Source organism: Vitreimonas sp., from assembly GCF_036392335.1.
GTDB lineage: Bacteria > Pseudomonadota > Alphaproteobacteria > Caulobacterales > Aquidulcibacteraceae > Vitreimonas.
The window spans coordinates 1-49,262 of record NZ_DASVYD010000051.1 but is presented as its reverse complement, the minus strand read 5'-3'; the positions used below and the strand labels follow the sequence as shown (position 1 = coordinate 49,262).

Sequence of the window (49,262 nt, the reverse complement as noted above, 5' to 3'; positions counted from 1 at the left end):
AAGGGTAGTCCTAAGGGCTCACTCGCCAGCGTGCCGCCGACAAACTTGACCACGCAACTTGTCGACGCACTTCGCGCGCGCAACGGCGATGACGCAATTGCGGCCATTGATGTCTTCGCCTTGGGTTGCGTGACGCAGATCGGCGCGCAAGGCGGCCATATCGGCCTAGCCGCACGCGTTCAGGCGCAATTGCCCGACGACAGCGCCGTTCTGACGATCAACAATTTCTGCGTCTCCGGCCTTTCCGCCCTCTCCGAGGCGGCGCGCCGCGTCGCGCTCGGCGAAAGCAAGCTCGCGCTGGCGGGCGGCGTTGAGTCCATGTCGCAAGTCGCGTTCATGACAGACAACGCGCCGTATTACACCGATCCCAAGCTCATCCAGCATATGGCCTGGGCGCCGCCAGGGCTTGCGGCCGATCTGCTCGCCGCGCGCGAAGGAATTGGCCGTGACGCACTCGATGCAGCCACATTGCGCTCCCACCAGCGCGCGTTGGCCGCCTGGCAAGCCGGCCGTTATGCACGCCGCGTCATTCCAATCCGCGACGCTGCCGGGGAAATTGCCCTCGCGCATGATGAGAACATCCGCGACTACGCCGAGGGCGAAGCGCTGAAGGCATACAAACCCGTCTTCGCAGAAATGGGCGCAGCGCGTTTTGACACGGTCCTGCTCGCACACTACCCCGACATGGCCAAGCTTGAGCACACCCATACACTGGCGCACTGCCCGCCCATCGCTGACGGCGCCGCGCTGGCGCTCATCGGCGCTCGCGAGGCCGGAGAAGCCTTGGGACTCAAACCTATCGCGCGGGTCCGGGCCTTTGCCGAAACAGGCGCCGATCATGTGCTGCAGCTCACCGCGGGCTTTCGCGCCATGGATCTGGCCCTACAACGCGCCAAGCTGAGCCTGAAAGAGATTGGCGCGATCGAATTCATGGAAGCTTTCGCGGCCGTTCCGGTGAAGTTCGAACGCGATTATGCGCCCCACATGGACCGCGTGAATCCCAATGGCGGCCACCTCGCCATGGGACATCCAATGGGCGCGACCGGCGCGATCTTGTTTGCCGCGGCGCTGGATTCAATGGAAGACCTGGATAGCGAGCTTGGCCTCGTCGTCGCCACCGGCGGAGTAGGCGTGGGCGCCGCCATGGTTTTGGAACGCATGTAAACGTCCGACACAGCGCCCGAAGCGCGGTGTCGGACGATCGGAAAGATATTACTCGCGGCCCGCGTGGTCGAACTCACCGACGCCCATTTCACGCAGCAAATGCGCGCGGTCATAATATTCGCGCCATTCGGCGACCAAATTGTCGTCATTGATGGTCAGCACGCCGACAACTGGCACAGCGCCCTTGTTACCATTGTACACAAAACGGTCCCAGCGCTCGATATAGACGCGCCCATCGATGACGCCGATATGCTCTATGTCGAGCACAATACTCTCGATGCCCGCCCCCAAGGCCGCGATCCGCGCGTAGATTGCCTCGCGTCCGACCACTGGCTCGACCATCATGGAATGCAGCACGCCGTCCTTCGCGAACAGATCGCCAACCTTCCGCCAATCCTTGGCAGCCCACGCATCCGCCATATCGCGAACAACAGCAATCTTTTCCGCATCGCGGTTCGACATCGCGCTCTCCCTTGAGATCATCTTGTTATGCAAGTGATCCTGGCGCCACGGTGTGCGCCTGTCAATTGAAGCTATCTTGACAAGACTGACTATCCGGCGGACACACTTGCTTAACAAGACCAACAAGACGGTTCGTCAAAGGGGAGAGAAGCATGGCGCGAATTTTCGCCAAGGGCTCATTGTATTCAGCTGTAGCCGGCGCAACCTTGGCGCTGGCCGCGCCGGGCGTTGTGTGGGCGCAGAGCGGCGCGGATGCCGAAGCGTCTTCCGGGATGGATGAGATCGTCATCACCGCGACCAAGCGCGAAGAGAGCTTGCAGGATGTGGCGATCGCTGTGACGGCGCTCAGCGCTGAGCAATTGCGCAACGAAGCGATCACCGATTTGTCGCAGATCGCGGCCCAGGTTCCGAGCTTCACGTTCCAATCGCAGAACAGCATGGAATCGGAAATGTTCATCCGCGGCGTTGGCTCGGTGCGGCTGAACGGCGCGACGGCCGACCCGTCGATCGGCACCTTCTTCAACGAAGTCTATATCGGCCGCCGCGGTTCGGCGACGCCGCCCCTCTTCGATCTCGCGCGCGTTGAAGTGCTGCGTGGTCCGCAAGGGACGCTGTTCGGTAAGAACATCGTCGGCGGCGCGATCAACCTGATCTCAGCCACGCCGCAGGCCAATTTTGGCGCGGGCGGCTCCCTCTCGTTGGGCAATTATTCCAGCGTCCTGGCCGAGGGTTACGTCACCGGTCCCTTAGCGGAGAACCTCGCAGGTCGTCTCGCCTTCTATCGCGAAACACATGACGGCTTCGCGGAAAACATCGTTTACGGGCAGGAGCTTGAAGACAAAGACTCCACGGCGGCCCGGCTTTCACTGCTTTGGGATCCGACGAGCAATATCTCTGTGTCGCTCATCGCCGATTACAGCACCGACAGCGCCGGCGGGCCGTCGCGTCACGCCGTGGACAATCCGTTTGTCGCCGGTACGGGCGGCATCACGGCAGGCATTCCGTCCGATCCGCGGATCAACATGTCGCCTTACGAGCAATATGCTTATCGTGACACGGCGGGCCTCACCGGCCGCCTGGAATGGGACCTCGGCAACGTCTCGCTGACCTATCTCTCTGCGTATCGTTACGGATTGGCCGACGGCCGATGGACACAGGCAGGCGCAGGTTCGCCCCCTTCGCTCACGGATAGCACGCTCACGCAACACGAGATGTATCAGGGCGTGACTCAAGAAATTCGCTTATCATCGGACGACGACAGCCGCTTCCGTTGGATCGCCGGTCTCTACTATCTCGACGAGTACGTGAAGCGCACGTCGCGCAATACCGCGATCTCGTTCCTGCCGGGCGGCCCCGGCGGCGTGCGCGACTCGCTCGACGGCGACAACATGTTCCTGGGCTACAGCGACACGCGCAGCTTCGCCGCGTTCGGTGAGGTCGAATACGATATTCTCGACAATCTGACCCTCTCGGTCGGCGGCCGTTACACGCGTGATGAAAAAGAACTCGACACCGCAGCTGTTATCTTCAGCTACGGCCCGGCGGGCGACATTCTTTCACCGGCTCCGCTGCAATCGGCCTACGACATCAGCGTCGGTGACGAATGGTCCGAGTTCACGCCGCGCGTCGCCCTCGAATGGCGCGCCAGCGACAACATTCTGCTCTACGCGTCCTATGCGGCGGGCTATAAGGGCGGCGGTTGGCAGGGCGCCACAGCGAACGCGATCGCCGCGGCCACAGCCTACGATCCGGAAGCCGCCGCGACTTACGAAATCGGGTTTAAGGCCGATTGGTTCAACAATCGCCTGCGCACCAATATCGCTGTCTTCCATACGGACTTCACGGATCTTCAGGTCGAATTGCTTGACGACGTGAACCTGACCCTCGTCGTCGCCAACGCGGCTGACGCGGTGATCGAAGGCCTCGAGTTCGAAGTGCGCGGCATGCCGACGGACTGGCTGACTGTGTTTGCGTCCGGCTCACTGCTCAATGCGGAGTACAAAGACTATATCGATCCGCTCCGCGGCCTCGATTACAGCGGCAATCAGATTCAGCGCACGCCGGACTATCAATTCACGGTCGGCGCCGATCTCCGTCACGGCCTGACGGATGGTCTCGATCTGATCGCCAACCTGAACTACTCGTACCAGGACCAAATGTTCTGGGGGCCGGAGAACACGAATTTTGAGGACGGCTACGGCATCCTCAATGGCCGCATCGGCATCGGCGCGGCTGATGGCCAATGGACCGTGTCGCTCTGGGGCAAGAACCTCGACGACGAGCTTTATCGCACCAGCATTATTCCGTTCGCGGGCGATGAAGTCTCGGTCTTCGGCGCGCCGCGCACCTATGGCGTGCGGGTCAGCGGCAGGTTCTAAGCGTAAGGGCCCGCGGGCTTCCTCCCCGACCCGCGGGCTCTTGACTTGCTTCGCGCCCCCCAGGAGGGTCCGGCGTTGAATCAACAGCGCTCAGAGCCCATGGCGTCCAGCAAAAAAGCCCTCAAGCCCAAGCCTGCGGGGAAACCCGCGGCGCCGAGGCGATCGGCTCCGAAGCGTCCGTCCTCGCAATTGGTGGAAGCCGATTCCGCGGCGCGTGCGCTCAACATCTTGGGCGATCGCTGGACCCTCATGATCATCGCGCTGGCGTTTACACGCGTGCGCCGCTTCGAAGATTTCCAGGGCCGCATCAATATCGCCCGCAGCCTTCTGACCGACCGCCTGCGCCGACTTGAAGAGGTCGGCGTCTTTCGTCGCGAACGCTATTGCGAACACCCACCGCGCGACGAATATCGCCTTACGGAAATGGGCAACGACCTCTTTGGCGCCGCGCTCATGATCATCCGCTGGGAAAAGCGCTGGTTCTACGACCGCCGCATCCCGGCGCACCGGATCAAGCATTCCTGCGGCAAGGCGTTCACGCCAGAGAGCCGCTGTAAGCACTGCAATGAACTCATCTATGCGCGCGACAGCTTCGCCGTTCCCGGCCCTGGCGCTGGCGAAGACCCAGCGCAAAAGCCCCGCGCCCATCGTCGTTCAATTGTCGAAGGCTTAGCCGCAAGCGACGCAATGATGGAACGTTCGACAGAAGTTTTAGGCGATCGTTGGACCTCGCACGTCATCGCATCCGCCTTTCTCGGTCGCAAACGGTTCACCGAGTTTCAACAGGCGCTGGGTGTGGCGCCGAATATTCTGGCGGATCGGCTCAACCGCCTGGTTGAGCTCGGCATCCTCAGCCAGCGCTTGTATCAGGAGAAGCCGGCGCGCTGGGAGTATCGGCTGACTCAGGAAGGGCTAGACCTTTTCCCGCTCGTGTTGGAGCTTGTCCGCTGGGGAGACCGTTGGCTGGCGGGCAAGAAGGGCCCGCCCAAGATCATCAAACACCGCCTTTGCGGACACGTCCTCGAAGCGCGCTTTACCTGCGATCAGTGCGGCCAGCCGGTGACGCGACGTGATACCCACCTGTAGCCAAAAGTCACTTGTATAACGAGACTAACACCACTACCCTGACCTCAGTTCATTTCGAGGACACGTGCGATGAAGCTCGAACGCCTGCCGCCGATTAAATCGTCCCTTCGCCCCACCAATCATCCATACCTCACGGGGGCCTGGACGCCCCAACATGAGGAAGTGAACGCGTGGGAATTGGAGGTCATCGAGGGCGCCATTCCAGCTGACATCGACGGCGTCTACATCCGAAATACCGAAAACCAAGTGCACCAGCCGCTCGGGCGTCACCACCCGTTCGACGGCGATTCCATGCTGCATCAGATCAGCTTCCAGGGCGGCGCCGCCTCTTATCGCAATCGCTTCGTGCGCACGCGCTGCTTTATCGCCGAACAGATTGCCGGTGAATCGCTCTGGGGTGGCCTCGCCGATCCCTGGGGCACTTCGAAGCGCCCCGGTTTTGGCGCGCATGGTGGGCTGAAGGACAATGCGAGCACCGATGTTGTCGTGCACGCAGGCAAGATCCTCTCGACCTTCTACCAATGCGGCGAAGCTTATGCGCTCGACCCCGAAACACTCGAGCAGCACGGCGTTGCGCCCTGGGCGCCGCTAGATGGCGTTTCCGCGCACACGAAAGTTGATGAGCGCACTGGCGAGCTGCTGTTCTTCAATTACTCAACGCATGCGCCCTACATGCATTACGGCGTCGTCGACCGGACCGGAAAGCTCACAAACTATACGCCGATCCCGTTGCCAGGCCCGCGTCTGCCGCACGATATGTCGTTCTCCGAAAATTATTCGATCTTGAACGACCTGCCCGTGTTCTGGGATCGCGCCTTGTTGGAGCGCAATATCCACGCCGTTCGCTTGCACAAAGACCTGCCCTCGCGCTTCGCCATCCTGCCGCGTCATGGCAAGGCCGAGGATGTGCGCTGGTTTGAAGCGGAGCCAACCTACGTCCTGCACTTTCTCAACGCCTACGAGGAAGGCGACGAAATCATCATGGACGGATACTTCCAGGAAAATCCGACGCCGAAGCCGCTTCCGGGCGCCCCCGAAGGCTATGAACACATGATGGCGTTTCTCGACGAGGCGAGCTTCCGCCCGAAGCTGCATCGTTGGCGTTTCAATCTGAAGACCGGCAAAACAAGAGAGGAGCGTCTCGACGACCGTATCCTCGAATTCGGCATGTTCAATCAGCGCTTCGCCGGTCGCAAATATCGCTACGCCTATTCCACAACATCAAAGCCAGGCTGGTTCCTGTTCAACGGTTTCGTGAAGCACGACCTAGAAACCGGCAAGTCGCAGCAATTGACACTGCCGGAGGGTCGTTACGCGAGCGAGTCCCCGTTCGCGCCGCGCGTCAACGCCAAGGACGAGGACGACGGCTATCTCGTGAGCTTCATCATCGATGAAAATGCCGGCACGTCCGAGTGCATTTTGATCGACTGCAAGCGCTTCGAAGATGGCCCCGTCGTCCGCATCGCGCTGCCGCACAAGATCAGCAGCGGCACACATTCGTGCTGGGCGGACCGCGCCTTCATACGCAACGGCGTGATCGGCGCCTAAGCGCCGATCCTCGCCAACACCTGTGCGCGCAACTCGCTGCGCACCACTTTGTTCATTGCGTTGCGTGGCAGAGCATCCACCACTTGGACGCTTTCCGGAAGCTTGAACACCGCGAGCCCCTGCGCGCGCAGCCAATCAGTGAGTTCCGCCAAGCTGGGGGCTTGGCCCGTCGCCGGCACAATCGCCGCGCACACGCGCTCGCCGAGCACGTCATCCGGCACGCCGACCACGGCCGCTTCCTTGAGCGCAGGATGGCCGGAGAGCAGATCGTCCAACTCAGCGGGTGAAATGTTTACGCCGCCACGGACAATGATGTCCTTGCAGCGTCCCACAAAGCGATAGAAGCGCGGGATCGGGCCCTCGCCGGCGATCTCAAACAAATCACCCGTCTTATAATAGCCTTGCGCGTCAAACGCTTTGGCCGTGAGTTCCGGCGTCTCATAATAGCCATCGAACGTCGCCGCGCCCTGGAAACGCAGTTCGCCGGGGACGCCGACTTCGTTGATCTCTTCCTCGGTATCAGGGTTCACCAGGCGCGTTTGGATCATGGATGCGGTATCGCCGGGCCAGTCAATGCCCGCCACGCCCATGCGCGGAAAATAGCGCGCGCGCTCATTGTGGTCAGCCACGTGCAATGGGCCGCTGAACAACGACGCGCCCTCGTTCGAGCCGTAGATGTTGCAGACTTCAATGCCATAGCGCTGCGCGTAGCCCTCGATCATCCATGGCGCCAGCGGCGCTGAGCCAGAGCCGATCGCGCGCAACGAACTGAGATCGACACCTTCCACGAGCGTAGGCGTCTTCAGGATCGCGTTCAGAATGGCAGGCGCGGCGATCGTGTAATTCACACGCTCAGCTGCGATCTGTTGCAAATAGACTTTGAGATCAAACGGGTGATGCAGCACCAGCACGCCGCGCCGCCACAGCCAAGGCGTTACGAGACCGAAGGAGCCAATGTTCACCAGCGGGAACGGATTGAGCAGCGTCTCGCCCTCGCGCAAATCGGCCGCTTCAGAGACCATGCGCGCGTTGACAATCCACAGATTGTGATCGCGCGGCACGCCCTTTGGGCGCGCCTCAGTGCCGGAGGTCCAGAAAATCGTGAACACTTCGTCGGGCGCAACCGGATTGGCCGCCGCATAGGCAGCGGCGACGTTCGGATCGGCCGCAGCGATGGCTTGATCGAAATCCACCGCGCCCTCAGGCGCGCCGCCGCCCGCAATGAGAACTTTGAAGTTCCGCCCCTGGCGCAATTTCAGCACCATGGCCCCGTGATCGTGACCGGCGAACTTTGCGAGAGTCACAACAGCCTTGGGTTTCACCTTGTCGAGCACATAGCTCAGTTCGTGCTCACGATAGGCGGTGACGACTGGGCTTATGATCACGCCTATGCGCGCGCAAGCCAGAGCAAGAATGACGGTGTCGACGAAATTGGGCGTTTGATATGTGAGCACATCCCCCTTCACGAGCCCTTCCGCCAACAGCGCAGCCGCGACGCGATCGACTTCATCACCGACCTCCCTCCAGCTCAGCCGGCGCGGCTGCTTGCCATCGAGAGCAGCACGGTTCAGCGGATCGATCAGCGCCGGCTTGTCGCCGAGCTCAGCGCGATTGCGCTGTACGAGGTGATCAAGTGTGAGCGAACCCCACCAGCCTTTGGCTGTGTATTCCTCAACGCGCGCCTTCGGCGTTATGATCATGACCTCTTCTCTCCCACTTCTTTTTCTTGCATAACGAGACTAACTAGCGCGCGCCGCAACGGCAAGCATTTCAAGGATCGCGATGTACAAGGTCATCCAATGGGCGACGGGTTCCATGGGTCGCACATCGCTTCGGCGCATCATCGACCACCCCGACCTCGAACTCGTCGGCGTCTATGTCTACAGCGAGAAGAAGGCGGGCATGGACGCGGGCCAGCTCGCAAAGCGCCCTGACACCGGCGTGCGGGCCACGTCGAACATCGAAGAAATCCTCGCGCTCGATGCTGATGTCGTGATCCACACGCCGCGTATCACGCTGCCTTATGAAAAGCTGAACGCAGACGTCGAACGCCTGTTGGCGTCCGGCAAGAACGTCATCTCCACTGCGGGTTTTCACTTTCCGGACGCGCACGGCGACGGCTATGCCGCGCCGCTGCGCGAGGCATGTCTGCGCGGCAACAGCACGCTCGCGGGTCTCGGCGTCAACCCTGGAGGCTTCATTGAGCGCGTCGTCATGGCCGCAACCGGCTTCTGCGCGCAGCTCGATCACATCGATGTGCGCGAAATGGTCGACGCCTCGGCGATGACCTCGCCGGAATTCGTGTTCGGGATGATGGGTTTCGGCAAGGACCCCGCGCAAGAGGACATCACCAAAGGGCCGCTCGCGGCGCTCTATACCAATCTGTTCGGCGAAATCTTCGCCTTTGTCGGCCATGCCATCAGCGCCAAGATGGTTTCATTCGAGCCGTTGCACGAACTCACGCTTGCGCCAAACGATCTCGCGATCGGCGCTGGCGTGGTGAAGAAGGGTACGGTCGCGGCCACCCTCTGGCGTTGGACCGCCGCTTATGACAATGGCGCGCGCTTCACGCTCTCGATCCTGTGGACGTCGTCGCCGTCCTTGCATGGCGGCGAAACCGGCGGGCATTGGTTGGTCGATATCACGGGCCGGCCAAACATCCGCATGACGCTGGATATTCACGAAGGCGATCCGAGCGCGCCGCCGTCGCGCGCGCTTACGGACGCGACGATGGCTGCGGCTCTGCGCGGGATCCCCGACGTCTGCGCGGCTGCCCCGGGCTTTTTCAGTTATGCGGCGCCAGGCGCCTATCGCGCCCGCCTCTAAGCCTTCTTCGGAAACCAGGGCACGAAACCTGAGGTGCGCGCGACATAGGCGGCATAGTCGGGCTTCTGGCGGCGCATGCGGTTCTCCATCGTCGGCGCGCCCGACCATTTCGCGAGCGTCCATGTCAGGAATGCGGGGCCGACGAACGACCACAGACCCGTCTGCGTTTCCGCCGCGATCAGATAGAGCCCCCACCAGGTCAGCGCCTCGCCGAAATAGTTCGGATGACGCGAATATCTCCAGAGCCCCGCCTGCATCACTTTCCCTTCATTGCCTGGCGTCTTGCGGAACCGCGTGAGCTGCCAATCGGCGATGCATTCGAAGATGATGCCGAACACGGCGATACCGGCGCCGACCCAAGCCAGCGCGCCCAGTGCGGCAGGCTCCGCATCGATCTGACCAAGTTGCACAGGTAGGGAGACGAGATATTGTAGCGGCGCCTGCGTGAGGATGACGGCTATGAGGCTTGAGGTGGCGAAGCCCCAATTCCTGTCCTTCTTCAGGCGCTCGAACATCTTCTGGTAGCGACGATCCGGCCCATGATCGAGCATGCGCCAATACATATAGCCCGCGAGACGAAGGCCCCACACGGCGCAGATTCCGAGCAGCAACAGATTGCGATCGCTAAAGCCAGTCTGGAGCGTTGTCGAAACCGCGAGGATGACCATGCCGAGCGCCCAATAGGCGTCCACGATCGTGGCGTCCTTTCGGAAGATCGTAATCACCCAGAGCACGAGAAAGCCGACGCACAACACGCCAAGATTCACCAGAAGAACTGAAACCCAATCCATCATGCGCTCCCCTCAACGCCCCGTCGTGACTTGATCGGCGAAGAGCATCTTCGCCATCGCGCGCTCCAAACCCTTTGGATCGCGCGCCAGGTCCGCACGTGTCTCGACCGCCATTCGGTCCGTGTCGATCTCATCGATCTTACGCTTGATCGCCCGCAGGCCCACCTTCGCGATGTCTTCTGGGCGTTCCTTCTGGCCCACGACATGCGCGGCCATGCGGGTATCGACCGATCCCACAATGAGTGCGCTTACATGCGTCCCCTGCGGCGCCAGTTCAGCGCGAATGCAGGTCGACGCCGCGCGTGCGGCAAATTTTGAAGGACTGTAGCCGCCCATCGCCGGCACCGCGACGAGACCGCCCGCCGAAAGCACATTGACGATTGCGCCGCCGCCATTGGCCTTCAGCGCGGGCGCAAAGGCGCGGCACATGCCGAGGAGACCGAAATAGTTCACCTCCATCTCCTCGCGCGCCGTGCTCATATCTTCAGCCGCCATAAGCCGCTTGTTGAGAAATGCCCCAGCGTTGTTGACGACGATGGACACGTCCTTGCACTGCGCAGCGGCCGCCTCGATCTGATCGGGCTTGGATACGTCCAGTTGGACGGCAACCACATGGTCAGGCGCCTCGGCAACCAGATGCGCCGCGCTCCCCGGGTCGCGCGCGCCGACATAAACCCGCTTGGCGCCCGCGGCGACAAACGCCCGCACGAATGCTTCGCCGATGCCGCGATTGCCGCCTGTGACGATGACGACTGAACCTTCAATATCCATTGCTTATCCCTCCGCGTAGAGCGGGTCGTTGGGCTTCTTGCCGCCACGCACGAGCGCGGAAATGTCCGGCGCCATGAGGCCGCGGCCCCAAGACTCGGCGAACGGCATTTCATGATTCCATTCCCAGACAAGCGTGCGCTTGGCGATGCGCCAGACGTCGTCGCGGCGCTCGAAGCGATCGATCGCGCGCGCGAGTGTCAGTGTGTCGAACTTCTCGCCGTCCTTCTTCATGCGCGCGTACGCAAGAATGTAGTGCTCAGCCTTGGCGCTATCGCCGTTCAGTTCGATCAGGATGTTGGTCGAGAGATGGTTCATGACGCCGCCCTTGGGCAGCATCTTGGCCATGATCGCCACGTATTCCTTGGCTGGCCCGTTGAAAACGCCGCCATGATCTTCCCAGGCGTCGTCGTGGTAGCACGTTGCAAGCAATTCGATGTCGGCGCGGTCGGCGGCGCGCAGGTAAAGATTGATCACTTCGGTGATCGCCTGCTTGTCCAGCAACGCCTGAATTTCCGGAGCGTGTTTGCTCATGTTCCACCTTCGATGATGAGAATGCCGTTGTCCGGCGCGTCCGCGTAGAGCCGCTCCACCTCCGCCTTGCGGCGATCGATCACAGCACGGCGATTGATCGTGCCTTTATCCGACATTTCGTGTGCATTCGGATCGGCGGGCGTGGCAAGCAACAGCGCGCGATGGACGCGCGAACCGCCATGTTGTGTGGCGTTGAACGCCTTCAGCGCCTCACGGATGTTCTCGGCGCTGACGCCCGGCTTGGCCCAGGTCATAATCGTCAGATACGGACGGTTCTCGTCGCAGAGCACCACGTCCGTGACGAAGCTGGAGAGGTCGCGAACCAGAGCCTCGCGCAACGCCCCGCCATAGACCCATGTACCGCTCGAAAGCTTGAACTCCTCCGCCGCACGCCCCGCGAACGCCAAGCCGCGCGTGGGCTCGTTTGGATCGTGGAAGATCGCTAGATCACCGGTGCGATAGAAGCCCTCCTCGTCGAAGGCTTCCGCCGTCTTCTCCGGCTCATCGAGATAGCCTGCGGTGACGTTCGGGCCGCGCGCGCGCAATTCATAACGTTCGCCGCTCGGGACCAGCTTCACCTCAGCGCCGGGCGTCGGCAGTCCAAGGCCCACATCATCGCTCTCGAAATGAATGACCATGAATGCGGAGACTGTCTCGGTCGAACCATAGCCGCTCGTCAGCATGATGCGATGGCCCGTTTCGGCGACGGCGCACGCCTGCAGGCGATCATAGATCGGTTGCGAAAGCCCCGCGCCGCCATAGAGCATCAGGCGCATGCGCGAGAAGAACGTCTTGCGCAGCACCGGATCCTGCTCAAGCGCGTTGACCAGCATGGCGTAGCCGAGCGGCACGTTATTGTAATAGCCGACGCTGATCTCACGCAGATTGCGGATACTCTCGTCGAACAACCCCGGCGCCGGTTTGCCGTCATCCACATACACCGTGCCGCCCTCAAGCAGCGTCGTCCGCATAACAAAGGCGCCTGCGGCGTGATGCCATGGCAGCCAATCCAGCATGACATCATGCCAACCGGCGCTCTCGCCGATCGTCTGCTGGCATTGCGCGCTGTTGGCGGCAAGATTGTCGAAGGTGATCGTCACCAATTTCGGTAAGCCGGTCGAACCGGACGTCAGCATGTAGGCGGCGACATCGTCCGGCGTCCGGGACGCGATCGCCGCGGCGACGGCATCTGTCGCGGGTGTGGATGTCAGTTCCTCCAGCGAGGTCGCGACGCCCGTGACAGGCGCCTCTGTGACCAGGAGCGCATCGCCGATATCGATCTCTCGAAATGCAGCAAGTGCGCGCTCGCTCTCCGCGAAGATGACAGCGGGTTTCGCCTTCGCGACAACGTGCTTCAGGCGTCCGTAATCGCCGCCCAGCGCGGCGTATGTCGTACTCACCGGACACACCGGCATGCCGGCGGACCAGCCGGCGAACGTCATCACCGTGAAATTTGGCCCGTTATCGGCCAGGATGAGCAACGAGCGGCCCTTCGGCGCGTTGTTCAGCAGCCATTGCGCCGCGCCATCCATGCGGCGCTTCATGTCCGCGTATGAGGTGAACACCCAGTCGCCGCCGCCGCGCGGACGCTTGGCCATCGCGGGCTTGTCGCCCTTCGAGGCAGCTGTGCGCGCGAACACCGCCGGCAGATTGGCGTCGTAAGCGCGCAGCGGAATGCGTGACCGCATCACGATCACGCCGTCCGCGCGCCGCTCGACATCGAGATCAACCGGCAGCAGACGGGCCTCGCGGATGGGTGCGCGCACCGCTGACGCGGCCGTCGCGACCGCCATCAGCCCGCCCTCTTCACAACCGGGCGATTGAGCATCGCTTCAACCAGAGGCGACACGACTTTCTGCTCGCGCTGACTGGTTTGCACATAAGCGTTGAAATACTCGCGCCATTTCAGAATGCGGCCGTCCTTGAACTCCAACACGCCCGCATAGGGGACGGCGACGCGCACCCCGTCCTTCCCGATGAATTCGTCGACGCCTTCCATCCAGAGCGTGTCGCCGACTTCAGCGTAGTCGAACAAGCGCCAAGAATTCGATTCCAGCTTGGAGGCCATTTTTTCCAAAGCGGCGCGCATCGCTGGCTTGCCGTCGATCGTTGGCATCATGCCGCCGGAATTGTTCCAGACGAAATCGTCATGCAGGTGCGCCATCACGCCGTCGACATCGAGGCGATGCCACGCCTCCATAATGGTGTGGAGCGTATCCATGTGGCTCATGCCGGTCTCTCCCTTCGACTGGCGCGTTGGCCGCGCCGCTTTTGTTAGTCTTGTTATACAAGTTACCAGGGCGCACTCGCGCGTCAACACGAGTGCGCCGCCGGACTCAGGTTCCGATCAGTAAACTTACCGTCGTTGTGGTCGAGCCGCCGATGTTCAGCGTCTGCACATTGCGGGCGCCCTCGACTTGGCAATCGCCCGCGCGCGCCGTCACCTGCTTGTAGGCGTCGAGCGCCATGCGCACGCCGGTGGCGCCGACCGGGTGGCCCAGACCAATCAGCCCACCCGACGGATTGATCGGCAAGCGCCCGCCCATCGCGATCGAACCATCTTCAATCGCCTTCCACGCTTCCCCCGGCGCGGTAAGACCCAGGTGCTCGATCGCCATATATTCCGTCGTCGTGAAGCAATCGTGCGTCTCGACCGCATCAATCTGCGCGATATCCTTGATGCCTGCACGCTCGCGCGCATCGAGGATGGCGCGGCGCACCTGTGGAAACACGTACGGCTGCCCCTCGCTGGCGCGTACTTTGCGTTCATATGAAATGCTGGCTGAGCGATGTCCCCAACCCTTGATGCGCGGCAGCGACTCCAATGCGATGCCGCGGCTGCGCGCATATTCTTCTGCACGGCGCGGCGAGGCGAGGAAGAGCACGGCGGCGCCGTCCGTCACTTGCCCACAATCTTGCTTGCGCATCATGCCTTCGACGACCGGATTGGCTTCATCGTCGGCGGTGAAGCTGGCGTCCGTGAATTTCCAGCTGCGTGTTTGCGCGTTCGGATTGCGCTTGGCGTTGCTGAAATTGATCTCGGCAATACGCATCAGGTGCTCGTATTTCAGCCCCCAACGGCGTTGATACTCGTGACCAAGTTCGGAGAACGCACGCGGCCACAGATAGGTCGCATCCTGGAATTCATGGCCCGCCCACGCCGCCGTGCCCAGGTTCTGAGCCGCGATATTGCCGGGCACGTTGCGCATCTGCTCAAGCCCGACCACGCAGGCCAGATCATACCGGCCCGCTTCAATGTCAGCGGCCGCGGCAAGGATCGCGAGACTGCCCGAAGCGCACGCCCCTTCATGGCGAGAGGTGGGCATGCCTTCAAAATCGGGATGCACGAGGCCGAAGAAGCCGCCCAGCAGGCCTTGGCCCGCGAACAATTCCGCGACGAAATTCCCGACGTGACCGCACTCGACATCCTTCGGCTCAAGCCCGGTTGCTTCGAGTCCAGCGCCAACGCACTGCGCAAACGCGTCGGCGATCTCCATGCCCTCGCGCGCCCAATTGGCCGAAAAATCGCTTTGCCACCCGCCTAGAATATAGACCATGACGCTTCCTCTCCGCCGGCCATAGGGACACAGTCCGTCTCGTAATGCAAGAGACTGGAATAAGCCGCACGCGCAGGCACGCCCGGCGCGGGAGGCGCCGGCCTAAGCCGCCAATATCAGATAGGAGCGATGGTGGGTGATACAGGATTCGAACCTGTGACCCGCTGATTAAGAGTCAGCTGCTCTACCAACTGAGCTAATCACCCGGAATCGCGAAGGCACCGGGAATAAGCAGATTGGCGGGCTTCGTCCAGTGCGGCTTTGTCGCCTTGTGCGGAAAGCGAGCCCAGGCGAGCCTTGCCCCGGCGGGAGGAACGCGCATGAATGATTTTGCCTGGGCTCTAGCCGGTTTCGTCCTCATCCATGTCGGCATTTCCGCCACCGGGCTCCGCGCGCGCCTCGTGGCGGCGATCGGCGAATGGCCCTATCGTGGCCTCTTCTCCCTGGCTTCGTTGGCCCTGCTCGCTTGGCTGGTCGTGGGCTACCAGACAATGCGGGACGATCCCTTTGATCCGCTGAACGAAATGCTCTGGCTGCCGCCCGATTGGCTGCGCTGGCCCGGCTATGCCCTCTCCTTTCTCGGCGTCGCGCTCGCCGTCACCGGCGTGCTCTCGCCCGGCCCCACCTATGCTGGCTTTGAAAGTCGGTCCTTGGCGCAGCCTGAGCCCGCGCGGGGCGTGCTCCGCGTCACCCGCCACCCCTTCCTCTGGGGCGCGGCGGTCTGGGGCGCGGGCCACCTGCTGATCAATGGCGAGCGCTTCGCCATTATGCTGTTTGGCGGGCTGGCGCTGATGGCCATTTTCGGCGCCCGCTCGATCGACCGCAAAGGCCGCGCCCGCGACGCCGACGCTTGGGACCGCTTTGCCGACGTCACCTCCAACGCCCCCTTCGCCGCCATTGCCCAAGGCCGCAACAAGCTCGCGCTGGGCGAGATCGGCTGGCGTGGGCTTGTTGGCGTGGCGGTGTCGCTGGCCATTATGCTCACGCACGGCCAGCTGCTGCGCGCCCTCGCAAACTAGCGCGCTTCCGCCTGCCGCGCGGCGATGTAGCGGCGCATGTGCTCCTCCAACGCCGAGAGCGGCACCGAGCCTAGCGCCAGGATTTCGTCGTGGAACGGGCGCGGATCAAAGCGCGCCCCGAGCGCTGCTTCCGCTTCAGCACGCAAGCGCCGGATCGTGAGTTCACCCAGCTTGTAGGCGAGCGCTTGCCCCGGCCAGGAAATGTAGCGATCGACTTCCGTCTCCACTTCATGCCGCGAGAGCGCAGTGTGGCTGGCGAGGTACTCGATCGCTTGATCGCGCGACCATCCGTATTGGTGAATACCCGTATCGATCACGAGCCGCGCCGCGCGCCACATCTCATAACTCAAGCGGCCGAAATTCTCGTACGGCGTGCGATAGATGCCGAGTTCGATGCCGAGATACTCCGAATAGAGACCCCAGCCCTCGCCATAGCCTGAGAAATAAGTATAGCGCCGGAATGCCGGCATCGCGTCGCGCTCTTCGGCCAGCGCCGCCTGCATGGAATGGCCCGGCGCGCACTCATGCAGCGTCAAGGCCGGAATATTATAGAGGGGCCGGCTGGGCAGATTGTAGGTGTTCATCATGCACGAGCGTAGGCCGCCGCGACCGGCTGTATAGAACGGCGCGATCGTATCCGGCACGGGTACGATTCCAAAGCGCCGACGCGGCAGCAGACCAATGACATCTCCAATTCGCTCATCCGTGCGCTTCGCCACCCAGGCCGACGTCATCATGAGTTCATCCGGCGTGCGCGCGTAGAATTGCGGGTCAGTGCGCAGGAAGGTGATGAAATCCTGCAGCGAGCCCGTAAATCCCGCTTCGCGCATCACCGCCTGCATCTCCGCTTCGATCCGCGCCACCTCGCGCAGACCCAGCTGATGCACCTCTTCCGCACTCATATCGAGCGTCGTGTATTCGCGGATTTGCGCCGCGTAATATGCCGCCCCGTCCGGCATTTCACGGGCGCCGATCGTGGTCCGGGCGCGGGGCAAATAGGAGTCGCGGTAGAAGCGCAGCAGATTCTGGTAGGCCGGGATCACAGCGCTTTGAATGACGCCGCGCGCTTCGCGCCGCAGCTCTTCTTGCTCGGCGGAAGGAATGGTCGCGGGCATCGTCGTGAACGGCGCATAGAACGGATTGCGCTCGATATTGGCTTCGGTAAACGACGCAATCGATTGATCACGCCCCTCCAGCGTCACGCGCGGGACGCTGAACCCCCGCGCTAACCCCGCGCGCATATTGGCGATCTGCTCGCGAAAATACCGCGGCGTATCGCGCATGCGCCCGATATAGCGCCGATAGGCCGCTGCATCGCGTAGCTGCTGCCGCTCAGCCAGATACGACCAAAAAGAGGAATCGCTATTGAACGGCATCTCCCATTCACGAAAGCGCGCGTCGGCAATCGCGATTTCAAGGTTGGTACGAAACACGGCGGCGTTCACGCGCTCGCCCTCGGACAATTGCTCGACCGGAATGGCGTCAAGCGCGGCGAGCGTTTCCCGCCAATGCGCCGTGCGCCGCGCCTGTGCGGCCGGAGCTACGCTCGGCAGGCGATCACCGTCCGTGATGCCGCCTTCGCCGTCATCGATTTGCGCGAACTCGCGCATGCTCCAGGCCCAGTCGGCCTCATACAACGCGCGTAGCTGCGGATCGGCCGCGCCGGGGATGTCCTGCGCCTGCGCCATTGACGCGAACGCCATCGCCGCCGCGCACATCACAGTTCGAAACATCATCGCGCCCACCCGCAAAGTCCGTTCGAACTCTGCATATGCGCGCGCGCGGCTCAAGCCCCGTTCTGCGGACGGCTCGCCAGCGCCTCACGCAATTTGGTCGCCAGTTCACGGCGTCGGTAGGGCTTCCGCAGCAAATGGGTGCCAAGCGCCAATCCGCCATCCTCGGACATGACGATATCTGGATTGCCGGTGGTGTAGAGCACCGGCAATCCAGGCATTAGCTTACGCGCTGCATCAGCCAATTGCCGCCCATTTACGCCGCCCGGCATCACCACATCGGTGAACAAGAGATCAAAGGGCTCGCCAGCGCGCAGCACCGCGATCGCTTCCATCGCATTTCGCGCGGTGACCACGCGATAGCCTAGCTCCGTCAACTCGCTGGAAACCTGAACGCGGACGAGATCGTCGTCTTCGACCAGGAGAATGCGCTCGTCGCCCGACAACGCCTCTGCGACCGGCGCGACACCCTCTCGCGCAACCGCCGCATGCGCACGCGGCAGATAAAGTTTGACTTTCGTCCCCTCGCCAAGCGCTGTCTCGATGTCGATGCGCCCTTTGGATTGCGTCACGAAGCCATAAACCATCGAGAGCCCGAGGCCGGATCCCTTGCCCACGTCCTTCGTCGTGAAGAACGGTTCAAACACGCGTGCGCGCGTGGCCTCGTCCATCCCTGCGCCAGTGTCGCCCACGCTGACGAGCACACAATCGCCGACTTCTGGATCGTCGGCGACATTACTCATTTCGATCTGCAACACGCCGCCGTCGGCCATGGCGTCGCGCGCGTTGATGCACAGGTTTAGGATCGCGGTTTCGAGCTGAAGCTTGTCGATCAGCGCGTGCCATAGTCCCGCCGCCGGTGCGATGCGCACCTCGATCTGCTCGCCAATCGCGCGCCTCAGCAGCCCCTCCATGCCACGCACCAGAGCCGCGACATCGGTGGGCTTCGGCTCCAACGCCTGACGTCGCGAGAATGCGAGTAAGCGGCTCGTGAGCTCCGCGCCGCGCTCGGCCGCCACACGCGTCATCTCCGCGAGCATGTGCAAATGCTCCTGACCGACCAAGCGCGTTTCGAGCAATTCCGCGTTCGACAGGATCACAGTCAGCAGATTGTTGAAATCGTGCGCGACACCGCCCGTAAGCTGCCCTACCGCCTCCAGGCGCTGCGACTGGCGCAATTGCGCTTCGAGCTCGCGCTGCTCGGTGACATCGAGCATGGACCCCACCATGCGAACGGCTCTGCCCTTGTCGTCGCGAATGACAAAGCCGCGATCGGTGACTTGCGCCGCCGATCCGTCCGCACGCAGGAAACGGTACTCCTCCGTCCAGACATCGCCCGCCCCATCAATAACGGCGTGAATGCCGCCAACAACGCGCTCCGCGTCATCCGGATGTATGTGCTGCACCCAGCTTTCGCCGATCTGTGGCGTGTTGTCATAGGCGTAGCCAAAGCGGGTGCGCATGCCGTCGCCCCACCAAATCGTGTCGTCGACGAGGTTCCAGTCCCAGACAACGTCCGCAGTCGCCTGCGCAATGATGCGGAAGCGCTCATTGGATTCACGCAGCGCCTGCTCGCTCCGTTTGCGTTCGCTGATGTCCCGCGAGACGATCACCACATGGGTGGCTTGGCCGCTGGGGGCGCGGAAGGGAACCAGCTGCATGTCGATCCAGATTGGACGACCATCCTTGGCGTAGTAGATCATCTCGCCGCGCGCCGCGCGGCCCGCGCGCAACTCGTCGCGCATGCCCTCAACGACCGACACATCCGTCAGCGGCCCGCGCATGAATTCCGGTGATCGGCCTTGGGCTTCCGCCGCTGAGTAACCAGTCACGCGCTCGAAGGCGGCATTTACAAACACAATACCAGGCGTCGGCGATTCCGGCGTCGCCGCTTCAGTGATCAGCACGATGTCGTCCAATTGCGCCACCGCCGCCTGCAGCAGCAGCGCCCGCTCCTGTGTGGCGTGCGTGCGCGTGATGTCGCGTACATACAAAGCCAGTCCGCCACTCTCGGTGCGGAAGGCGCGCACTTCAAGCCGCGCATTGAGCGGGGGGTAATCCAGTTCGAATGTAGTGGAGCCGCCCTCGCGCAGTACGCGGCGATACTCGATATCGGCGACGGTGCCCACGCCCTCGGGAAACTCTTCCCACATGTTCTTGCCGAGCAGCGCCTCGCGTGGGCGCTGCAATTGCCGCTCGGCCTGCTCGTTCACATAAAGGAAGCGCCAATCGCGATCGAGCAGCACGAAGCCGTCAGGCATGCCTTCAAGGCTTGCGCGTAAATGCTTGGCCAGCGCGTCATCGGCGGGCGCGCGCTCGGGTTCGGCCATGTCCTCCTGCCCCGTTGCCATATATCGGCGGTACGGCGTTCGCTGTGGAAGTCAAGCGTGACGGCGGCCACAGCCCTGCGCGCCTACGACTTCCGCGAGCACCGCGCACGTGCTTAACAGGCGCATGGGCCTTGAGATCAGACTCCTGGGCGAACTGGAACTTCGCCGCGACGGCGCGCTTGTTCCGTTGCCGGCGTCGAAGAAGACCCGCGCGCTCCTGGCCTTTCTCGCTTTGCAGCGGGCGCCCCAGCGGCGCGACGCGTTGTGCGACCTGCTCTGGGAAGTGCCCGACGATCCGCGCGCGGCCCTGCGTTGGTCCCTCACCAAGCTCCGCCCGCTTCTCAACGATGAAACCGGGGAGCGGCTCCTAGCCGACCGGGAGCGCGTCAGCTTTGAACCGGCTGGCTGTGAGGTGGATTTCATTCGCGTCCGAGCGGCGTGCGCGGGCGAGCTGGACGCCCTTTCCGCGCACCAGCTTCGCGAATTGGCGGCGCTTTTCCGTGGTCCGTTCATCGCCGGTCTGGATCTGTCCGCGCAGCCGGCGTTCGAGACGTGGCGCCTGGGACAGCAGGAGCAGACGCGCCGGCTGCACCTTTGCGTGCTTGACGCCCTGAGCGCCAAACTCACGGACGCGCCCCTTGAAGCGGGCGCCGCACTGCGCGCCCGTCTGGATCTCGACCCGGGCGACGAGGCGGCCCACGCGCGTCTCATCGCTCATCTCGCGCAAACCGGGGCGCGCGCCGAGGCTGAACAACAATGCGAGACCAGCGCCCGCATTCTCGCCGGTCTCGGCCCGTACAATGACGCCGCCCTACGCGATGCTTTGCAGACACCACGCGCGCACACGCCACCGCGCCAGCCCGCGCGGATCGCGTTGGATGCGCCCTTGCGCCAGGACGTACGATTTTGCGTGGCGCGGGACGGCGTCCGTATCGCCTACGCAACAGTGGGCGAAGGCCCGCCCTTGGTCAAAACCGCCAATTGGATGAACCATCTTGAATTCGATTGGGAAAGTCCGCTTTGGCGCTATGTTTTCCGCGAATTCGCCAGCCGCCACTTCTTCGTGCGCTACGATGCGCGCGGCAACGGCCTGTCCGACTGGACCGTATCGGACATGTCGCTGGACGCCATGGTTTCGGACCTGGAAGCCGTCGTCGACGCAACTGGGCTGAAGCGCTTTCCGCTGCTGGGCATCAGCCAAGGCTGCGCCGTCTCGATCGAATATGCCGCCCGCCATCCAGAGCGCGTCACGAAACTTGTCCTCTACGGCGGTTACGCGCGCGGTTGGCGGCTGCACGATCGCCCGGAGACTATTCCAGCCGCCGAAGCGCAGATGTTGCTCACGCGCACGGGCTGGGGACGCGACAACCCCGCCTATCGGCAGCTGTTCACTTCGCTCTTCATACCCGGCGCGACGCAAGAGCAGATGGACTGGTTCAACGAGATGCAGCGCATCTCCGCGTCGCCCGAAAACGCGGAGCGCCTGATGAGCGCCCTCGGCGATATCGATGTGCGCCACCGCCTTGCTCAGGTGCGCACGCCCACGCTTGTCATCCACTCCCGCAACGACGCGCGCGTCACCCTACCGAATGGACGCGAGCTCGCGACAGGCATACCCGGCGCGCGCTTCGTCATTCTTGACAGCCAAAACCACGTCGTTCTGGAACAAGAGCCGGCAATGGCGCGGCTCATGTCGGAAATCCGCGACTTTCTGGCGGAATAACGGCGCTTACACGCGTTTCCAACGCCAATTCCAACGATGGCCCAGGTTTGTGCGCGCCGGTCCCAACGCGCGCCGCAACGGTGCGCGCGCATTTTGAGCATCGTCAGGCCGCTTCCGGCGTCTCGGTCAAACAAGGCGGCGGAGCAGTCATTCAGAGGACAATGCCGATCACCTATCCCTCGCCTCGTCGTCTTCCCACGACGCCTTACAGGAACCTACACAAATGACGAACGCTCAAACCAAGACCGCCGCGCCGACCGTCACAAACGGTGTGAACGTGACCGCGCTCTTCGACACAATAGAAGCCGTCAAGGGCAACGCCGAGATCGCCAAGTTCAATTTCCGCGCCACGAATTCCTGGATGGGCGGCGACCGCAATCGCACCACCATGAAGGAATTTACCGGCGCGCTCAGCGAGCACCGCACCGGAGTGCAGGCGTTCATTGCAGAGAACGGCGAGCCTGAAGTGCTTCTGGGCGACGACGGCGCGCCAAATCCAGTCGAGTGGCTGCTCCACGCCCTCATTGGCTGCATGACCACGACCACCGCCTATCACGCTGCGGCGCGCAACATCACGATCGAAGCCATCGACAGTGAGATCGACGGCGACCTCGATTTGCGCGGCTTCCTCGGGCTCTCGCAGGATGTCCGCAAGGGCTATTCGGCCATTCGCGTTTCCATGCGCGTGAAAACCAAAGCCATGCCGGAGACAATCAAGGCGCTGACGCAGATGTCGCCAGTGTTTGATGTCGTCTCCAAGTCTGTGCCGGTCAGCGTCGCAATCGAGACCTACTGAGCCGGCGCCGTGCCTGGCGGCGCGCGCCCCGATGCGTCGCCAGGCGATCTTCCTCCCCAAGGATCAACCATGCTCCCCGATAGTCCCAATCGCCTTTCGTCGATGGTGCGCGCCATCGCTTACGCGCTTTCACTCACTCTGGTGACCACCGTGCATCTGACGTTGGCGGACCGCGCCGCCGCTTTCTGGGCCTGAACCATGTCACGCGCTCTGCAACTTCTTGCGCCACGCCGCTGGGGGACGTCCCATCTCGCGTCTAAATGCACGGGTGAAGGCCGCCTCGGACTCGTAACCGACGTCGAAAGCGATCTGCGCGATCGTTTGGGTCGAGTCGCGCAGCTTGTTGGCGGCCAGCTGCATGCGCCAGTTTGTGAGATAGCGCATGGGCGGCATACCAACCAAGTTGCTGAAGCGATCGGCGAAGGCCGAACGCGAGAGATTGACCTGATCGGCCAGATCGTTGGCCGTCCAGTCGCGCTGCGGATGCGTGTGCATCAGCGCCAACGCTTTGCTGACGGCCTGATCGCGCATGGCCGCCAACCAGCCCGTCTGCTCAGGGGGCAGGCTGTCCATGTAACGCCGCACAGCTTCCACGAACATCAGTTCGGAAAGCTTCGCGATCAGCGAGCCTCCGCCCGGCACGCCGTCGGCCAGTTGCTGCGCGGCGAATGCAAAGCTCTGCGCAATCCAGGCGCCGCCGGGCGTTTCGTTGGCGTTGAGCGTCAGGAGCGACGGCAATGTCTCGACCAGCAAGTTGGTGGGCGCGTCGCAACCAAGATAGCCGCACACGATGCGCGTTTCTTCGCCACCTCCGCCGTAGAGCAATTGCTCGACCCCGGCGCCGGACAGGACGATACGCGCTGCAGGCTCGGGCGTGAGCCCCACCGCGCTGCCCAGCACATGCACATCGTTATGCGGCAGCAGCACAATCTCACCAGCCCGCAACTCATGCGGCGGGCCGTCGAGCACGTTCGCCACCAGGCGCCCAGAAACGACGTAATGGAAGCTCACCACGTGCGCGGGCCGCTCCGCAAAGCCCCGTATCTCCTCAGGCTGAACCTTCCCGGCGATCGACCATGGCGCAGTGAACCGCGCGTCAAGAAAGACGCCGCCCGTCAAGCGAACCAGACGCAGCACGTCGGAGAGCGCATCCATAGCGACATTCGCCGCAACCAACGCGCGCAGGTCAAGTCCTGGCGCACCTCAAACGTAACCAACGCAACGCTCTAAACCGGAGAATTCAAATGACCTACCAATATTCCTTCAAGGATTGCCTGCAGCGCTCCGAACGCATCCAATGGCGCGTCGAAGACATAATCGGCGGTGACAAGCGCCTCGACTTCAGCCGTCCCTTCATGCCGGAAAGCTTCGCCAGGACTGCGGACTTGGACTTCCTCAGCGAGGCCGAAAAACTCACGCTCAATCACATTCGCGGCCACGCCTATCTCTCGCTGTTCGGCGTGATCGAGGAATTCATTCTGCCGTTCGTGCTCGATCACGCGCGGCCCCTCATCATCACGCCTCTGCTGGAGGGCGACAATTATAAGGCGCGCGCTTTTCTTGAGTTCGCCAACGAGGAAGCCAAGCACATCCATCTCTTCCGCTGCTTCCGCGAGGAATTTCTCCGGAATTTCGGCACGCGTTGCGACGTCATTGGGCCGCCGGATGCAATCGGTAAACACGTGCTGAGCAAGCCGGCGCTCGCGGTCTCATTACTGACGCTGCAAATTGAATGGATGACTCAGCGCCACTTCACCGACGCCATGAAGGACGACGCCAGCCTGGATCCGCAATTCAAGAGTCTCCTGCTGCACCATTGGATGGAGGAGCATCAACACGCCCAGCTTGACGCGCTCATGACGCTCTCCATCGCCGAACGCCTGAGCGCAGCCGAAATCGACGCCGGCATCGAGGCCTATCTCGAACTCGGCGCCTTCTTCGACGAAGGCGTCAAGCAACAGACGCTGCTTGACCTGGACGCCCTGCAACGCGCCACCGGCCGGACTCTAAGCGATGCGGAGCGCGCGCGCTTTCTTGCGCAGCAGCACCAGGCCAATCGCTGGACCTATCTCGGCTCCGGCATGTCGCATCCGCGGTTTTTGGAGACCTTGGGTCAAATCAGCCCGGCCCGGCGCGACCAAGTCGAAGCAGCGGCTCCGGCGTTCTCATAAAGCAAAGGCGGCGCCCGCACTGCAGGCGCCGCCTCACACTTGCCCGTGACGCCGCCGTTAGAAGCGGAATCGGATCGCTGCGTTGATGCTGTGACGTTCGATCTGGTCGCCGAACTCGCCTTCGTAGCCGAGTGAGAAGGTCGAATAGCCGTTGCTGGCGTCGATGCCGATGCCGACGATCGGACCGCCGTCGCCAAGACCTTCATCGATCAGCGTGAAGTCATCGCCGCCCGAGACGAAGCGCACGGTGCGCTCCGCCTCTTCGTCAATGGCGTTGGCGCGATAACCCACGAATACGCGCGGCGCGATGACACTTCGTGCGCCGAACGCGAAATTGCCGCTCAGCTCCATGCCGGCATCAACCCAAAGTCGCTGCGAGAAGACGCCATCGACGTCATAGTCGATCGCCGCGCCGCCGCCCTCTTCGGTATAGGATTGCTCAGACAACCCGACATAGGTGAGACCGACCTGCGGCGTCGCCACCAGCCAATTGGTCAGACGCATCGGCGCAGAGGCCCGCACAGAGGCATGGCCTTCAAACGCCCACCAATCAGCTTCCGTCTGCGCGCTGAAGTCGTCGCCGATTTCCACGAAGCGCCGCGACTGCATCTGGCCCGCGCCGAGACCGGCGATGACATCCAGGTCGATGGGTCCCCGCGCACCGCCCCAATAGGCGTTGAGCTGCCCAAACCAGGTCGAGATTTCACCTTCCGGGCGCCCAGCCTCCTCGACCTCCGACGCAAGGAAAGACGCCGACAATCCGAACAGATCTCCGCTATTGAGCGGACCGTCGATACCGACCGCCATACCGAAGCCCGTACCTTCGAATTCCTGACCATTTGACGTTGGCGGCGTGCGTGTGATGGCGTAGCCAATCTCCTGCGCCCACACCGACACTTCATCGAGCCCCTGCAGGCGCGTCAGCGACAAGCGATTACTCGTGGCGCCCTGCATTTGCTGGATCGCAGTAGTCGCCACCTCGGCCGCCGCCGAGGAATAACTCGGCATCAAATCTTCGTACGCGTCGAAGAATTGATCCTGCGTGCTCAAGTTCGCGAACGCCGCCGAGGCCTCTTCGTCCAAGCGCAGCGCCTCAATCAACGGATCGAATGCAGCAGTCTGGTTGCTTGTCAGCCCAAGCTGAGCCGCCGACTTCATGTCGTAATTGGCTTGCAGCGCGTTTGGGTTGCCCGTCGCCTCAGTAACAGTCAGGTTGTAGAGGAACGGCAATCCTTCACCCGCCAGCGGCGTATTGAGCAAGCTCGGATCCACGTTCAGCGTGGTGGCCGTCAGGAATACGTACTCGTTGTCTGCGCTGGTCTCCGGCAAGCCGTCCGGAAGAACCGGCACGAAATTGATCTCGCCGATTGTCGCCGTGCCATTGACCGTAATTGCAGTCGATTGCCCCGGCGTCTCGGAAAGCACGATCCCGAAGGTTGAACCGTCCGCGAGCGTGAACGACGTGGCGTCAGTCGCCCCGCCGGCGTGGTACAGCGCGCCGTCGATGACATTGATGTTGAGGCCGGTGCCGCCCGTATTGGTGATGCGGCCATAGAATTCCGCGCCGTTGTCGATATTGAAGGCGTCAGCGCCGCCGCCGAACGACACGTCCCCGCGGATCACGCCAGCTTCGAGATCAATCGTATCGTCGCCGCCGCCGAGCAGAATATTGCCGAGGATCTGAATATCGACGTCCTCGACATCGTTATCGGCGTCATCGTCCGTGAGATCACCCATGTCGTGCTGGTGGATAAGCACGTTCTCGGTCGAATTACGCAGATCGATCGCGATCGAAGCGCCTGTTACCGGCGGCGGATCAATGCCGTCCGTGACGTCATCGTCAGTCTGCACGACTTCCGCGATAATCGAGCCGCCGTTTTCGATCAGACTCACCGTCCCGGCAGTCGTATCGTCAAGGATTGCTGTCGCGGTCCCCGTTTCACCCTGGATCCGCGCGCGAATGGTGCCGCGGTTGATGATTTGATCGACGTCAGCGCCTTCGTCCAAGCGAAGCGCGTAGGCGTTCACCTCCTCATCCGAGATAACGGTGGCGAGAAGCACGCCGTTCACTCTGACATTCGGCGTGATCACGTTGCCGCCAATATGAAGCGCCGTCGCCTCCGCGCCGCCGTCCACAGAGGCATACGCCGTCGCCTGCACGCCGCTATCGATCGCGATGCCACCGTTCACTGTCACGGACGCGCCGGGCTCGCCCTGCAAGCGAATGGCCGTTGCGTCAATCTCATCATAGACGCCATTGGCGATAACGATGCCGCGGGTTTGCAGGCCGTAGCCTGCGCTGTTGGCGCCCAACACAAATGAGCCAGACGCGGCGTCCGCCTCCACCAAGATCGCCGGGGCGTCGCCGTAAACTGTGACGTTGGCCGTGACGTTGTCGTCGGAATCGCCGCCCGTATCGCTCTCGTCGACTCCATCTCCATCATCGTCTTCATCGTTCTCAACGCCGATGCCTTCGATGGTGACGCCGCCAAGCACATCGTCCCGAATGTGGATCGCGGCGCCGCCGCTTTCCTTGTCATCCGGGTCGAGATCGGAATCGTCCGACGTCTGGGTTGTGGTGCGGAAGCCGGTGACGACCCACGAACCATTGATGCGCACTTCGCCGTCAACTTGACCGTCGACCAGCAGGCCAACGGCGTTCTCGCCGCGCGCGGCGACTGCGCCACGGATGATCAGGTCGCCAGCAACACCGCCGGTATCGGTGATGGCGATGGCAACGGTATCGTCGCCTGTGACCGAGATCGAGCCGCTTTGCGTGATCGAACCAGTGAGCGTGCCGCCATCATCCAGCAGCGCATCAACGCGAATGCCGTAGGATTGATTGCCTTCGACAGAGATCACACCCGAATTGACGATGTCGCCGACGAAAGCCGGACCGCTCTGCAGCCAGACCCCGGTCCGTCCAACGCCAACGGCAAAAGGCTCATCCGGCTCATCATCGTTGTCGAGATCTTCTGGCGTGTGGTCTTCAACCAACGCGATCAGGCCTCCATTGGTGATCGTGCCAGTGTTCCCGCCTTCAAGCAGGATGCCCGTGACATTGTCCGCGTTGTTGGCATTGATGCGGCTGTTGGTCTGCAACGTCACATCGTTGCTGGAATCCACCGTGATCGCGGTCTGACCCGCGGTGATTGTGATCGCCCCGCCGTCGGCGATGGTAATGTCGCCGGCCTCAACGGGCGCCGCCGCACCGGGATCAGACGTTGAGAGCGGCGTGGTCGTCGCCGTGCTGATGGTCACGTCTTCGGCGTTCGCCGGCCCCGCCGCCACGCCCGCGAGCGCTACGGCCAAACCCGCGAGTTGAACTTTGTTGATCCGCATGCCGGCTCCGTCCCCTTCCGTATCCGCCAGGGAGGTCCAGCGACGCCTCAAGCCGCCAGTACAGGTCGGCCCCGGGAGGCCGCCCGATCCTCACCCCGCTTTGCCACGGCCGGGGGCGCCCCCGTTAACCGCGCGCATGGGTTGGCATGCCGATTTTGCCGAATTTTGTCCATAGCGCGACGCACGCCGCGATTTCTCAAGCCGCGCACATAAAAGTGACGCTTCAAGTGATTGGATCTCTGGAAAATCGTCGCCGAAGCGAAATGAGCCTCGTTTGCGAGGGGCCGCGCCTCAGGTCCGGCGCAGGCGCAGTTCCGAGAGAGTCGCGCTGGCCTCGCGCGCCGGCGCGGCGGCGACGTGACCAAGGCCCGACACCAGCGCGGCAACCTGGTCGGCCGGAACCGCCGGAGAGAAGAAGAAGCCCTGCAGCTCGGTCACGCCCACCAAGCGCATGACGGAGGCTTCCGCCTCAGTCTCGACGCCCTCGGCCACGATCTCCATGCCCAGACCGCGCCCCAGCGTGACGACGGACTGGATGATCGTCATGGCCCGTTTGCGCTCATGGATACCGGTCACGAACGCGCGGTCGATCTTGATCTTGTCGAAGCGGAAATCGCACAGATAGCGCAGCGACGAATAGCCGGTGCCGAAATCGTCGAGCGCAACCTTGAAGCCCATGCCGCGTACGGCGTCGAGAATCTGACGGTTGCGGTCCGTCGTCTCCATCAGGACGCCCTCGGTAACCTCCAGCACGATCCGCGCGGGGTTCACGGCGTGTTTCGCGACGAGGTCTTTCAGCAATTCGGGCAGATCGACATGGCGGAACTGGACTGGAGACAGATTGATCGCCACGTCCAGGTCAGGCCAAAGCTTGGCTTCCTCGAACGCCCGTTCGATCACAAAGGCGCCCAGGGCCGGCATCAGCCCCGCCTCTTCCGCGATGGGCACGAAAACGGCCGGCGAGATGTCGCCCTTGGTTGGATGCTTCCAGCGCAACAACGCCTCAACGCCGGTAACGCGTCCGCCCACGCAAGAGATGAGCGGCTGATAGTGCAATTGCAGCGCCCTGGCTTCGAGCGCGGCATGTAACTCAAGCTCAATCTCGCGCCGCTGCTCGACCTCCGCCGCCATCTCGGCGCTGAACATCATTGCGCAATCGCGCCCCTTGTTCTTGCCCTGATAGAGCGCGATATCGGCGTTCCGCATCAACTCGGCCGGCGATGCGCCGTGATCGGGCGCAACGGACAAGCCGATCGAGGCGGTCATGCGGATGTGTTGACCGTAAACGTCGAAGCTCTCTTCGAAGGCGGCGCGCAGGCGTGCGGCCAGTTCGTCGGCCGCCTCCGGCTTGTTGGCGCGGCACAGCACCGCAAATTCGTCGCCGCCGAAGCGCGATAGGAAGTCTTCCGGCGCGATAGCGCCCTGCAAGCGCTTGGCGACGGCCATGATCAAGGCGTCGCCGGCCTGGTGCCCCATCGTGTCATTGATGTCCTTGAAGCGATCGACGTCGATATAGGCAACGACAACACGGCCATTATTGCGCTGCTGGATCAGCGCATCGAGCTGCTCCTGCAAACGGTCCACGAAATGGTGCCGGTTCGGCAAACCGGAGAGCGAGTCATGCAGCGCCTGATGACGCGATTGCTCTTCGCGATCCGCCAAGTCCGTCGAGGCGCGCTTCAAGCGCCGGATCATCGTCCAGGTCAACAAGCCCGCGCCGATGACGCCAAGCGCGACGAGCGGCAAGATGAAGACCAGCAAGAACTGCCCTGGCTGCTTCGGCGTCCAGTTTAGATAGCCGATCGGCGTGCCGTCATCGGCCAGAAACGGCTCAGAGATCAGGCCTTCGACGCGCGTCGGTCCAGATGACAGCGTAAGATCGGGCATCAAGAGCGTTCGGCCGACCGACGCCATGAAGTCCTCGTCCATGCGAACGATCGAAACCATCAGATGCGGTTCGCCCACCAGCACGTTGGCGTCCACGCTCGGGACAATCGCCATCGCACTGACGACAGCGGGAACGCCGCCAACCGTCAGAATGTGGCCCGACCAACTCGCGTCGCGGGCGCCAAGCAGGAATGAATAGCGTTCTTGGTCGGCCGTGAAGGCGCCGTCACGGACGCGCAGCCCATCGTCACGCTCGCCTCGCGCCGCGCGCACGACCCGTTCAAGCACGTTGGCGCGGCGCGAGAACGCGACCGCCGGATAACGCTGCAACTCGCCGCCAATATTCGCGTAAATCGGCCGATTATCGCCATCGACGAGGTACATTTCGTCGTGGCCGTAGGTCTCGTAGAAATAGACCCCGATATTGGTCTCAATCCAGTCGAGATCGAGCGGCCGGCGCTGCGCGTTGATGACCGCGTCGTCCCACCAAGCGATCGCCTTCTCTTCATTGAGTACGCGGCTAACCGCCTGGTCCAGCGCGTTTTCAACCAATTGCCGCTCGCGCTCGATGGCGGTGCGGTTCGCGGACCAGCCGGCATAAGCCACAACCGCCAAGAGGAGCAGGCCAAAGAAGGTCAGCACCGCTCCGATGACCAGCGTCAGACGACGCAGGTCATTCTTGTAGGGAACAGATCGGATGCCACCCAGTGTCATGGTTATGCCAAAGTAAACAAGGAGTAATACGCGCCAATGCTGAGTTATGGCATACGTTCACGAATATAATCTTACTCACAACAGGCAGATTTATTTCTATTAGACTAATAATGGGGGCCAAGCTTGATTTGACAGCCGATCGGCAGAGGCTTGTTAACCTTGTATTTTAATAAAGGTAAATGCAGATTAGGTATTGCCACCCAGGAATTTACGCATTATTAGGGAAATGTCGCCGGTGGAAGCAATGATCGGGGGACAACCAGGTACTCGCTTCCCCAGCCCAGGTAATAGTTAACAAACGTCAGGAACGCCCGATGACGCGGTACGTCGTAAAGACGCGCGCCGACAGCCTTGCGCTCAAACGCGCTGCTATCGCGATTGAGCAATCGGCGTGGAACGCGCTGGGTTACCTCAACTTCACACGCGCGCACTTCAAGCATTACGACGAGCTCTTGGAGCGCTACGCCGATTTTCAGATCTGTCTGGTTGACGAAGACACAGGTTACCCGGTCGCGATTGGCTGTTGCGTCCCGTTCTATTGCGACGATCCCGACAAGCTTCCGGCCGAGGGCTGGGATTGGATTGTGGAATCGGCGGGCCGTGCGGACGTGACGCCAAACATGCTCGGCGGGCTCGGCATTTCGGTGCCGCAAGTGCACCGCTCGAAGGGCCTCGCCCGCCTCGTCATCAAGGCGATGCGCGACATGGCGGAAGAATGCGGCTTTCAGGGCGTGGTCATTCCAGTGCGCCCCACCGCCAAAGCAAAGCACCCCGACGTGCCCATGGCCGAGTACCTGCGTTGGACCGACGACAAAGGCCGCACCTATGATCCTTGGCTGCGCAGCCACCTTGCCGCCGGCGGCCGCATCGTCGGCCAAGCGACGCGGTCCATGGTGGTCGAGGAGCCGGTATCGTTCTGGGAAACGTGGGCGGGCCGCACATTCGAGCAATCTGGCGATTACGCGATCGACGGCGGATTGACCAAGGTCTGCGTTGACCTTGAGCGCGGCGTCGGCGTCTACGAAGAACCGAACGTGTGGTTCTCTTATAAAATCCCGGCGAACGCCTAGACCGCTTTGCGCAACGCCTTCGGATCGTAAATGGGCTCGGCGATCGCGGCGCCGTAGAGGTAGCCTTGCGCCAACTCGCAGCCCATGGCGCGTAACGCATCCGCCGTCGCAGCGTCCTCAACGCCTTCAGCCGTCACCTTAAGCCCAAGCGCTTTGCCGAGCCCCACGAGCGCCCCCACGATCGTTTGATTTTCGCGGTCGGTGGTGATCCGCGCCACGAACGAGCGGTCGATCTTCAGTTTGTCGATGGGCAATTCGCGCAGCAGAAAGAGCGACGAATAGCCGGTGCCGAAATCGTCGAGCGCGATCTGCACGCCCTGGTTCTTCAACGACAGCAATGACGACTTGGCGCGCGCCACGTCGCCTATCATCGCGCTTTCCGTCACTTCGATTTCCAGACGACGCGCCGGGAAACCCGTTTCACGCAGCGTGCGCAGCACCTTTTCCGGGAACCATTGATCGCGCACTTGGCTGGGGGAAATATTGACCGCGAGGATGAACTCGCCCGGCGCCTCGAGCGCCTTGCGGCACGCCTGCGCCAGCAGCGCCCAGAACATGGCGTCCACGAGCCCCGCCTCTTCCGCGACAGGAATGAACGCCACCGGCGAGATCATGCCGCGTTCGCGGTGCGGCCAGCGCGCCAGCACTTCAAAGCCCGCCAATTCGCCCGTGTCGACACGCACCACCGGCTGGAAGTACGGGACGATATCGCCACCCGGGATCGCGGTGCGCAATTCCGTTTCGAGCGCTGCTTTCGACTTCAGCTCTTCATCGATCGATGAATCGAAGAATTGATAGGCGCCGCGATCTTCCTTCGCCCGCAGCATGGCCGCGTCGCCACGTTGCAGCAATTCCGCGGCGTCGTGGCCATCCTCGGGGCACAGCGCGACGCCGATCGAGGCGCCAACCGTCAGCTTCAAGCCGTTCACAAGGATCGGCGCGGAAAGTTCATGCAATATCCGGCGCGCCGCGGCGGCAACCCCCTCGCGGCCACCAGGGCCTTCGACCAGGATCGCGAACTCGTCGCCCCCCAGACGGGCCGCGAAACTGTCGTCGCGAATGCAGCCGTTCAGGCGCGTCGCGATCACTTGCAGCAATTGGTCGCCGATCGCGTGGCCGTGCACGTCGTTGATCGGCTTGAAGCGATCGAGGTCGATGAACATCAGCGCGAAGGCGCTTTGCTCTTCCCCGACCAACGCCAGGCGGCGCTCGAGCTCTTCCAGGAAGTGACGGCGGTTGGCGAGCCCTGTCAAAGGATCATGGCGCGCCAGCGTTTGCGCCAACGCCTCCGCGGCTTGCCGCTCGTTGATCTCGGCCGAAAGCGTTTCGTTCGCCGCCACCAGATCCTGCGTACGCTCCAGCACGGTGCGTTCAAGATCGTTACGGATGGCGTCGAGTTCCAGCACGGCTTTTCGCCGATCGAGCTGCGCCTTCACGCGCGCGCTCAAAACCCGCAAATCGATGGGCTTGGAGATGTAGTCGTTGGCGCCGCCTTCAAGCGCCTTTGACACGATATCACCATCATCCAGCGCCGTGACCACGATCACCGGCACGTGCTCGGCGTCAAAGCGCGCGCGAATGCCCGTCAACGCATCGAAGCCCGAACGCTCCGGCATCATCCAATCGAGCAGCACCAGTTCGATATTATCTTCCGCGATCGCATCCTCGATGCCGATCGCGGTTTCGCGCAACACGACTTCGTAGCCGCGCCGCTCCAAGCGGCGGCCCAACATGTCGCGATTCTGCGCCTGGTCATCGACCAGCAGAATGCGCCCAAGGCGCGTCGCGGTGGACGCGCCATCATCGCCTTGCGCCGGAGACATCCGTCCCCCTTCGCCCCAAAACACCAATACCAGCGTTCGGTTGTAATGGATCGAGGTTGAAGCGACGCTAACGACGCGTCCGAATTGATCGAAAAAATCGCAAAATAAGCGCTAACCTTGATGCGCGCTAACCATGCGTGCGACAGATCAAGCGGCGTATTTCTCGATCAACGCAACGAGTCCCGCGAAATCGACGGGCTTGGTCGCAAAATCATCGCAGCCGGCTTCCATGCATTCCCGACGGGCGCTCTCCATCGCATGCGCGGTGAGCGCCACGATCTTCACACCCGACACTGTCGGCGTTTGCCGTAGCACCTTAGTGGCCTCGATGCCCGACATCACTGGCATCGAAATATCCATCAGGATCAGGTCCGGCGCGCATTTCTGCGCCATCTCCACGGCTTCGGCGCCATTCTCCGCGCAATGCACTTCATAGCCGCGTCGCTCAAGCCGGCGCGTCAGCATTTCGCGATTATCAGGGTGGTCTTCAGCGATCAAAATACGCATGGGGAGACGCCTTTCACGCACTTCTTGCTATGGACGACAATACCGACGCTTGCGCCGGAGCGGGATTAGATTCAACGCGCGCAAAGCGCAATGCCGTAGCCGCGAGAACATCGCGGTCAGCAGGCTTAACAAGGAGTTCACACGCCCCCGCACTCAACGCGCGTGGACGGTCGTCGTCGATAGAATGCACGATGACCGGTATGGCGGCCGTGTTGCTGGAGCCAAGCATCGCCAACACGTCCCAGCCCGCCATGTCCGGCAGATTGATGTCGAGCAAAATCAGACTGGGCTTAAGCTCGCGCGCCATGGACAGCCCCTGCTTGCCCGATGCGGCGCTCACGACTTCAAAGCCCAAGCGCGTCAACGAGCGGCCTGTGAGATCGCGCACGCTTTCGTCGTCATCGATCAACAACACGACGCGCTGCTTTCCTTGACCGGCGGCGGCGTCCGCATCGATGCGCTCGTGCGCCTGCAATCCGGCGTCGAGGCGGGCGGGGAATCGGAGCGTGAATGTCGAGCCCTCGCCCGGAGCACTCACAACAGTGACATCACCGCCCAGCAACTGCATCGTGCGCCGCGTGATCGCGAGGCCCAGCCCAGTGCCGCCGTATTTGCGCTCGGTCGATGCATCCGCCTGCATGAATGCGTTGAACAGCCGCAATAGCTGATCTTCGCTCATGCCGATGCCGGTGTCCGACACTGATATTTCGACAATGTCGCGATCGCCGCCCATGTGCCGCGCCGCGCGCACGACGATCTCGCCGTCTTGCGTGAACTTCACCGCGTTCGCGAGCAAATTGAGCAGGCACTGATTGAGCTTGAACGCATCGGTGGATGCGCTGCCAATATCGGCCACCTCAAGCGTCACCTTGTTTCCATTCTTCTCCGCGCTCGGCCGCACCGTCGCTACGGCTTCGCGCAGCAATTGCGGCACGTCGAACTCGCCGACAGCCAATTCCATGCGGCCCGCTTCGATCTTCGAAAGGTCGAGGATGCCGTTGATGAGGTGCAGCAATTGCCGCGCCGAACTCAGCACGCGCTGAATGTCGGCGATGTCGCTGTCACGGCCGTCGGCCTCCGCCTCCTCCTGCAATATCTCGCTGTAGCCAATAATTGCGTTGAGCGGGGTGCGCAGCTCGTGGCTCATATTGGCGAGAAACTGAGACTTGGCGACATTGGCGTAGTCCGCCGCCTCACGCGCTGCGCGCAACGAGGCGATGGTGCCGGCAAGCGCGGCGTCGCGTACGTCCAATTCCTCAAGCAAGCCCTCAAGCCGCTCATACATCTCTTCGAGATTGATCGCGGCTTCATCAATCTCATCGGCGTGGGCCACGCCCGCCGGCGCGAACTCGGCGAACAGCGCGCGGTTCGCCTTCAGCTTCGTTTCGGCGCGGTGCATGGCGGCGATGAACGCGGCTTCCTGCTGTTTGCGTTCGGTGATGTCCTTCGCAAGCACAATCAGTTTGCGCACGCCGCCCGATCGTCCCACGACACGGCGCGACCAAAGCTCCGTCCACTTCACCGTGCCGTCCGGGCGGATCACACGATGCTCAAGCGCGCCTTCGGCGCCTTGCAGGATGCCGTTGAAATACTTCTGGATGAGCGGATGATCGTCGACGTGGATCAGCGGCGTTGATGTGTTGACGAATTCGTCGAAATTGATCGTGCGTCCGTACAGAGGGATTGGATCACCGTGCCAAGTGACCTCGTGATGTTTGAAATCAACTTCCCAGACAATGCTGCGCCCCGCCTCAAGCGCCATGCGCAAACGTTGTTCGTTCTCGATCACTTCGGCGCGCGTTTCCACCAACGAGGTGATGTCGCGGCCGTAGGCCACAGCGCCCAAAATCTCTCCGCTGGCGGCGCGCCAGGGCCGCACGCCCCACTCGAACCACATCGTCCCATATGCGGATTTGGTTTCGTCTTCGTCGTAGCGGATGCTCTCGCCGAGCAACGCGCGTTTGAAGGCGTCGCGCCATTTTTCCGGCGACCAGGGGATCAGATCGTCGAGTTTTTCGCCAACACCTGTACCTTTGACGCGCAGCGCCAAGCGCATCGGCTCGCTCATCGCCAGAACGCGCCCATCCTTATCCATCAACGCAGCGGCAAGTTGTCCGTGATCGATAACAAGCTTCCCCATGGTCGCGCTGAGATCCTGCTGGAGCGCAGCTTCACGCAACGCGCGCTCCGCATCCGCCGCGCTAATGCGCGCGAGCGTGACGTACGCCATCAACGAACCGCCGCCGACAGCGGCGATCAACGCCAGATCCCAATCCGGCTGGCGTGACATCGCGGCCATCACAAGCGGCGACGCCAGCAGTGAAAGCGCTGGCGGGGCGGCGCCGGCGAGGGCGATGAGCAACGAGCCCGAGGCGCCGCGGCTGAAATGGCGCACCACACCGGCCACCCACAGCACCATCGCCGCGGCCGCGGCTGCGGCCTCGCCATGAAGCCAGAGCGCCGCAGGCAAGGTGGCGTAAAAGGCGGAGCTGCCGAACCCCCAGGCGCACAGGCCCCAGAGCACACGGCCCTCGATCTTCGCATCGGCGGCGTCGAGCCGACGATAAAGCTCGGTGTCGAAGATGAGCAGCAGGGCCATGACCGCGGCCCATGCTACGGGAATGCTTCCGCCCATGATCGCGGCGGCCAGCCCGCCGGTCAGCAGCACCAAAGCCACGGATGCCGGCATTTCGCGCCGTCGTGTCTCTGCCGCGCTTGCGATCGCTATGGGCGTCGTTTTTGTCATTTTGGACGCGCTCCCCCCGAACGTATCCGCACAACGCTGCCAGCAGCCTGTGAATTAACCCTAAACCAGAGGACACATTCGCGCCGGGACTCGCTTTATTCTTGCGCCAGATATGCCGCGCCATGCCGACCCCGCCTTGCCCGAGCGCCGCCGCGGCCAGATTATGGAGGCGGCGCGGGCCTGTTTTCGCGAACGCGGCTTTCGGCAGACGACGATCGAGGAAATCTGCGCCGAGGCGCGCATCAGCCCCGGGGCGCTGTACCGCTATTTCCCAGCCAAGGCCGACATCGTCGCCGCGATCGCCCTCGACGCCCGGGCCGACGCCGAGGCGGCGCTCGACCACGTTGGCGATGCCGAAGCCCTGATCGAAGGCTTGGCAGACTTGGCGCGGACTTTCCTAGAGGCGTTCGATAAGGCAGGCCACGCCGCCCTGCTCTCGGATATCTGGGCGGAGGCCGCCCGAGATCCTTTGCTGGCCAAGGCCTTAGCAGAACGCGACCGCGTCGCCCGGGGCCGAATTGCAGGCGCGATCGATAAGGCCCGTCGCACCGGGGGCGCTTATCCCGCCATAGAGTCCGACGAAGCGGCCGAGACGCTGCTCACCGCCCTTGAGGGCTTCGCCTTACGCCGCGCATTGTGGCGCACAGAGCCGATCGCGGCGAGCGTCCGCAAATTCCGCACGCTTGCCCTCCACCTGCTCAAGCCCAAGCGCTAGCCGCGGTGGGCCAGGATAATGGCCACGTTCACCACGAAGCAGAGCACCGAGAGCGAGAACAACCACGGAAAGCCGTGATTGTGCGGTCCGCGCCGCGCGATCACTTCTAAGGCGCCTCCCAATACCACGAGACCGGCTGAAGCGGCCATGATCCAGAGCTCGTAGCGGTGTAGAAGGTCATGAAACGGCTCAAAAAAATCGGCCATGAGCGCGATGCCGGAGGTCGCGCCGGACACTGCCGCCGCAATCATCGCCAGGGCCGGCAGGCCGCAGCACAAGGCATGCAAGGCCACCACTGTCGCGTGAGCCAGGTGCGCCTTCCGGCCGGCGCGCGCAGTGTTATGTTGTAACATTGCTTGTTACTTAGCCGCTCGGGCGTGCGCGTCAAGCACGGCCGGGCGAGAAAGTAACGCCGAATTCGTTATTCCCTGGACATTACCGCTTTGGACGCTTGTCGCGTCGCCGCGAACAGCGCATATGCGCATCATCGCATTGAGGTAGAGGGCAATGCTCAGTCTTCTTGTCGCCGTTCGTGACGCGTTGCTCGCCATCGCACTTGCGTGGGTTGGGATTACGCTTGAAGAGCGTGCAGCCGAACACGCGCCGGCCGAACCCAGCGCCGAAGCATCGCGCGATCGCTGAAACCTTCTCCATGCGCGCCCCAAAGCAGCGCGCCGCCCTTGAAATGGTCTAACTTATTTCGTTTTCGTTGAGCGTTAGCAGACGCTTAAGGAAATTCGCATGAGCACGCCCGACCGCAAGAGCGATCCTGGCGCCAATATGAGTGTGCTCGCCTTCGTCGTGGCGGGGCTTTGGGTCGTCGGCGCGGCCGTCGCCGTCTTTGCGCTGATGGGGCAAGATCGCCTGCAGGCGCTCACCCTGGTCGAAGGCGCCGCGATTGGCGCGGCGGTGCTTTTCCCGGCGCTGATGGCGATCTTCTCGGGCGTCGCCGCACGCGACAGCGCCCGCGCCCGCGCCGAAGCGCAACGCCTGGCCGACGCCGCCGACCGCCTGCTCAATCCGGAACGCTCGGCCGAAGAGGCCGCGCGCCAATTGGCCCTCACCGTGCGCGGGGAGATCTCCACCCTCGATCAGGCGCTCGAGAAAACCCTCGCGCGCCTGCAAGAGGTCGAGGGCCAAATCGCGCGCCAAGCCCAAGTCGTGGACAACATGGCCGATCAAGCTCGCGCCGGCGCCGGTCAAATGATCTCCGGCATGGAGCGTGAGCGCGAGGAGCTGCTGCGCATCTCGAAGGAGCTCACCAACCACGCACAGACAATTGGCGACTCGATCTCGCGCCACACGCAATCGATCAGCGAAGCCGCGCGCGTGGCCGAAGCGGAAGTCCGCGCCGCCGACCAGGCGCTCGACCACCGTCTCACCTCGTTCGGCGCCGCCGCCGCCCTAATCAGCGATCGCACGCACGGCCTCTCCAGCGCCGCGCAAGCCAGCGCCGATTCCGCGCTCCGTCTCGAACAAGCGCTGTCCAACGCGCTCGATATTCTGGCCAAGGCCACGAACCTCACCGATGCCGCGCGCCAATCCGCCGAAGCGGCGACGCTCGCCGCCAATTCCACGGCCGGCGCCGTGCGCGACACCACGCATCGCGCTATCGATGACGCCAAGCGCGCCGCCGATCTGATCCGCAACGAAGCCGTCAATGTTGAACGCGAAGCCGCGATCGCACTGGAGCGTCTGCGTGACGCCGCAGACGCCGCGCGCAGCGCCGCCATCGGCGCGCGCGAAGCGGTCGAAGAGGAAGCGCCGCCGCAGCCGGCGCGGCCGCGCGTGCGTCGGCGCACTCCCGAAGCGCAAGAACCGAGCTACGACAATTCCTGGCGCGACGAGCCCGATCCGCTCGATGCGCCGCCGCCCCGCGCCCGGCGCGACGATGCACTATTCGGCGAACGCCAAGAGCGGTCGATTGAGCGTCCGCGCCAAGAAACCACGCCCGGCGACTGGACCTGGCGTGATCTGCTCTCGAACGTTGAAGACGGCGCCACGCCGCAATCCCCGCCCGTGCGCGGCGCACCCGCCGAGGACCCCGTCGCGCACCTGCGCCGCCGCATCACCCAGCCGCGCGCGGCCGCGCCTGCGCTGCCGATCATCGAGACAATCGAACAATCCGGTCTGCGCATGGACGAGGTGTTCTCACCCTCCGCGCTCGAACGCATCGCCCAGCGCTCCCGCGGCGGCACCCAAGCGCGTCGCCGCGCCGTCCGCGACGCAGCCCCCGACGCCACGCATCGCCTCGCCGACTTCCTAACGCGCGACGCGCAGGCCAACCAGGAAGCCATGCTCTTCCTGCGCAATGAAGGCATGCGCATCGCCGAACTTATCGGCCGCGGCCGCGCCGCGATGAACGCCGAGGCCACGCGCGCGTTTCTGCTGATCGACGCCGCAGCAGGTTAGGTCGACCGATAAATCCGTTTGAGACCCGCTTCACGTTCGGCGATGGCGGACGCGTTTTGCTCTGCCTCGATCGAGGTGTGCGGCTCCGGTAGCGCAGCGCGCGCCCAATAGCATGCACGTTCGAAGATGCGGGTATTTGTCGGCGCGCGCTCCAACGCAGCTTCGTAAAAGCGCATGAGTGCGTTTGCACCACGAATGTCAGAATCAATCGCGCGCACCAGCGCTTCGGCGCGATCAAACTCCAATTGTGCGATAAGGCGCTGCGCCTCGGGCGCCGCGCCATCCAAACGACGCGCTAGCGAAGCACCAGAGCTCTCCACCGCCGGCTTTGGCGTCACCTCGGGCGTGCGATCGCCGGCAAAAAGCGGCAAATAGGGTGAGGGGCGCGCGCCGATATCGAGCGATAGCATCGTCATTTCGAGAAATGGACCGTAGTCAGGCCAAAGCTCACGCGGCGCGCGCGCCACGCCGTGGATCACCGCGCCGTCATGCTCGAAGAGATAATGCGTCTCGCGCACCTCGCCTTCGCCCCCGATGTCCGCCGCGAGTCCTGGCCAAACATGCTCTTCGCCAACCGCCGCCACTTCGCGCACCGCGCCATCGCACACGCGCGCCATCAGCGCGCTCAGGTCCGATGCGTTTCCTGGATCTATCCTCCAGAGCCGCAATGTCGTCGGCGCGATCGCCGTCAGCGCCGCGATGCAATCGCCTGGCGCTTCGTTGTCTTCAAACAAGCCAGGCGGCGCTTCCATCGTGACGGCGCCGACGCGTTTGCGCGGATAAATCATCGGATGAAGCGGAACGCGAGGAACGCCACGCTCAGCGCGACGAGACCGACGATCATGAACACGATCGGCCCGATGCCCTTCTCGAGAATGAGAAACGCATTCTCGGGATGCGCATCATCGACCCACGCCTGCACGCGCGCGCCGAGCGGATAATCGGCCAGTTCAGCGGCGGCGTCTTCATGCGAGCCGTAAGTTGTCTCGATGATGTTCGGCCGCATCATCGCGCTTTCGTAATCGCGCCCATCGATGACATAGTGAAATCGCACCTCCGGCGCGTAGGTGGTCGTAGACGTGTTGCGCGACAAACTTGGGTCCGTGTCGCCAGACACGCTGCGCGTCACCGCCGAATGGATGATCTCCACCTCGATCGGGCGCGCATGTTCGGCGATGCGTTGCTGGAGCGCATATTGTGTGACGCCCACATAGAGCATCATCGCGCCCAGCCCCGCGAACATCATTACGAACACCCAGCGCATCACGCCTCCACCCCGCCGCGATACGACCTAGCGATTGCGTTTGCCATCGCGCGCGCCCGCTTCTCGCCACCGTGCTTATCCCAAATCCACGCCGCCACCCGCAGCCCACACGCATGCTCAAGCGCCAAAAAGCGGCCCGGCCAATCGTACACGTCCCAAAAGCCGACGACGTGGACGCTGAGGGCGCCGGACAATTCAACGCCGTCGGTCGCGGTGCGTCGCTCCACCGGCAGGCGCTTGGCGCTATCGCCCCAACCTTGCTCATCGCCGTGCGCCCAGCGCGTCGTTAACGCGCCGCGCGCGGCATTCACAAAGTCATCGATGTCCGCATGCGCGTCGCGGCGCGCGATCGCGATCACACCGTTGCTCTCCATGGTACCGGACAGCATTGAGCGCAGGTGTCGGTAGAGAACCAGTACGCCCACCGCCCGCCAACGTTCGTCCTTGAGCGGATCGGGCTTGTACCCGCGCGGCGCCCTCACAATGCCCCCGCCCGGCAGCGTGATTGTCTCTTTGGACGGCAAAGGAAAAGACATCATCGGGAATGCGTTCACTCAAACGCGCTTCTCATCGCCGGTTAACAACGGACGCGTCAACCTTAACCACTCTCCCAAAACGCAACGCGGCGCGGATTTTGCGCCGATCTGGCGCACGCGCGCCCGGCGAAACGCACTCGCGCTTCTGGCATGCGCGTTGCACGCCGCACTCGTTAACGCCTGAAAACCTTTGTGGGCGGGGAGTTAAGCATGCGGTACGACCTTGAGAGCGAGCGCGATCCGTTCGAAGGCTTCGGTGAACTCGAAGCTGCGAATGAGGATGTCGCGTTCCGTGATTTCGAGTCATTCGCCGACGAGCCGGCCACTGTGGAGCCGCGTGAACCATTCAAAGTGAAGACGGGCTTCTCCTGGGCCGGCTTCTTGGGCGGCCTCGCCGCGCTGCTCTGGATCGGCGCCGCGATCGGCGGCCCACTCTCCTATTACGGCGTCGAAGCCGTGATGACGATGGACCCGGCGATGCAAGCCGGCCTCATCGCCCTCGCCTTCGGCCCCGCCTTGCTCTTCTGGGTCGCCGCCTCCGCGGCGGCGGAAGCGCTCAAAGCGCGCAAGCTCGCGGTCGAACTCACGCGTATCGCCCAAGACGCGCGCACGCCGTCCGCCGCCGCCGAGGAAGGCGCGCAGCGCCTCACCAATGTCGTGAAATACGAGATCGAGAATCTCAACGACGCCGTAGCATCGGCGCTCGACCGTTTGGCCGAACTTGAGCGGACCACGCAGCGCAACGCCGCCCTCTTCAACGAGGCCGTCGCGTCCTCGCGCGAGAACGTCGAGACTATGGCTTACGCGCTGCAACAAGAACGCGACGCAATTGTCGAGTTGAACAGCGATCTCAAGGGCCAGACTGAAAACATGGCCAATTCGATTGGCCGTCAAATCCGGCTGATGCGTGAGGCGTCCAAGCTGGTGAAGACGGAGATCGTTTCGGCAGAGGACGCACTGCAATCCTATCTAAGCTCGTTTAGCGCGTCAGCGTCGACTCTCGGTGACCGCACGGCGCAGATGCACCGCGCCGCCGACAACGCCGCCGCCGCCAGCAATTCGCTGAACGGCGCCATGAGCCAAATGCTCGAAGGCTTGGCCGAGGCCACCCGCCTCACCGAAACCGCCAAACGCGCCAGCGCGGAAGCTGTGCTCGCCGCCAACGAAACCGCGGCCGCCGTGCGCGAGACGACGCGCAGCGCCGTGTTCGAAGCCAAGCGCGCCGCCCAGCTGATCCGCGCCGAGAACCAGGCGATGCAGGACGCCGCCGCCGAAACCTTGGCGAAGCTGGCGGAAGCCGCCGAGTCCGCGCGCGCCGCGTCCAGCGAAAGCCAAGCCGCCGCCGAACGTTACACCGCCAAGATCGAGCAACGCCTCAGCGCGCTCGCCTCGACAGCCGGCGCCAAGCGTGCGCCCGCCGCGCCCCTGCCCCGCGCCGAACGCCCGATCGAGCGCGATATCGAGCGCACGCTGGATCGCGTCGCCGCAGACGAACCGGAATTTTCCTCACTGCACGCCGCCGCCAGCGCCGCCGTAACCCGCACGCCGCGTCCGCGCGTGGAAAGCCGCCAAGAGCAAGCGCCGCAATCGCGCCGCGTGTTCAGAGGCTTCGGCGGCTGGGGCAATTTCATGCCGCCGCGCGAAGAAACGCCGAAAGCCGCCAATGAAGAGCGCCATGCGTTCGATCTCGCGGATTTCGGCACGCTGTCGAACAGCAATCCGGACGCCTCCTTGAAGCACAGCGCGCTCGACCTGGTGGCCGAAGCTGGCGTCGATCTCGACAACGTGCTCGATCCCCGCGACCTCGATATGATCGCCCAGCGCTCACGCGACGGCGCGGCCGCGCGTCGCCGTGCGGTAGAGAACGTTGCGCCAGTCGCGGTGAGCCGCATCGCGCGTCAGCTCAATCGCGATCTTGAGGCCCGCGCGCTCGCTGCTGAATTCCGCGCTCGACCGGATCTGGCCAAGAGCGAACACAAGGGCGAGGGGTCCGACCTCGTCCGCGCTTACCTGCTGATCGACGCGGCGCTCGCCTCGTAATCAGTTCGCCGCTGGCTGCTGCGTGGCCTGATCCGCCAACGCCGCCTCCGCCGCAAACACGCCAATGCGCGCGCTGCCTTCACGGGCGGCGCGCGCAAGCGCTTGGGTGGCGACGCTGGAGGATCGATCCGAAACGGGGGCCTGCGCTTCGATCACGCGCTGCGCGATGATGCGGCGACCTGGCGAGGCGACGATGCGGACGTCCGCTACGAACCGCGCCTGCATCGCCTCATCACGCACTTCGAAATCGAGCACGTCCCAGCGAACTTCATAATTCGCCCGGGTCTCGCCCGTACGGGTCGCGGCATTGAATGCGCCCTGGCCGGCTAGCGTATGGATCAACATGTTCTGCAGCGCGAACTCCGCCCGCGCCGACCATTGCGTCTGCGCCACGTAGGCCAGCTCGTCGCCCGTGCGCCAAATCACGTCTGTGCCCATGATCGTACGCTCGCCTGTCGGCTGCGCCACGGCGATGGTCGCGTCGATACGTTGCGACAGGGGCGCAACATCAGCCGATTCCAGAACGAACACGCGCGGCGGCGGCGGCGGCTCGGGCAGCAGCGAAATGCATCCGCAGAGCAACAGCGGCAAAAGGAGGATCGACGCGCGCATCATGGACGCAGCTCCACGCTAGGCCGCGGCGATTGCGGCGTAAGGACAGACGGGTTTTCTTCGAGATTGTTGGCGACTCGGGCGATGCCTGCGGCGGCGCGGCGGATTTCCTCCGCGGCGTTGGTTAGCTCCGGCAAGGTCTCGCCAGAAGCGGTCTGCGCCGCCTCGTTCATCGATGTCATGACCTGATCCAGTTCGGCCATGTCGTTCCGCAATTGGCGTGACAAAGCCGCGATCTCACGCGCCGCCTCGCCTGATTGGGTCACCACCGAGTTGCGGTCGGCCAATTGCGATGAAACATTCTCGAGGTTCGTGATGATGCGGCTCACGCGGGCGATGTTCTCATCGGTCAACAAATCGCGCACCGCCGCCATCGCTTCGCTCGCCCGCAGCGCGATGTCCTCCGACCGCGCCACCAGTATGTCGATCTGGCTGCCGCGCCCCTGAATCCGCGGCGGCGGAGCGCCGATTCCCCGGCGCAGAATTTCAGCCTCAGCGCTGCCCGCCGAGAGCTGAATCAGCGTCACACCCGTCAGACCGATCGGTTCTAGCTGCGCCGAGCTGTCGTCTTTCACCGGTACATCGGTCGAGACACGCACCCGCGCGATCACGCGGTTGGTGTTGTCGGGATCGATCCGGAGCGAATCCACTTCGCCGACCTTGATCCCATTGAAGCGCACTTCGCCGCCTTCGGTGAGGCCCCGCACCGGATCATCGAACACGATATCAAATTCGTTGAATCCGCGCCGAAACTCACTCGACGAGATCCACATCGCGAACAACATGATCAGTAACGCGCCGACAATTGTGGCGGCGCCGATGAGGACGTAATTGGCTTTCGTTTCCATGCCTCTACCCTCCCGCGCTGGCGCCGGCATGCGCCGCTCGCCCGCGCGGTCCAGAGAAATATTCCTTCACCCACCCTTGGGCGTTTGCTGTGATTTCCGGAATTGTGCCGATGGCGGCGACCTTGCCGCCGTACAGCACCGCCACGCGGTCGCAGATTGCATAAAGCGTATCCAGATCGTGCGTGACCAAGAACACCGTAAGCCCGAGTGAACGCGCGAGGTCTTGCGTCATCCGATCGAATTTCTCGGCGGAAATTGGATCGAGACCGGCCGTGGGCTCATCCAAGAACAACAATTCCGGATCAAGCGCCAAAGCGCGCGCGACGGCCGCGCGCTTGCGCATGCCCCCGGATATCTGCGCCGGGCGTTTATGGTGGGCGCTCGCGTCAAGTCCGGCCATCGACAATTTGAGCGCGGCGATCTCATCGCGCAAAACCGGCGATATCTGATGCGCGTGCTCGCGGAGCGGCGCGGCGACGTTTTCAAGCACGGTGAGGTTGGAGAACAGCGCACCATCCTGAAACATCACGCCCAAGCGCGGCACGACGCCTTGCGCTTCATGGTACGGAAAGCTGATCTCGCCCTCCGTCGGCCGATCCAGCCCCACGATCTCGCGCAACAGAACGGACTTGCCGCAGCCCGATGGGCCGACAACGCCCAATATCTCACCGCGACGCACGTCGAGGTTCAGGCCGTCATGCACGGTCTGGCGTCCAAAGCGGGTGACGAGGTCCCGCACGCGGATGGCGGTCTCCTCGCTCACCAATCCATCTCCAGGAACCAGAGCGCGAACAAAGCGTCGAGCAGAATGATCATGAAGATCGCCTGCACGACCGAGGTTGTGACGCGTTTGCCGAGCGAGCCCACATCGCCGCCGACGGACAAGCCTTGCTTGCAGGCGATCACGGCCAGCACCACGGCGAATACGGGCGCCTTCACCATTCCCACCCAGAAATGCTGCGACGGCACGACTTCCGAAATCCGCGCGAAGAACATCGCCGGGCTGACGTCGAGCGCCGACCAACACACCAACATGCCGCCGAGAATGCCCGCCATCGTCGCCGCAAAGGTGAGAATAGGCGTCATGATCAACATCGCGAAGACGCGCGGCGCCACCAGCGCATCCATCGGGTCGATCTCCATCACCCGCATGGCGTCGATCTCCTGGCGCATCTTCATCGCGCCGATCTCCGCCGTGAACGCACTATTGGTGCGACCGGCCAGCAGCACCGCAGTGATCACCACGCCAAATTCGCGCATCATCGAAAACGCAACGAGTTCAACGGTGAACACCGATGCGCCGAAATCGCCCAGAATCCGCGCGCCGAGATACGCGACCACCAGGCCGATGAAGAATGACAGCATCATCACGATCGGCAGCGCGTTGAGACCGGCCGTCTCCATCACGTGAACCAAGGAGGTCCAGCGAATGCGACGCGGCTCTAGAAGCTGGCGACCAAATACGACGAGCGTCTCGCCAAAAAACCCGACCGTCTGGATTATCTCTTCGCCGATGGCGGCCATGGCGCGGCCGACCTGCTCCAGAAAGCCCGTGAGACCACGCGGGCGATCCGGCTCGGTGAGTGCGCCGCCATAGGCCTTTCGCGCCGTCTCCAAGAGTTTCAGCGCGTTTACATGTTGGCCGCGAATAGCGATGCGCGACGAATCGCCGGCGGCGCTCTCGCGAAATGTCCGATCAATCAGATAGGCGCCGGCCACATCGAACCGTCCCAACGCGCTCACGTCGACGACGGCGCCCGCCTTTAACTTCTCGGTAAGCGCACGCAGCTCCGCCTCGGCGCTGGCGATGGTGTCCACCGTCCAATCGCCGCTCAACGCCAACACCGGCGCGCGGTCATCCTCGCGGAAATCAAATGTGGCCATGGCGGCCGTCACGTCAGCGTCCCTCGAAACTTTCTGTTCCCCAAACGATAAGAGCTAACAGAAAATATAAGGCAAAGATGCCGAAGGCGCTTTGAAGGCGAGGGTTCCCTTCCCGCGCGAAAATCTTACGAATGTGTTGCGTTTTTGGCGCGTGGCGGTGCGTCGAGGAGCTGAACAGCCAGCGCTCCGCCGGCCAACGTGATCAGCGCCATCGCCCAATAACCCTGCGCACCGACCGCGTCATAGAGCACGCCCGCCAGCAATGTTGATCCGCCGATCAGTATGCCGCCGGAGAGTGTTGAATAGAGCGTCTGCGCCATCGCCGCCTGCGCATCCGGTGTGTCACGATAGAGCAGCCGCATCGCGCCCACATGCGCCGCCGCGAAACTGAGCGCGTGCAGCGCCTGCAGCGGCCAGAGCACCCAGCCTGTCGGCGCAAATCCCATCGCCACCCAGCGCAGAACGCCGCCGCCTGCACCCGCCAGGATCAACGTCTCCGGAGAGAAGCGCCGCTCGAAGAAGCCGAGGCTCCAAAGGAAGGCGACCTCCACCGCGACCCCGATTGCCCACAGGAAGCCGATCGTCTCCGCCGCCACGCCTTGTCCTCGCCAGACAATGACGGAGAAGCCGTAATAGAACGCATGCCCGCTCTGAATCAGCCCACACGCGAAGATCAGAATAAGAAATCGCCGCGACCGCAGCAGGTCGAACACCGCATTCAAGCGCTCCGACGGGGCAACGTTTTGATGCGATGACGGATCCGGCAAGAGCGCCGTCCACGATGAGGCGATCACCGCCGCCAAAGCGCATAGCACCCACACGGCGACCGCGCCCACGCCGAATTGCGCGACCACGAAACCGCCCGCGATGTTCGCGAAAATGAACGCAACCGAGCCTATGCCGCGCGCCACGCCGTAATTGATCCGCCCCGTCGCCGTCGCGCGCAGCGTTGCCGCTTCGATCAGCGGCACCAGCGCTTGCACCAGCGACAGTGCAAGAAAGCCCAGCGCCAGGAGCTGCCAAAAGCCATCGGCGACAAGAAAAAACGCCGCGTATGCCGCCATGGCGGCGATCGCCATCAGCCGAAACGGCGTTCGCCGATCGGCCGCACCATCTGCCCAAAACGCGATCGCGGGGCCGGTGAATATCCGCGCCAATTGCGCCAGAGACAGCACCGCCCCGATCTCTGCGCCCGAGAGCCCACGCTCCACCTCCAACCAACGCGGCAAGAACACCAGGGTCACGCCGGTGGTCGCGAATAAGCACGACATCACCAAAGTGACCCGCGCGGCGCGGGATGTGAAAATAGAGGCGGTTTCGGCGCTCACGCGGGCGGGATCGATTCTTCTGAAGATGTCCGCGAGCCGTAGCATTGCGCGCGGCGCCGCTAAAGAGACCAACGCGCAGCCTTATGCCGCCGGTCGCGCTTGCGATCTGAGGCAAGGGCCCCTAACCAAATCTGATGTACGGCCAAACGCCCCCGCCGCGGCGCGACCTCTATCCGCCGCTCGAAGCCGCCAAGAGCGAAATGCTCAAGGTGTCGGACATTCACACGATCTATGTCGAGGAAAGCGGCAATCCCGAGGGCCTGCCCGTGGTGGCGCTACATGGCGGCCCCGGCGGCGGGCTCTCGCCCGAAATGCGCCGCTTCTTCGACCCCAAGCGCTATCGCGTCATTATGATGGATCAGCGCGGCTGCGGCCGCTCCATGCCGCATGCGGAGCTACGCGAGAACACCACCTGGGACTTGGTCGCCGATATGGAGCGCGTGCGGGAGCGCCACGGCATCAACAAATGGCTCGTGTTCGGCGGCTCCTGGGGCTCCACGCTCGCGCTCGCCTACGCCGCCAAGCACCCAGAGCGCGTCGCGGGCCTCGTGCTGCGCGGCATCTTCTTGCTGCGCAAGAGCGAGATCGATTGGTTCTACCAGCAAGGCGCCAGCAACATCTTTCCCGACGCCTGGGATCGCTACATCA

At 63.1% G+C, this 49,262-nt stretch carries 41 protein-coding genes and 1 tRNA gene; 16 read left to right on the top strand and 26 right to left on the bottom strand.

Going from position 1 to position 49,262, the window contains the following annotated elements; genetic code table 11:
• A partial coding sequence (locus VF769_RS12000) for an acetyl-CoA C-acyltransferase (protein ID WP_331008649.1) occupies nucleotides 1-1,164 on the top strand: 1,164 nt, incomplete at its 5' end.
• A gap of 48 nt (nucleotides 1,165-1,212) precedes the next feature.
• Here the strand turns inward: VF769_RS12000 and VF769_RS11995 are convergent.
• On the bottom strand, nucleotides 1,213-1,626 hold the full coding sequence (locus tag VF769_RS11995) for a nuclear transport factor 2 family protein (protein ID WP_331008648.1): 414 nt from the start codon (nucleotides 1,624-1,626) through the stop codon (nucleotides 1,213-1,215).
• A 152-nt stretch (nucleotides 1,627-1,778) separates the two neighbouring features.
• On the opposite strand from VF769_RS11995, the gene VF769_RS11990 reads away from it, so the two are divergent.
• The 3 genes from VF769_RS11990 (at nucleotide 1,779) to VF769_RS11980 (ending at nucleotide 6,638) form a co-directional block, all read left to right on the top strand.
• Entirely contained in the window at nucleotides 1,779-4,004 is a 2,226-nt protein-coding gene (locus VF769_RS11990; protein WP_331008647.1) for a TonB-dependent receptor, read from the top strand.
• A 99-nt stretch (nucleotides 4,005-4,103) separates the two neighbouring features.
• The gene (locus tag VF769_RS11985; protein WP_331008646.1) at nucleotides 4,104-5,090 is read left to right on the top strand and encodes a helix-turn-helix domain-containing protein; all 987 of its coding nucleotides are present in this window, start codon (nucleotides 4,104-4,106) and stop codon (nucleotides 5,088-5,090) included.
• A 69-nt stretch (nucleotides 5,091-5,159) separates the two neighbouring features.
• The gene (locus tag VF769_RS11980; RefSeq protein WP_331008645.1) at nucleotides 5,160-6,638 is read left to right on the top strand and encodes a carotenoid oxygenase family protein; all 1,479 of its coding nucleotides are present in this window, start codon (nucleotides 5,160-5,162) and stop codon (nucleotides 6,636-6,638) included.
• Here the strand turns inward: VF769_RS11980 and VF769_RS11975 are convergent.
• Nucleotides 6,635-8,338 carry a class I adenylate-forming enzyme family protein gene (locus VF769_RS11975; RefSeq protein ID WP_331008644.1) on the bottom strand — a complete coding sequence of 568 codons (1,704 nt, stop codon included), beginning with the start codon at nucleotides 8,336-8,338 and terminating at the stop codon, nucleotides 6,635-6,637. The genes VF769_RS11980 and VF769_RS11975 overlap by 4 nt on opposite strands.
• An 82-nt stretch (nucleotides 8,339-8,420) precedes the next feature.
• On the opposite strand from VF769_RS11975, the gene VF769_RS11970 reads away from it, so the two are divergent.
• Nucleotides 8,421-9,464, top strand: coding sequence for a hypothetical protein (locus VF769_RS11970; protein ID WP_331008643.1), 1,044 nt, complete (start codon nucleotides 8,421-8,423; stop codon nucleotides 9,462-9,464).
• On the opposite strand, the gene VF769_RS11965 is transcribed toward VF769_RS11970, so the two are convergent.
• The 7 genes from VF769_RS11965 to VF769_RS11935 all read right to left on the bottom strand — a co-directional run bounded on the left by VF769_RS11965 (nucleotide 9,461) and on the right by VF769_RS11935 (nucleotide 15,320).
• Nucleotides 9,461-10,255: a DUF1295 domain-containing protein gene (locus VF769_RS11965; RefSeq protein WP_331008642.1), complete on the bottom strand. Its 795-nt coding sequence runs from the start codon at nucleotides 10,253-10,255 to the stop codon at nucleotides 9,461-9,463. The genes VF769_RS11970 and VF769_RS11965 overlap by 4 nt on opposite strands.
• 12 nt (nucleotides 10,256-10,267) lie before the next feature.
• Nucleotides 10,268-11,026 (bottom strand): SDR family oxidoreductase, encoded by a 759-nt coding sequence (locus tag VF769_RS11960; protein ID WP_331008641.1) that lies wholly within the window; start codon nucleotides 11,024-11,026, stop codon nucleotides 10,268-10,270.
• Between the two features lie 3 nt (nucleotides 11,027-11,029).
• Nucleotides 11,030-11,557 (bottom strand): nuclear transport factor 2 family protein, encoded by a 528-nt coding sequence (locus VF769_RS11955; RefSeq protein WP_331008640.1) that lies wholly within the window; start codon nucleotides 11,555-11,557, stop codon nucleotides 11,030-11,032.
• Complete coding sequence (locus tag VF769_RS11950) at nucleotides 11,554-13,350, bottom strand: AMP-binding protein (RefSeq protein WP_331008639.1); 1,797 nt, start codon at nucleotides 13,348-13,350, stop codon at nucleotides 11,554-11,556. Before VF769_RS11950 ends, VF769_RS11955 begins: the two co-directional genes overlap by 4 nt.
• Nucleotides 13,350-13,787: a limonene-1,2-epoxide hydrolase family protein gene (locus VF769_RS11945; RefSeq protein ID WP_331008638.1), complete on the bottom strand. Its 438-nt coding sequence runs from the start codon at nucleotides 13,785-13,787 to the stop codon at nucleotides 13,350-13,352. The genes VF769_RS11950 and VF769_RS11945 overlap by 1 nt, the downstream gene beginning before the upstream one ends.
• A 106-nt stretch (nucleotides 13,788-13,893) precedes the next feature.
• Nucleotides 13,894-15,114 (bottom strand): acetyl-CoA acetyltransferase, encoded by a 1,221-nt coding sequence (locus VF769_RS11940; protein ID WP_331008637.1) that lies wholly within the window; start codon nucleotides 15,112-15,114, stop codon nucleotides 13,894-13,896.
• 130 nt (nucleotides 15,115-15,244) lie between these two features.
• Nucleotides 15,245-15,320: transfer RNA gene (locus VF769_RS11935), tRNA-Lys, on the bottom strand.
• Nucleotides 15,321-15,434: 114 nt separating this feature from the next.
• On the opposite strand from VF769_RS11935, the gene VF769_RS11930 reads away from it, so the two are divergent.
• Nucleotides 15,435-16,133, top strand: a complete 699-nt coding sequence (locus VF769_RS11930; RefSeq protein WP_331008636.1) for an NnrU family protein — start codon at nucleotides 15,435-15,437, stop codon at nucleotides 16,131-16,133.
• Here the strand turns inward: VF769_RS11930 and VF769_RS11925 are convergent.
• Both VF769_RS11925 and VF769_RS11920 read right to left on the bottom strand, forming a co-directional pair.
• Nucleotides 16,130-17,869 (bottom strand): DUF885 domain-containing protein, encoded by a 1,740-nt coding sequence (locus tag VF769_RS11925; protein WP_331008635.1) that lies wholly within the window; start codon nucleotides 17,867-17,869, stop codon nucleotides 16,130-16,132. The two genes, VF769_RS11930 and VF769_RS11925, sit on opposite strands and share 4 nt — an antisense overlap.
• A 50-nt stretch (nucleotides 17,870-17,919) precedes the next feature.
• Nucleotides 17,920-20,196: a PAS domain S-box protein gene (locus tag VF769_RS11920; RefSeq protein ID WP_331008634.1), complete on the bottom strand. Its 2,277-nt coding sequence runs from the start codon at nucleotides 20,194-20,196 to the stop codon at nucleotides 17,920-17,922.
• A gap of 124 nt (nucleotides 20,197-20,320) precedes the next feature.
• On the opposite strand from VF769_RS11920, the gene VF769_RS11915 reads away from it, so the two are divergent.
• The 3 genes from VF769_RS11915 to VF769_RS11905 all read left to right on the top strand — a co-directional run bounded on the left by VF769_RS11915 (nucleotide 20,321) and on the right by VF769_RS11905 (nucleotide 22,910).
• Complete coding sequence (locus VF769_RS11915) at nucleotides 20,321-21,919, top strand: alpha/beta fold hydrolase (protein ID WP_331008633.1); 1,599 nt, start codon at nucleotides 20,321-20,323, stop codon at nucleotides 21,917-21,919.
• 223 nt (nucleotides 21,920-22,142) lie between these two features.
• A complete protein-coding gene (locus VF769_RS11910) occupies nucleotides 22,143-22,715 on the top strand; it encodes an OsmC family protein (RefSeq protein ID WP_331008632.1) in 573 nt (190 codons plus the stop codon).
• A 69-nt stretch (nucleotides 22,716-22,784) separates the two neighbouring features.
• Nucleotides 22,785-22,910, top strand: coding sequence for a hypothetical protein (locus VF769_RS11905; RefSeq protein ID WP_331008631.1), 126 nt, complete (start codon nucleotides 22,785-22,787; stop codon nucleotides 22,908-22,910).
• Between the two features lie 6 nt (nucleotides 22,911-22,916).
• On the opposite strand, the gene VF769_RS11900 is transcribed toward VF769_RS11905, so the two are convergent.
• Complete coding sequence (locus VF769_RS11900) at nucleotides 22,917-23,870, bottom strand: AraC family transcriptional regulator (protein WP_331008630.1); 954 nt, start codon at nucleotides 23,868-23,870, stop codon at nucleotides 22,917-22,919.
• Between the two features lie 89 nt (nucleotides 23,871-23,959).
• On the opposite strand from VF769_RS11900, the gene VF769_RS11895 reads away from it, so the two are divergent.
• Nucleotides 23,960-24,886, top strand: a complete 927-nt coding sequence (locus tag VF769_RS11895; RefSeq protein ID WP_331008629.1) for a hypothetical protein — start codon at nucleotides 23,960-23,962, stop codon at nucleotides 24,884-24,886.
• Nucleotides 24,887-24,943: 57 nt separating this feature from the next.
• On the opposite strand, the gene VF769_RS11890 is transcribed toward VF769_RS11895, so the two are convergent.
• Together VF769_RS11890 and VF769_RS11885 are read right to left on the bottom strand one after the other, a co-directional pair.
• Nucleotides 24,944-28,228, bottom strand: coding sequence for an autotransporter outer membrane beta-barrel domain-containing protein (locus VF769_RS11890; RefSeq protein WP_331008628.1), 3,285 nt, complete (start codon nucleotides 28,226-28,228; stop codon nucleotides 24,944-24,946).
• Between the two features lie 291 nt (nucleotides 28,229-28,519).
• Nucleotides 28,520-30,829: a putative bifunctional diguanylate cyclase/phosphodiesterase gene (locus VF769_RS11885; RefSeq protein ID WP_331008627.1), complete on the bottom strand. Its 2,310-nt coding sequence runs from the start codon at nucleotides 30,827-30,829 to the stop codon at nucleotides 28,520-28,522.
• 314 nt (nucleotides 30,830-31,143) lie between these two features.
• Between VF769_RS11885 and VF769_RS11880 the strand changes: the two genes are divergently transcribed.
• The gene (locus VF769_RS11880) at nucleotides 31,144-31,899 is read left to right on the top strand and encodes a hypothetical protein (RefSeq protein ID WP_331008626.1); all 756 of its coding nucleotides are present in this window, start codon (nucleotides 31,144-31,146) and stop codon (nucleotides 31,897-31,899) included.
• On the opposite strand, the gene VF769_RS11875 is transcribed toward VF769_RS11880, so the two are convergent.
• From VF769_RS11875 to VF769_RS11865, 3 genes are all read right to left on the bottom strand, one after another.
• Nucleotides 31,896-33,722, bottom strand: a complete 1,827-nt coding sequence (locus tag VF769_RS11875) for a putative bifunctional diguanylate cyclase/phosphodiesterase (RefSeq protein WP_331008625.1) — start codon at nucleotides 33,720-33,722, stop codon at nucleotides 31,896-31,898. The two genes, VF769_RS11880 and VF769_RS11875, sit on opposite strands and share 4 nt — an antisense overlap.
• A gap of 147 nt (nucleotides 33,723-33,869) precedes the next feature.
• The gene (locus VF769_RS11870) at nucleotides 33,870-34,229 is read right to left on the bottom strand and encodes a response regulator (RefSeq protein ID WP_331008624.1); all 360 of its coding nucleotides are present in this window, start codon (nucleotides 34,227-34,229) and stop codon (nucleotides 33,870-33,872) included.
• A gap of 13 nt (nucleotides 34,230-34,242) precedes the next feature.
• On the bottom strand, nucleotides 34,243-36,918 hold the full coding sequence (locus VF769_RS11865; protein WP_331008623.1) for a PAS domain-containing hybrid sensor histidine kinase/response regulator: 2,676 nt from the start codon (nucleotides 36,916-36,918) through the stop codon (nucleotides 34,243-34,245).
• Between the two features lie 169 nt (nucleotides 36,919-37,087).
• Between VF769_RS11865 and VF769_RS11860 the strand changes: the two genes are divergently transcribed.
• Nucleotides 37,088-37,690 (top strand): helix-turn-helix domain-containing protein, encoded by a 603-nt coding sequence (locus VF769_RS11860; protein WP_331008622.1) that lies wholly within the window; start codon nucleotides 37,088-37,090, stop codon nucleotides 37,688-37,690.
• Here VF769_RS11860 and VF769_RS11855 read toward each other — a convergent pair.
• A complete protein-coding gene (locus VF769_RS11855; RefSeq protein WP_331008621.1) occupies nucleotides 37,687-37,983 on the bottom strand; it encodes a hypothetical protein in 297 nt (98 codons plus the stop codon). The two genes, VF769_RS11860 and VF769_RS11855, sit on opposite strands and share 4 nt — an antisense overlap.
• A 214-nt stretch (nucleotides 37,984-38,197) precedes the next feature.
• Here VF769_RS11855 and VF769_RS11850 point away from each other — a divergent pair, with 214 nt between their 5' ends.
• Both VF769_RS11850 and VF769_RS11845 read left to right on the top strand, forming a co-directional pair.
• On the top strand, nucleotides 38,198-38,332 hold the full coding sequence (locus VF769_RS11850; RefSeq protein WP_331008620.1) for a hypothetical protein: 135 nt from the start codon (nucleotides 38,198-38,200) through the stop codon (nucleotides 38,330-38,332).
• A 99-nt stretch (nucleotides 38,333-38,431) separates the two neighbouring features.
• Complete coding sequence (locus VF769_RS11845) at nucleotides 38,432-40,102, top strand: hypothetical protein (protein WP_331008619.1); 1,671 nt, start codon at nucleotides 38,432-38,434, stop codon at nucleotides 40,100-40,102.
• Here VF769_RS11845 and VF769_RS11840 read toward each other — a convergent pair.
• Genes VF769_RS11840 through VF769_RS11830 form a run of 3 tightly spaced genes read right to left on the bottom strand, consistent with a single transcriptional unit; the run spans nucleotide 40,099 to nucleotide 41,920 of the window.
• Nucleotides 40,099-40,890 carry a hypothetical protein gene (locus VF769_RS11840; protein ID WP_331008618.1) on the bottom strand — a complete coding sequence of 264 codons (792 nt, stop codon included), beginning with the start codon at nucleotides 40,888-40,890 and terminating at the stop codon, nucleotides 40,099-40,101. The genes VF769_RS11845 and VF769_RS11840 overlap by 4 nt on opposite strands.
• The gene (locus tag VF769_RS11835) at nucleotides 40,887-41,366 is read right to left on the bottom strand and encodes a DUF3592 domain-containing protein (protein ID WP_331008617.1); all 480 of its coding nucleotides are present in this window, start codon (nucleotides 41,364-41,366) and stop codon (nucleotides 40,887-40,889) included. Before VF769_RS11835 ends, VF769_RS11840 begins: the two co-directional genes overlap by 4 nt.
• Complete coding sequence (locus tag VF769_RS11830) at nucleotides 41,366-41,920, bottom strand: hypothetical protein (protein ID WP_331008616.1); 555 nt, start codon at nucleotides 41,918-41,920, stop codon at nucleotides 41,366-41,368. Before VF769_RS11830 ends, VF769_RS11835 begins: the two co-directional genes overlap by 1 nt.
• 192 nt (nucleotides 41,921-42,112) lie before the next feature.
• Between VF769_RS11830 and VF769_RS11825 the strand changes: the two genes are divergently transcribed.
• The gene (locus VF769_RS11825) at nucleotides 42,113-43,942 is read left to right on the top strand and encodes a hypothetical protein (RefSeq protein WP_331008615.1); all 1,830 of its coding nucleotides are present in this window, start codon (nucleotides 42,113-42,115) and stop codon (nucleotides 43,940-43,942) included.
• Here VF769_RS11825 and VF769_RS11820 read toward each other — a convergent pair whose 3' ends face one another.
• The 5 genes from VF769_RS11820 to VF769_RS11800 form a co-directional block, all read right to left on the bottom strand.
• Entirely contained in the window at nucleotides 43,943-44,557 is a 615-nt protein-coding gene (locus VF769_RS11820) for an ABC-type transport auxiliary lipoprotein family protein (protein ID WP_331008614.1), read from the bottom strand. It abuts the gene before it with no gap.
• Nucleotides 44,554-45,402 (bottom strand): MlaD family protein, encoded by an 849-nt coding sequence (locus VF769_RS11815; RefSeq protein ID WP_331008613.1) that lies wholly within the window; start codon nucleotides 45,400-45,402, stop codon nucleotides 44,554-44,556. The genes VF769_RS11820 and VF769_RS11815 overlap by 4 nt, the downstream gene beginning before the upstream one ends.
• Nucleotides 45,403-45,406: 4 nt before the next feature.
• On the bottom strand, nucleotides 45,407-46,168 hold the full coding sequence (locus tag VF769_RS11810; protein WP_349258135.1) for an ABC transporter ATP-binding protein: 762 nt from the start codon (nucleotides 46,166-46,168) through the stop codon (nucleotides 45,407-45,409).
• Nucleotides 46,162-47,286 (bottom strand): MlaE family lipid ABC transporter permease subunit, encoded by a 1,125-nt coding sequence (locus VF769_RS11805; protein ID WP_331008611.1) that lies wholly within the window; start codon nucleotides 47,284-47,286, stop codon nucleotides 46,162-46,164. The genes VF769_RS11810 and VF769_RS11805 overlap by 7 nt, the downstream gene beginning before the upstream one ends.
• A gap of 125 nt (nucleotides 47,287-47,411) precedes the next feature.
• Nucleotides 47,412-48,659, bottom strand: a complete 1,248-nt coding sequence (locus tag VF769_RS11800) for an MFS transporter (protein WP_331008610.1) — start codon at nucleotides 48,657-48,659, stop codon at nucleotides 47,412-47,414.
• An 89-nt stretch (nucleotides 48,660-48,748) separates the two neighbouring features.
• Here VF769_RS11800 and pip point away from each other — a divergent pair.
• Nucleotides 48,749-49,262, top strand: a 514-nt coding sequence (gene pip, locus VF769_RS11795) for a prolyl aminopeptidase (RefSeq protein WP_331008609.1), incomplete at its 3' end; no start/stop codon positions are given.

What these genes read in the sequence shown, in the direction of transcription:
- VF769_RS11995 (WP_331008648.1), bottom strand. Translation starts at nt 1,626, where the DNA reads ATGTCGAACCGCGATGCGGAAAAGATTGCTGTTGTTCGCGATATGGCG.
- VF769_RS11990 (WP_331008647.1), top strand. Translation starts at nt 1,779, where the DNA reads ATGGCGCGAATTTTCGCCAAGGGCTCATTGTATTCAGCTGTAGCCGGC.
- VF769_RS11985 (WP_331008646.1), top strand. Translation starts at nt 4,104, where the DNA reads ATGGCGTCCAGCAAAAAAGCCCTCAAGCCCAAGCCTGCGGGGAAACCC.
- VF769_RS11980 (WP_331008645.1), top strand. Translation starts at nt 5,160, where the DNA reads ATGAAGCTCGAACGCCTGCCGCCGATTAAATCGTCCCTTCGCCCCACC.
- VF769_RS11975 (WP_331008644.1), bottom strand. Translation starts at nt 8,338, where the DNA reads ATGATCATAACGCCGAAGGCGCGCGTTGAGGAATACACAGCCAAAGGC.
- VF769_RS11970 (WP_331008643.1), top strand. Translation starts at nt 8,421, where the DNA reads ATGTACAAGGTCATCCAATGGGCGACGGGTTCCATGGGTCGCACATCG.
- VF769_RS11965 (WP_331008642.1), bottom strand. Translation starts at nt 10,255, where the DNA reads ATGGATTGGGTTTCAGTTCTTCTGGTGAATCTTGGCGTGTTGTGCGTC.
- VF769_RS11960 (WP_331008641.1), bottom strand. Translation starts at nt 11,026, where the DNA reads ATGGATATTGAAGGTTCAGTCGTCATCGTCACAGGCGGCAATCGCGGC.
- VF769_RS11955 (WP_331008640.1), bottom strand. Translation starts at nt 11,557, where the DNA reads ATGAGCAAACACGCTCCGGAAATTCAGGCGTTGCTGGACAAGCAGGCG.
- VF769_RS11950 (WP_331008639.1), bottom strand. Translation starts at nt 13,350, where the DNA reads ATGGCGGTCGCGACGGCCGCGTCAGCGGTGCGCGCACCCATCCGCGAG.
- VF769_RS11945 (WP_331008638.1), bottom strand. Translation starts at nt 13,787, where the DNA reads ATGAGCCACATGGATACGCTCCACACCATTATGGAGGCGTGGCATCGC.
- VF769_RS11940 (WP_331008637.1), bottom strand. Translation starts at nt 15,114, where the DNA reads ATGGTCTATATTCTAGGCGGGTGGCAAAGCGATTTTTCGGCCAATTGG.
- VF769_RS11930 (WP_331008636.1), top strand. Translation starts at nt 15,435, where the DNA reads ATGAATGATTTTGCCTGGGCTCTAGCCGGTTTCGTCCTCATCCATGTC.
- VF769_RS11925 (WP_331008635.1), bottom strand. Translation starts at nt 17,869, where the DNA reads ATGATGTTTCGAACTGTGATGTGCGCGGCGGCGATGGCGTTCGCGTCA.
- VF769_RS11920 (WP_331008634.1), bottom strand. Translation starts at nt 20,196, where the DNA reads ATGGCCGAACCCGAGCGCGCGCCCGCCGATGACGCGCTGGCCAAGCAT.
- VF769_RS11915 (WP_331008633.1), top strand. Translation starts at nt 20,321, where the DNA reads ATGGGCCTTGAGATCAGACTCCTGGGCGAACTGGAACTTCGCCGCGAC.
- VF769_RS11910 (WP_331008632.1), top strand. Translation starts at nt 22,143, where the DNA reads ATGACGAACGCTCAAACCAAGACCGCCGCGCCGACCGTCACAAACGGT.
- VF769_RS11905 (WP_331008631.1), top strand. Translation starts at nt 22,785, where the DNA reads ATGCTCCCCGATAGTCCCAATCGCCTTTCGTCGATGGTGCGCGCCATC.
- VF769_RS11900 (WP_331008630.1), bottom strand. Translation starts at nt 23,870, where the DNA reads ATGGATGCGCTCTCCGACGTGCTGCGTCTGGTTCGCTTGACGGGCGGC.
- VF769_RS11895 (WP_331008629.1), top strand. Translation starts at nt 23,960, where the DNA reads ATGACCTACCAATATTCCTTCAAGGATTGCCTGCAGCGCTCCGAACGC.
- VF769_RS11890 (WP_331008628.1), bottom strand. Translation starts at nt 28,228, where the DNA reads ATGCGGATCAACAAAGTTCAACTCGCGGGTTTGGCCGTAGCGCTCGCG.
- VF769_RS11885 (WP_331008627.1), bottom strand. Translation starts at nt 30,829, where the DNA reads ATGACACTGGGTGGCATCCGATCTGTTCCCTACAAGAATGACCTGCGT.
- VF769_RS11880 (WP_331008626.1), top strand. Translation starts at nt 31,144, where the DNA reads ATGACGCGGTACGTCGTAAAGACGCGCGCCGACAGCCTTGCGCTCAAA.
- VF769_RS11875 (WP_331008625.1), bottom strand. Translation starts at nt 33,722, where the DNA reads ATGTCTCCGGCGCAAGGCGATGATGGCGCGTCCACCGCGACGCGCCTT.
- VF769_RS11870 (WP_331008624.1), bottom strand. Translation starts at nt 34,229, where the DNA reads ATGCGTATTTTGATCGCTGAAGACCACCCTGATAATCGCGAAATGCTG.
- VF769_RS11865 (WP_331008623.1), bottom strand. Translation starts at nt 36,918, where the DNA reads ATGCCGGCATCCGTGGCTTTGGTGCTGCTGACCGGCGGGCTGGCCGCC.
- VF769_RS11860 (WP_331008622.1), top strand. Translation starts at nt 37,088, where the DNA reads ATGCCGCGCCATGCCGACCCCGCCTTGCCCGAGCGCCGCCGCGGCCAG.
- VF769_RS11850 (WP_331008620.1), top strand. Translation starts at nt 38,198, where the DNA reads ATGCTCAGTCTTCTTGTCGCCGTTCGTGACGCGTTGCTCGCCATCGCA.
- VF769_RS11845 (WP_331008619.1), top strand. Translation starts at nt 38,432, where the DNA reads ATGAGCACGCCCGACCGCAAGAGCGATCCTGGCGCCAATATGAGTGTG.
- VF769_RS11840 (WP_331008618.1), bottom strand. Translation starts at nt 40,890, where the DNA reads ATGATTTATCCGCGCAAACGCGTCGGCGCCGTCACGATGGAAGCGCCG.
- VF769_RS11835 (WP_331008617.1), bottom strand. Translation starts at nt 41,366, where the DNA reads ATGCGCTGGGTGTTCGTAATGATGTTCGCGGGGCTGGGCGCGATGATG.
- VF769_RS11825 (WP_331008615.1), top strand. Translation starts at nt 42,113, where the DNA reads ATGCGGTACGACCTTGAGAGCGAGCGCGATCCGTTCGAAGGCTTCGGT.
- VF769_RS11820 (WP_331008614.1), bottom strand. Translation starts at nt 44,557, where the DNA reads ATGATGCGCGCGTCGATCCTCCTTTTGCCGCTGTTGCTCTGCGGATGC.
- VF769_RS11815 (WP_331008613.1), bottom strand. Translation starts at nt 45,402, where the DNA reads ATGGAAACGAAAGCCAATTACGTCCTCATCGGCGCCGCCACAATTGTC.
- VF769_RS11805 (WP_331008611.1), bottom strand. Translation starts at nt 47,286, where the DNA reads ATGGCCACATTTGATTTCCGCGAGGATGACCGCGCGCCGGTGTTGGCG.
- VF769_RS11800 (WP_331008610.1), bottom strand. Translation starts at nt 48,659, where the DNA reads ATGCTACGGCTCGCGGACATCTTCAGAAGAATCGATCCCGCCCGCGTG.